The organism is Roseinatronobacter domitianus, from assembly GCF_023336755.1.
GTDB classification, from domain to species: Bacteria; Pseudomonadota; Alphaproteobacteria; order Rhodobacterales; family Rhodobacteraceae; genus Roseinatronobacter; species Roseinatronobacter domitianus.
On record NZ_JALZWP010000017.1, the window covers coordinates 1 to 55,437 of the forward strand.

58 protein-coding genes (1 of these 58 only partly in view) are annotated in these 55,437 nt (G+C 60.7%); 27 read left to right on the plus strand and 31 right to left on the minus strand.

Features of this window, described 5'->3' with window-relative positions; genetic code table 11:
• On the plus strand, window positions 1-320 hold a 320-nt coding region (locus M3N55_RS13825; protein WP_249060064.1), incomplete at its 5' end, for a hypothetical protein.
• Window positions 321-327: 7 nt separating this feature from the next.
• On the opposite strand, the gene ubiG is transcribed toward M3N55_RS13825, so the two are convergent.
• Window positions 328-1,071 carry a bifunctional 2-polyprenyl-6-hydroxyphenol methylase/3-demethylubiquinol 3-O-methyltransferase UbiG gene (ubiG, locus tag M3N55_RS13830; protein ID WP_249060065.1) on the minus strand — a complete coding sequence of 248 codons (744 nt, stop codon included), beginning with the start codon at window positions 1,069-1,071 and terminating at the stop codon, window positions 328-330.
• Between the two features lie 65 nt (window positions 1,072-1,136).
• Between ubiG and pip the strand changes: the two genes are divergently transcribed.
• Both pip and katG read left to right on the plus strand, forming a co-directional pair.
• On the plus strand, window positions 1,137-2,117 hold the full coding sequence (pip, locus tag M3N55_RS13835) for a prolyl aminopeptidase (protein ID WP_249060069.1): 981 nt from the start codon (window positions 1,137-1,139) through the stop codon (window positions 2,115-2,117).
• Window positions 2,118-2,218: 101 nt separating this feature from the next.
• Window positions 2,219-4,384: a catalase/peroxidase HPI gene (katG, locus tag M3N55_RS13840; RefSeq protein ID WP_249060071.1), complete on the plus strand. Its 2,166-nt coding sequence runs from the start codon at window positions 2,219-2,221 to the stop codon at window positions 4,382-4,384.
• A 52-nt stretch (window positions 4,385-4,436) separates the two neighbouring features.
• Here katG and M3N55_RS13845 read toward each other — a convergent pair whose 3' ends face one another.
• From M3N55_RS13845 to M3N55_RS13855, 3 genes are read right to left on the minus strand one after another with little or no spacing between them, the layout of a single operon-like run.
• On the minus strand, window positions 4,437-5,084 hold the full coding sequence (locus tag M3N55_RS13845) for an HAD family hydrolase (protein WP_249060073.1): 648 nt from the start codon (window positions 5,082-5,084) through the stop codon (window positions 4,437-4,439).
• Window positions 5,074-5,646, minus strand: coding sequence for a 16S rRNA (guanine(966)-N(2))-methyltransferase RsmD (rsmD, locus tag M3N55_RS13850; protein ID WP_249060075.1), 573 nt, complete (start codon window positions 5,644-5,646; stop codon window positions 5,074-5,076). The genes M3N55_RS13845 and rsmD overlap by 11 nt, the downstream gene beginning before the upstream one ends.
• Window positions 5,643-6,845 (minus strand): NAD(P)/FAD-dependent oxidoreductase, encoded by a 1,203-nt coding sequence (locus M3N55_RS13855; protein WP_249060076.1) that lies wholly within the window; start codon window positions 6,843-6,845, stop codon window positions 5,643-5,645. The genes rsmD and M3N55_RS13855 overlap by 4 nt, the downstream gene beginning before the upstream one ends.
• An 80-nt stretch (window positions 6,846-6,925) precedes the next feature.
• On the opposite strand from M3N55_RS13855, the gene M3N55_RS13860 reads away from it, so the two are divergent.
• The 6 genes from M3N55_RS13860 (at window position 6,926) to M3N55_RS13885 (ending at window position 11,095) form a co-directional block, all read left to right on the plus strand.
• Window positions 6,926-7,414 (plus strand): peroxiredoxin, encoded by a 489-nt coding sequence (locus M3N55_RS13860; protein WP_249060078.1) that lies wholly within the window; start codon window positions 6,926-6,928, stop codon window positions 7,412-7,414.
• Entirely contained in the window at window positions 7,414-8,583 is a 1,170-nt protein-coding gene (locus tag M3N55_RS13865; RefSeq protein WP_249060080.1) for a GNAT family N-acetyltransferase, read from the plus strand. Before M3N55_RS13860 ends, M3N55_RS13865 begins: the two co-directional genes overlap by 1 nt.
• 9 nt (window positions 8,584-8,592) lie before the next feature.
• Entirely contained in the window at window positions 8,593-8,880 is a 288-nt protein-coding gene (locus M3N55_RS13870; protein ID WP_249060082.1) for a 4a-hydroxytetrahydrobiopterin dehydratase, read from the plus strand.
• A 45-nt stretch (window positions 8,881-8,925) separates the two neighbouring features.
• Window positions 8,926-10,008 (plus strand): THUMP domain-containing class I SAM-dependent RNA methyltransferase, encoded by a 1,083-nt coding sequence (locus tag M3N55_RS13875; protein ID WP_249060084.1) that lies wholly within the window; start codon window positions 8,926-8,928, stop codon window positions 10,006-10,008.
• Between the two features lie 171 nt (window positions 10,009-10,179).
• On the plus strand, window positions 10,180-10,503 hold the full coding sequence (locus M3N55_RS13880; RefSeq protein WP_249060086.1) for a hypothetical protein: 324 nt from the start codon (window positions 10,180-10,182) through the stop codon (window positions 10,501-10,503).
• A 121-nt stretch (window positions 10,504-10,624) separates the two neighbouring features.
• Entirely contained in the window at window positions 10,625-11,095 is a 471-nt protein-coding gene (locus M3N55_RS13885) for a Dps family protein (RefSeq protein ID WP_249060087.1), read from the plus strand.
• A gap of 59 nt (window positions 11,096-11,154) precedes the next feature.
• Here M3N55_RS13885 and M3N55_RS13890 read toward each other — a convergent pair whose 3' ends face one another.
• The 6 genes from M3N55_RS13890 to M3N55_RS13915 all read right to left on the minus strand — a co-directional run bounded on the left by M3N55_RS13890 (window position 11,155) and on the right by M3N55_RS13915 (window position 15,348).
• Window positions 11,155-11,394 carry a DUF1289 domain-containing protein gene (locus tag M3N55_RS13890; RefSeq protein WP_249060088.1) on the minus strand — a complete coding sequence of 80 codons (240 nt, stop codon included), beginning with the start codon at window positions 11,392-11,394 and terminating at the stop codon, window positions 11,155-11,157.
• 28 nt (window positions 11,395-11,422) lie between these two features.
• Window positions 11,423-11,584 (minus strand): hemin uptake protein HemP, encoded by a 162-nt coding sequence (gene hemP / locus M3N55_RS13895; RefSeq protein ID WP_249060089.1) that lies wholly within the window; start codon window positions 11,582-11,584, stop codon window positions 11,423-11,425.
• Between the two features lie 136 nt (window positions 11,585-11,720).
• Window positions 11,721-12,737 carry a YeiH family protein gene (locus tag M3N55_RS13900; protein ID WP_249060090.1) on the minus strand — a complete coding sequence of 339 codons (1,017 nt, stop codon included), beginning with the start codon at window positions 12,735-12,737 and terminating at the stop codon, window positions 11,721-11,723.
• Window positions 12,738-12,801: 64 nt separating this feature from the next.
• A complete protein-coding gene (locus M3N55_RS13905; RefSeq protein WP_249060091.1) occupies window positions 12,802-13,983 on the minus strand; it encodes a UxaA family hydrolase in 1,182 nt (393 codons plus the stop codon).
• Between the two features lie 12 nt (window positions 13,984-13,995).
• A complete protein-coding gene (locus tag M3N55_RS13910) occupies window positions 13,996-14,292 on the minus strand; it encodes a UxaA family hydrolase (RefSeq protein ID WP_249060092.1) in 297 nt (98 codons plus the stop codon).
• Between the two features lie 27 nt (window positions 14,293-14,319).
• Window positions 14,320-15,348, minus strand: coding sequence for an Ldh family oxidoreductase (locus M3N55_RS13915; protein ID WP_249060093.1), 1,029 nt, complete (start codon window positions 15,346-15,348; stop codon window positions 14,320-14,322).
• A 95-nt stretch (window positions 15,349-15,443) separates the two neighbouring features.
• Here M3N55_RS13915 and M3N55_RS13920 point away from each other — a divergent pair, with 95 nt between their 5' ends.
• Together M3N55_RS13920 and M3N55_RS13925 are read left to right on the plus strand one after the other, a co-directional pair.
• The gene (locus M3N55_RS13920; protein ID WP_249060094.1) at window positions 15,444-16,190 is read left to right on the plus strand and encodes a GntR family transcriptional regulator; all 747 of its coding nucleotides are present in this window, start codon (window positions 15,444-15,446) and stop codon (window positions 16,188-16,190) included.
• Window positions 16,177-16,641, plus strand: a complete 465-nt coding sequence (locus M3N55_RS13925; RefSeq protein ID WP_249060095.1) for a YaiI/YqxD family protein — start codon at window positions 16,177-16,179, stop codon at window positions 16,639-16,641. Before M3N55_RS13920 ends, M3N55_RS13925 begins: the two co-directional genes overlap by 14 nt.
• A gap of 6 nt (window positions 16,642-16,647) precedes the next feature.
• On the opposite strand, the gene M3N55_RS13930 is transcribed toward M3N55_RS13925, so the two are convergent.
• The 7 genes from M3N55_RS13930 to M3N55_RS13960 all read right to left on the minus strand — a co-directional run bounded on the left by M3N55_RS13930 (window position 16,648) and on the right by M3N55_RS13960 (window position 23,051).
• Window positions 16,648-17,637: a zinc-dependent alcohol dehydrogenase gene (locus M3N55_RS13930; protein WP_249060096.1), complete on the minus strand. Its 990-nt coding sequence runs from the start codon at window positions 17,635-17,637 to the stop codon at window positions 16,648-16,650.
• Between the two features lie 9 nt (window positions 17,638-17,646).
• Window positions 17,647-18,402, minus strand: coding sequence for an SDR family NAD(P)-dependent oxidoreductase (locus M3N55_RS13935; protein ID WP_249060097.1), 756 nt, complete (start codon window positions 18,400-18,402; stop codon window positions 17,647-17,649).
• Complete coding sequence (gene hisD, locus M3N55_RS13940) at window positions 18,402-19,718, minus strand: histidinol dehydrogenase (RefSeq protein WP_249060099.1); 1,317 nt, start codon at window positions 19,716-19,718, stop codon at window positions 18,402-18,404. Before hisD ends, M3N55_RS13935 begins: the two co-directional genes overlap by 1 nt.
• A gap of 35 nt (window positions 19,719-19,753) precedes the next feature.
• Window positions 19,754-21,082 (minus strand): TRAP transporter large permease, encoded by a 1,329-nt coding sequence (locus M3N55_RS13945; protein ID WP_249060100.1) that lies wholly within the window; start codon window positions 21,080-21,082, stop codon window positions 19,754-19,756.
• A 10-nt stretch (window positions 21,083-21,092) separates the two neighbouring features.
• Window positions 21,093-21,599: a TRAP transporter small permease gene (locus M3N55_RS13950; RefSeq protein WP_249060102.1), complete on the minus strand. Its 507-nt coding sequence runs from the start codon at window positions 21,597-21,599 to the stop codon at window positions 21,093-21,095.
• Between the two features lie 74 nt (window positions 21,600-21,673).
• Window positions 21,674-22,828, minus strand: coding sequence for a TRAP transporter substrate-binding protein (locus M3N55_RS13955; protein ID WP_249060104.1), 1,155 nt, complete (start codon window positions 22,826-22,828; stop codon window positions 21,674-21,676).
• Window positions 22,829-22,853: 25 nt separating this feature from the next.
• Window positions 22,854-23,051 carry a hypothetical protein gene (locus M3N55_RS13960; protein ID WP_249060106.1) on the minus strand — a complete coding sequence of 66 codons (198 nt, stop codon included), beginning with the start codon at window positions 23,049-23,051 and terminating at the stop codon, window positions 22,854-22,856.
• A 158-nt stretch (window positions 23,052-23,209) separates the two neighbouring features.
• Between M3N55_RS13960 and M3N55_RS13965 the strand changes: the two genes are divergently transcribed.
• The gene (locus tag M3N55_RS13965; protein WP_249060107.1) at window positions 23,210-24,238 is read left to right on the plus strand and encodes a LacI family DNA-binding transcriptional regulator; all 1,029 of its coding nucleotides are present in this window, start codon (window positions 23,210-23,212) and stop codon (window positions 24,236-24,238) included.
• Here M3N55_RS13965 and purU read toward each other — a convergent pair.
• The 5 genes from purU to M3N55_RS13990 all read right to left on the minus strand — a co-directional run bounded on the left by purU (window position 24,214) and on the right by M3N55_RS13990 (window position 29,478).
• Window positions 24,214-25,098, minus strand: a complete 885-nt coding sequence (gene purU / locus M3N55_RS13970) for a formyltetrahydrofolate deformylase (protein WP_249060108.1) — start codon at window positions 25,096-25,098, stop codon at window positions 24,214-24,216. The two genes, M3N55_RS13965 and purU, sit on opposite strands and share 25 nt — an antisense overlap.
• A 41-nt stretch (window positions 25,099-25,139) precedes the next feature.
• A complete protein-coding gene (gene glnT, locus M3N55_RS13975) occupies window positions 25,140-26,468 on the minus strand; it encodes a type III glutamate--ammonia ligase (protein WP_249060110.1) in 1,329 nt (442 codons plus the stop codon).
• Window positions 26,469-26,539: 71 nt separating this feature from the next.
• Window positions 26,540-27,883, minus strand: coding sequence for an FMN-binding glutamate synthase family protein (locus M3N55_RS13980; RefSeq protein ID WP_249060113.1), 1,344 nt, complete (start codon window positions 27,881-27,883; stop codon window positions 26,540-26,542).
• 11 nt (window positions 27,884-27,894) lie between these two features.
• Entirely contained in the window at window positions 27,895-28,578 is a 684-nt protein-coding gene (locus M3N55_RS13985; protein ID WP_249060115.1) for a GXGXG domain-containing protein, read from the minus strand.
• Window positions 28,579-28,581: 3 nt separating this feature from the next.
• Entirely contained in the window at window positions 28,582-29,478 is an 897-nt protein-coding gene (locus tag M3N55_RS13990; protein WP_249060117.1) for a class II glutamine amidotransferase, read from the minus strand.
• Window positions 29,479-29,883: 405 nt separating this feature from the next.
• Between M3N55_RS13990 and M3N55_RS13995 the strand changes: the two genes are divergently transcribed.
• From M3N55_RS13995 to M3N55_RS14010, 4 genes are read left to right on the plus strand one after another with little or no spacing between them, the layout of a single operon-like run.
• Window positions 29,884-31,020 carry an aminomethyl transferase family protein gene (locus tag M3N55_RS13995; RefSeq protein WP_249060120.1) on the plus strand — a complete coding sequence of 379 codons (1,137 nt, stop codon included), beginning with the start codon at window positions 29,884-29,886 and terminating at the stop codon, window positions 31,018-31,020.
• Between the two features lie 58 nt (window positions 31,021-31,078).
• A complete protein-coding gene (locus tag M3N55_RS14000; protein ID WP_249060122.1) occupies window positions 31,079-31,687 on the plus strand; it encodes a dimethylamine monooxygenase subunit DmmA family protein in 609 nt (202 codons plus the stop codon).
• Window positions 31,684-32,646: a PDR/VanB family oxidoreductase gene (locus M3N55_RS14005; protein ID WP_249060123.1), complete on the plus strand. Its 963-nt coding sequence runs from the start codon at window positions 31,684-31,686 to the stop codon at window positions 32,644-32,646. The genes M3N55_RS14000 and M3N55_RS14005 overlap by 4 nt, the downstream gene beginning before the upstream one ends.
• Window positions 32,647-32,659: 13 nt before the next feature.
• Window positions 32,660-33,727, plus strand: coding sequence for a heme-dependent oxidative N-demethylase family protein (locus tag M3N55_RS14010; RefSeq protein WP_249060125.1), 1,068 nt, complete (start codon window positions 32,660-32,662; stop codon window positions 33,725-33,727).
• Window positions 33,728-33,729: 2 nt separating this feature from the next.
• Here M3N55_RS14010 and M3N55_RS14015 read toward each other — a convergent pair whose 3' ends face one another.
• Entirely contained in the window at window positions 33,730-34,392 is a 663-nt protein-coding gene (locus M3N55_RS14015; RefSeq protein WP_249060127.1) for a helix-turn-helix domain-containing protein, read from the minus strand.
• Window positions 34,393-34,481: 89 nt separating this feature from the next.
• On the opposite strand from M3N55_RS14015, the gene M3N55_RS14020 reads away from it, so the two are divergent.
• The 3 genes from M3N55_RS14020 (at window position 34,482) to M3N55_RS14030 (ending at window position 38,041) form a co-directional block, all read left to right on the plus strand.
• Window positions 34,482-35,486, plus strand: coding sequence for a GlxA family transcriptional regulator (locus tag M3N55_RS14020; RefSeq protein WP_249060136.1), 1,005 nt, complete (start codon window positions 34,482-34,484; stop codon window positions 35,484-35,486).
• 327 nt (window positions 35,487-35,813) lie between these two features.
• Window positions 35,814-37,175, plus strand: a complete 1,362-nt coding sequence (locus M3N55_RS14025; protein ID WP_249060138.1) for an ammonium transporter — start codon at window positions 35,814-35,816, stop codon at window positions 37,173-37,175.
• A 134-nt stretch (window positions 37,176-37,309) separates the two neighbouring features.
• Window positions 37,310-38,041, plus strand: coding sequence for a FadR/GntR family transcriptional regulator (locus tag M3N55_RS14030; RefSeq protein WP_249060148.1), 732 nt, complete (start codon window positions 37,310-37,312; stop codon window positions 38,039-38,041).
• Window positions 38,042-38,049: 8 nt separating this feature from the next.
• Here the strand turns inward: M3N55_RS14030 and M3N55_RS14035 are convergent, their stop codons facing one another.
• Window positions 38,050-39,357 (minus strand): ABC transporter substrate-binding protein, encoded by a 1,308-nt coding sequence (locus M3N55_RS14035; protein WP_249060150.1) that lies wholly within the window; start codon window positions 39,355-39,357, stop codon window positions 38,050-38,052.
• A gap of 169 nt (window positions 39,358-39,526) precedes the next feature.
• Here M3N55_RS14035 and M3N55_RS14040 point away from each other — a divergent pair, with 169 nt between their 5' ends.
• From M3N55_RS14040 to M3N55_RS14060, 5 genes are all read left to right on the plus strand, one after another.
• The gene (locus tag M3N55_RS14040; RefSeq protein ID WP_249060152.1) at window positions 39,527-40,897 is read left to right on the plus strand and encodes an NAD(P)-binding domain-containing protein; all 1,371 of its coding nucleotides are present in this window, start codon (window positions 39,527-39,529) and stop codon (window positions 40,895-40,897) included.
• 210 nt (window positions 40,898-41,107) lie between these two features.
• Window positions 41,108-42,358, plus strand: coding sequence for a sarcosine oxidase subunit beta family protein (locus M3N55_RS14045; protein ID WP_249060155.1), 1,251 nt, complete (start codon window positions 41,108-41,110; stop codon window positions 42,356-42,358).
• A gap of 85 nt (window positions 42,359-42,443) precedes the next feature.
• A complete protein-coding gene (locus M3N55_RS14050) occupies window positions 42,444-42,731 on the plus strand; it encodes a sarcosine oxidase subunit delta (protein WP_249060157.1) in 288 nt (95 codons plus the stop codon).
• Window positions 42,728-45,673: a sarcosine oxidase subunit alpha family protein gene (locus tag M3N55_RS14055; RefSeq protein WP_249060159.1), complete on the plus strand. Its 2,946-nt coding sequence runs from the start codon at window positions 42,728-42,730 to the stop codon at window positions 45,671-45,673. Before M3N55_RS14050 ends, M3N55_RS14055 begins: the two co-directional genes overlap by 4 nt.
• Window positions 45,666-46,220, plus strand: a complete 555-nt coding sequence (locus M3N55_RS14060; RefSeq protein WP_249060160.1) for a sarcosine oxidase subunit gamma — start codon at window positions 45,666-45,668, stop codon at window positions 46,218-46,220. Before M3N55_RS14055 ends, M3N55_RS14060 begins: the two co-directional genes overlap by 8 nt.
• On the opposite strand, the gene M3N55_RS14065 is transcribed toward M3N55_RS14060, so the two are convergent.
• The 7 genes from M3N55_RS14065 to M3N55_RS14095 are packed head-to-tail and all read right to left on the minus strand — an operon-like array spanning window position 46,215 to window position 52,982.
• Complete coding sequence (locus tag M3N55_RS14065; RefSeq protein ID WP_249060162.1) at window positions 46,215-46,949, minus strand: GntR family transcriptional regulator; 735 nt, start codon at window positions 46,947-46,949, stop codon at window positions 46,215-46,217. The genes M3N55_RS14060 and M3N55_RS14065 overlap by 6 nt on opposite strands.
• Window positions 46,946-47,824 (minus strand): N-acetylmuramic acid 6-phosphate etherase, encoded by an 879-nt coding sequence (locus tag M3N55_RS14070; RefSeq protein WP_249060166.1) that lies wholly within the window; start codon window positions 47,822-47,824, stop codon window positions 46,946-46,948. Before M3N55_RS14070 ends, M3N55_RS14065 begins: the two co-directional genes overlap by 4 nt.
• Window positions 47,825-47,834: 10 nt before the next feature.
• Complete coding sequence (locus M3N55_RS14075; RefSeq protein ID WP_249060169.1) at window positions 47,835-48,845, minus strand: ABC transporter ATP-binding protein; 1,011 nt, start codon at window positions 48,843-48,845, stop codon at window positions 47,835-47,837.
• A gap of 7 nt (window positions 48,846-48,852) precedes the next feature.
• Entirely contained in the window at window positions 48,853-49,881 is a 1,029-nt protein-coding gene (locus M3N55_RS14080) for a Gfo/Idh/MocA family protein (RefSeq protein WP_249060172.1), read from the minus strand.
• Window positions 49,878-50,729: a carbohydrate ABC transporter permease gene (locus M3N55_RS14085; protein ID WP_283163982.1), complete on the minus strand. Its 852-nt coding sequence runs from the start codon at window positions 50,727-50,729 to the stop codon at window positions 49,878-49,880. Before M3N55_RS14085 ends, M3N55_RS14080 begins: the two co-directional genes overlap by 4 nt.
• A 9-nt stretch (window positions 50,730-50,738) precedes the next feature.
• A complete protein-coding gene (locus M3N55_RS14090; RefSeq protein ID WP_249060173.1) occupies window positions 50,739-51,668 on the minus strand; it encodes a carbohydrate ABC transporter permease in 930 nt (309 codons plus the stop codon).
• A gap of 60 nt (window positions 51,669-51,728) precedes the next feature.
• Window positions 51,729-52,982: an ABC transporter substrate-binding protein gene (locus M3N55_RS14095; RefSeq protein WP_428982670.1), complete on the minus strand. Its 1,254-nt coding sequence runs from the start codon at window positions 52,980-52,982 to the stop codon at window positions 51,729-51,731.
• Window positions 52,983-53,294: 312 nt separating this feature from the next.
• On the opposite strand from M3N55_RS14095, the gene M3N55_RS14100 reads away from it, so the two are divergent.
• The 3 genes in view from M3N55_RS14100 to nagA are tightly spaced (each overlapping or abutting the next) and all read left to right on the plus strand, a layout consistent with a single transcriptional unit that may run on beyond the window.
• Window positions 53,295-54,179: a glucosamine kinase nucleotide-binding domain-containing protein gene (locus M3N55_RS14100; RefSeq protein ID WP_249060175.1), complete on the plus strand. Its 885-nt coding sequence runs from the start codon at window positions 53,295-53,297 to the stop codon at window positions 54,177-54,179.
• The gene (locus M3N55_RS14105) at window positions 54,176-55,198 is read left to right on the plus strand and encodes an SIS domain-containing protein (protein ID WP_249060176.1); all 1,023 of its coding nucleotides are present in this window, start codon (window positions 54,176-54,178) and stop codon (window positions 55,196-55,198) included. Before M3N55_RS14100 ends, M3N55_RS14105 begins: the two co-directional genes overlap by 4 nt.
• Window positions 55,198-55,437, plus strand: the start of a protein-coding gene (gene nagA, locus M3N55_RS14110; RefSeq protein ID WP_249060177.1) for an N-acetylglucosamine-6-phosphate deacetylase. 900 nt of this gene lie beyond the right edge of the window; only the first 240 of its 1,140 coding nucleotides appear in the window; its start codon is at window positions 55,198-55,200; its stop codon lies off the right edge, out of view. Before M3N55_RS14105 ends, nagA begins: the two co-directional genes overlap by 1 nt.

The window sequence follows — 55,437 nt, forward strand, 5'->3', positions numbered from 1 at the left end:
CGAAATGTCCGGGAATGGTTTGCCGCCCGCAACCATTTCGCCATAATGTTCGAGGATCGCTTCAATGCGTAACCGTATCTGAAACCCGCATGGGCCAGACCAGATACACAAAGTTCATGACACTCCCCGCCTTGGTAAACTTTCTGTTTATTCCTTACATCGCAGGTTCAATCCTTATCTGGATTGTATATCCCTACACGCTTTCACGGGCTGACTTTTTCCGAACCAGCCCGTTCTCTTACTGGTCGGGACGGTTGATTTCAGCGATCACAGGGCTTGGACTGGTTGCCTTCATCATAGTCATGATGCTTCCAGAATAACTTACGCTCAGTTGACCGGCTTCACCGACGCGGTAACGTAATTCACCGACAGGTCACGCTCTGACAGAGACCAGCTCCACCGTAGTTTGTCGAACACGAACCCGGTGCGGTCCACCGGGTCCAGCCCGGCGCGGCGGATCAGGTCGTATAGCTCATCCGGGGTGATGAATTTTGACCATTCATGCGTGCCCTTCGGCAGCCAGCGCATGACATATTCCGCCCCGATAATCGCCATCAGGTAGCTTTTCGGGTTGCGGTTGAGAGTGGAGCAGATCATCAACCCGCCCGGCTTCAGAAGATGCTGGCAGGCGGTCAGATAGGCCAGTGGGTCGGCGACATGCTCGACCACTTCCATGTTCAGCACCACGTCGAATTGTTCGCCCGCTGCCGCCATATCTTCGGCGGTGGTGTGGCGGTAGTCGATCTGCAAGCCTTCCTGCTCGGCATGAATTTGCGCGACCGGGATGTTGCGGGGTGCCGCATCTGCGCCCACCACCTCGGCCCCAAGCCGCGCCATGGGTTCCGACAGCAACCCGCCCCCGCAGCCAATATCCAGCAAGCGCAACCCCTTGAACGGCGCAGGCGCGGTCAGGTCGCGGTCGAATTCGGCGGCAATCTGCCGCGTGATGTAGTCCAAACGGCAAGGGTTGAGCATGTGCAGCGGCTTGAACTTGCCGTTCGGGTTCCACCATTCGGCGGCCATCGCCTCGAATTTCGCCACTTCTGCCGGGTCAATCGTGGTTGTGGTCATGGTCTCCTCGGTTTTTCCAATCTGCCCCATGGCGGGCACGCGTTGTGATCTATATAGTCCGCAGCATGGACAAACCAATCGGACACGATAACGCACATAAAGGGCTTTACCCTTACATCGAACCCTACGACCAGAGGTTGCTGGACGTGGGCGATGGTCATCGGGTGTATGTCGAACAATGCGGCAATCCCGACGGAATGCCGGTTGTGGTGCTGCATGGCGGCCCTGGTGGCGGGTGCAGCCCGACCATGCGGCGCTTTTTCGACCCGGCACATTACCGCGTTATCCTGTTCGATCAGCGCGGCTGCGGGCGGTCCAAGCCTTCTGCCTCGACCCATGAAAACACCACCGCGCATCTGCTGGCGGATATAGAGCTGATCCGCAACACGCTGGAGATTTCGCGCTGGGTTGTGTTCGGCGGGTCTTGGGGGGCAACGCTCGCGCTTGCTTATACGCAAGCCCAGCCGCAAGCGGTGGCGCATGTGGTGTTGCGCGGTGTGTTCATGGGAACGCGCGCCGAACTGGACTGGTTTTATGGTGGCGGTGCAGCGCGGTTTTTCCCCGAACTCTGGGCGCAATTCACACGGGCCATACCTGAAGACGAGCACGGCGACCTGATCGCGGCCTATTCCAAACGTCTGTTCAGTGGCGACATCCATGAGGAGAATCGGTTCGCCCGCGCATGGACGCGGTGGGAAAACGCGCTGGCCTCGATTGAAACGCGCGGCTTGCTAGGGGCCGACGCCCCAAGCGACTACGCCCGCGCCTTTGCCCGGTTGGAAAACCACTATTTCTCGAACGGATGTTTCCTGGGCGAGGATGGCGCGCTGATGAACGGGCTTTGGAAAATGACCAACGTGCCCGGCACCATCGTGCAGGGCAGGTATGACATGATCTGTCCACCCACCACGGCATGGGAGCTGCACCGCAATTGGGGCCGCTCGCGCCTTGAAATGGTGGGTTTATCAGGCCATGCGCTGTCTGAACCCGCCATCGCCCGCGAATTGGTGCGGGTGATGAACCAGATGCGCCACGTCGAAATGTGAAGCTACATAAGTTTATCTTATGGAACGCATCAGAATAAAGAACTATTCCTGATTGAGCTTGCATGTTAGACCCATTCCAGATGTAATTCTTGGAGGGAAACATGGACGGATCCGACAACGCAGGCAAATGCCCGGTTATGCATGGCGCAATGACCACCACCGGCACTCAGGTGATGGATTGGTGGCCAAAGGCGCTGAACCTGGACATCCTGCACCAGCATGACACCAAAACCAACCCCTTGGGCGATTTCAACTATCGTGAAGCCGTCAAGGAACTGGACTATGACGCGCTGAAAGCCGACATGAAGGCGCTGTTGAAAGACAGTCAGGACTGGTGGCCAGCAGACTGGGGCCACTATGGCGGTCTGATGATTCGTCTGGCATGGCACGCCGCAGGCAGCTACCGTGTGGCCGATGGCCGTGGCGGCGCAGGCACCGGGAATATCCGGTTTGCCCCGCTCAATAGCTGGCCGGACAACACCAACCTGGACAAAGCACGACGCCTGCTGTGGCCGCTGAAAAAGAAATACGGCAACAAGATCAGTTGGGCCGACCTGATTATCCTGTCGGGCACTGTCGCCTATGAGGATATGGGCCTGAAAACCTTCGGCTTCTCGCTTGGCCGTAAAGATATCTGGGGCCCGGAGAAGGATGTCTACTGGGGCTCCGAAAAGGAATGGCTGGCACCGTCGGATGAACGGTATGAGAATGTCGACGACGCCTCGACCATGGAAAACCCGCTGGCCGCCGTGCAGATGGGCCTGATCTACGTCAACCCCGAAGGCGTGAACGGCCAGCCCGACCCGCTGAAAACCGCAGGTCAGGTGCGCGAAACCTTTGCCCGCATGGCCATGAATGACGAGGAAACCGTCGCGCTGACCGCAGGTGGCCACACCGTCGGCAAATGCCACGGCAATGGCCGCGCCGAAAACCTTGGGCCGGCGCCCGAAGGTGCGGCGCTGGAAGAAGGCGGCCTTGGCTGGCTGAACCACAAGTCGCGTGGTGTTGGCCGCGATGCCGTGACCTCTGGCATCGAAGGCGCGTGGACCACCCACCCCACCAAATGGGATATGGGCTATTTCAAGCTGCTGTTCGGGTATGAGTGGGAATTGAAGAAATCCCCCGCAGGCGCTTGGCAGTGGGAACCCATCGACATTGCCGAAGAAGACAAGCCGGTTGATGTCGAAGACCCATCCATCCGCTACAACCCAATCATGACCGATGCCGACATGGCCATGAAAATGGACCCGGCCTACCGCGCCATCTGCGAAAAATTCATGGCCGACCCGGCATCGTTTGACGATGCTTTTGCTCGCGCATGGTTCAAACTGACCCACCGCGACATGGGCCCGCAGGAACGCTATATCGGCAAGGAAGCCCCGACAGAGGTGCTGGTCTGGCAAGACCCGGTTCCGGCTGGCAACAAAGGCTACGATGTGGCCGCCGTGAAAGCGAAGATCGCAGCAAGCGGTCTGTCGGTCGGCGACATGGTCGCGACCGCATGGGACAGCGCTCGCACCTTCCGCCAGTCGGATTATCGCGGCGGTGCCAACGGTGCGCGCATCCGTCTGGCTCCGCAGAAGGACTGGGAGGGCAACGAGCCTGAGCGTCTGGGCCGCGTGTTGGCCGTTCTGGAACCGATTGCAGCTGAAACCGGTGCATCTGTGGCCGATGTCATCGTGCTGGCGGGCAATGTCGGCGTGGAACAGGCCGCGAAAGCTGCCGGGTTCGACATTGACGTGCCCTTTGCTCCGGGCCGTGGCGATGCTTTGGCCGAGATGACCGATGCCGACAGCTTCAAGTGGCTGGAACCCGTTGCAGATGGTTTCCGCAACTGGATGAAGAAGGACTATGTCGTGTCTGCCGAGGAAATGATGCTGGACCGCGCGCAACTCATGGGCCTGACGGCGCATGAAATGACCTGCCTGCTGGGTGGTCTGCGCGTGATGGGCACCAACCACGGCGGCACGGCGCATGGCGTCTTTACCGACCGCGTCGGCGCGTTGACGACTGATTTCTTCGTCAACCTGACCGATATGGGTTGGAAATGGGAACCCAAGGGCCGCAACTCCTACGAATTGCAGGACCGTGCCACGGGCAAGGCGAAATTCACCGCCACCCGTGCGGACCTTGTCTTCGGCTCCAGTTCCATCCTGCGCGCCTATGCAGAGGTCTATGCCCAGGACGACAATGCCGAGAAATTCGTGCAGGATTTCGTCGCAGCTTGGGTCAAGGTGATGAACGCGGATCGCTTCGATCTGGCCTGATCGCTTGCATCAACCAACAAAAAAGGGGCGCCGCGTGCGCCCCTTTTTCATGTTACAAGCCCAACAAATCCGGCAGATCATCCATCGACCGGAATACATGCGCGCCCTCTGTCGCCAGTTTTGCACCATCACCTTCAGGCGCATACCCAAAACAGCGCATCCCCGCCGCTTTTGCCGCGCGCGCGCCGGTTTGGCTGTCCTCGATCACAACGCAATGCGCTTGTTCTACGCCCAAACTCCGCGCCGCATACAGGAAAAGGTCCGGCGCAGGTTTCGGCACACCCACATGCTCGACAGAGAAGATGCGCCCTTGCAACCGCGCCCATGTGTTTGGGTGCTGGCCCAGCGTCACCTGCATTTTGGCAACGCGCCCGTTGGACGCCACGCAATAGCCGATGCCCGCCGCATCCAACCGGTCCAACAGGGGAACAACACCGGGCATCAGATCGGTCTTTGCGGCCAATCGCTCATATAAGCGCGCATAAAAGGCATCGACCCACCCCTCTGGCAGATTGGCCCCCATACCGCGCGCTTTTTGCGCGACACCTGAAAGTGTGCCGCCGATGAACTGATCGATCACCTCTGCCAAGGTCAGATCCAGACCACGCAGCGCAAGCTCATCTCGCAGGAAACTCAGCGTCACGGGTTCGCTGTCGACCAGCACGCCGTCACAGTCGAAAATTACAAGTTCAGGCGTCATTCGGGTTATATTCCATCATGGTCACATACGTGTCGCCGTAGCGGCGTTGGTCGATCAGGGTGAAGCCTTCGGGCGCGGCTTGCGGCAGGCTTTCCTCCCAGACCACACGCGCGCCGGGCTTCAGCCAGCCGCCTGCACGTGCCGAGGTCAGCGCCGTCGCGCCGAAGCCCTTACCATAAGGCGGGTCCAAGAAGACCAGATCGAACCCCGCGCCGTGGTTCGCGCCCAAGGTGGTTGCATCGCGGCGAAACACCTTGGTGCGCCCCATAGCGCGCATTTTCTCGATATTTTCACGCAACAGCGCGCGGGCGCTCGCGCCATCGTCGATGAAACAGGCAAAGGACGCACCGCGCGACAGGGCTTCCAGCCCCAAAGCGCCAGTGCCCGCGAACAGGTCCAGCACGCGAATGCCGTCCATCGGGATCGCGTTTGCGCCGTTTATCAGCAAGTTGAACATGGATTCGCGCACGCGGTCAGAGGTCGGGCGCAAATGCGCCGCCGCGTCCCCCGCGCCAACATCAGCCAATTTCAGGCCCCGGAACGTGCCGCCAACGATTCTCATGCGCGCAACAGTGCTTTAAGGTCGGTCGCCGGGTCGGCCAGGGCGTTTGCGTCCGGTGTCATCCCTTGCTCAATCATCCGTTTGCCAACCATATAGGCGCGCGGGTCGCCCAGCGCATCGACTGAGATCAGCGCATCCCCTTTGAAATACCAATGGCTGCGCGCCTGCGCCTGCCGCACCACCACGCGATCATAGCCCATATTCAACCCAGCGATTTGCAGTTTCATGTCGTATTGATCCGACCAGAACCACGGCATCGGCACATAATCGCAGCACGCGCCCAACATGTTGTCAGCCACGCATTCAGCTTGGTCGATGGCGTTCTGCACGCTTTCCAGCCGCAACCGCCCGCCCTGCCACGGGAAGGATGCGCAATCGCCCGCTGCCCAGATGGCCGGATCGCTGCTGCGGCCCTGCGCGTCGGTGGCAATGCCGTTGTCCAGCGTCAGGCCCGCTGCTTCGGCAAGGTCTGTCGCGGGCGCAATGCCGATGCCCACAATCACGAAATCGGCGGGCAATTGGCTGTCATCCGCAAGCGTCACGCCAGTCACGCGGTCAGTTCCGTCGATCTGGGCCAAAGCGGTTTCCGTCAGAATACGCACGCCATGGGCTGCATGCAGCGTATGAATGGCCTCTGCGGTTTCCGGCGCAGCCACGCGCGCCAATATGCGCGGGGCCATTTCCAGAACCGTCACATCCAGCCCGCGTTTGGCGGCGACCGCCGCCGCTTCCAACCCGATATAGCCACCGCCCACGATAACCACGCGCGCGCCGGGGCGGAAGTCCTCTGCCATAGCATCGACATCGGCTAAACCACGCACGGTATGGACGCCGGGCAAATCTCCGCCAATGCTGGCAGGCAGGCGACGCGGCGCAGAGCCGGTGGTCAGCGCCAGCGCGTCGTAGGGCAGCGTTTCACCCTCCAGGACAACCGTTTTCGCTGCACGATCTATGGCGCGCACCCGTGCATCCATCCGCAAGTCAATACCTTGATCGGCGTAGAAGCTTTCTGGCCGCAGGAACAGCCGTTCCAGCGCCATGTCGCCCAGCAGGTAACCTTTGGACAAAGGCGGGCGCTGATAGGGCGGCACGGGTTCTTCGCCCAGCAGGGTGATGGCCCCGTCAAAGCCCTTCGCCCGAAGCCGCGCAACAAGCGACGCGCCGGCCTGCCCCGCCCCCACGACGACGATATTCTTCATTCTGCCCCCACTGGCCATGTTGTCCATGCATCCTATATGCCGGGTCAGACGAAAGACAACAAACCGAAAGGGACAGGACCATGACAATCACCACCGGGGACACGCTGCCAGAGGCCAGCTTTTCGCGCATCGGCGCAGAGGGGCCGGAACAGGTCGCTCTGTCTGACCTGACCAAAGGGCGCAAAGTCGTGATCTTTGCCGTTCCGGGGGCGTTTACCCCGACCTGTCATTCTGCCCATGTGCCCAGCTTTATCCGCACCAAGGATGATCTGGCGGCCAAGGGTGTCGAAGAGATCATCTGCCTGTCCGTCAACGATCCTTTCGTGATGAAAGCATGGGGTGAGGCAACCGGCGCCACCGATGCGGGCCTGACCTTGCTGTCAGATGGAACCGGCGCGTTTACCGCCGAAATCGGCATGAATTTCGACGCGCCGCCCGTTGGCCTGATGGGCCGTTCAAAGCGGTATGCGATGCTGGTCGAAGATGGCGTGGTCAAGCTATTGCACGCAGAAGAAAGCCCCGGCACCTGCGAAATTTCGGGTGGCGAGGCCTTGCTGGCGGCACTGTAATGGCGGATGGCGGGGCGCTTTCTGTCACGCTGGTTGCGTCACTGGACGACGTGACGGCGCAGGATTGGGATGCCTGCGCCTGCCCGGAAAGCGCGACAGGCCGCCCCGCCGACCCCTTCACCACCTACCGCTTTCTTCATGCGCTGGAAGCGTCCGGGTCCGTCGGCACCGGCACGGGGTGGGAGCCGCGTTACATAACGGTAGAGCAGGACGGCACGCTGATCGCGGTCGCCCCGCATTATGTGAAATCGCATTCTCAGGGCGAATACATCTTCGACCATGCCTTTGCCCAAGCCTATACACGCGCGGGCGGGCAGTATTATCCAAAGCTGCAAAGCGCCGTGCCCTTCACCCCCGCAACCGGCCGGCGCTTCCTGTGCAAACCGGGGTTCGAGGAGGCGGGCACCGCCGCCATTCTGCAAGCCATGGCGCAGGTCGCGCGCGACAACAGGCTATCTTCTGCGCATGTCACCTTTTGCACTGCCGAGGAAGCCGCGCGTGGCACAGAGCATGGGTTCCTGCACCGGGTGACGGAACAGTTCCACTGGGAGAATCCCGGTTATGCCAGCTTTGACGACTTTCTGGCGGCGCTGTCCTCGCGCAAGCGCAAGACCATCCGCAAGGAACGCGCCACCGCGCAAGATTTTGGCGGCGTGATTCGCGCCTATACCGGCGATGATCTGCAACCCGAGCATTGGGATGCGTTCTGGGAGTTCTATCAGGACACTGGCGCGCGCAAATGGGGCACGCCTTACCTGACGCGGGCGTTTTTTGACATCGTGCAAGACACCATGCGCAATGATGTGCTTTTGGTGCTGGCGGAACGCGATGGCGAACCGATCGCGGGCGCGCTGAATTTCATTGGCCGCGATTGCCTGTATGGCCGCTACTGGGGCTGCTCGGAGGATCATTCCTGCCTGCATTTCGAACTGTGTTACTATCAGGCGATGGATTTCGCCATTGAACACGGGCTGGGGCGGGTTGAAGCGGGCGCGCAAGGCACGCACAAACTGGCGCGCGGCTATATGCCGAGTGAAATCCACTCGCTGCACCATTTCCCTGAACCGGGATTTCATCAAGCCGTCGCAGGCTACCTGCGCGAAGAGCGTGCGGCGATTGATTACGAAATGATGGCGCTCGCAAATTACGCGCCGTTCCGCAAAAGCTAAGAGGACACTATGGCTGACAAACTGACTGACCGCACCGCACTTGATCCGCTGCTGGCCAATGGCTGGGCGCTGGCCGATGGGCGCGATGCGCTGGAAAAAACCTATACCTTTGCCAATTTCATAGACGCCTTTGGCTGGATGACCCGCGCAGCCATTGTCGCGGAAAAAATGAACCATCACCCCGAATGGTTCAACGTGTATAAAACCGTCAAGGTTACGCTGACCACGCATGATGTGGACGGCCTGAGCGATCTGGATATCAAGCTGGCGCAGGCGATGGATAAGCTGGCGGGGTAACATCCCCCCTCGCCAAGCGCCACGTTTCACCGTATCGCAGGCGGCATGGATGATTACACGATTTTCATGGCCTGCCTGCCGGGGTTTGAGCCGCTCTTGCTGGCAGAGACGCAAGAGCTTGGCTTTGACACAAGCGCCCTGCCCGGCGGGGTGGAATTTACAGGCGGCATGGCAGAGATCGCCCGCGCCAACCGCGAAAGCCGCTTGGCAAGCCGCGTGCTGGTGCGCATTGGCGAATTTCGCGCGCTGCATCTGGCGCAACTGGACAAGCGGTTGCGCAAGCTGCCTTGGTCCGATTGGCTGCGCGCCGATGTGCCGGTGCGGGTGGAGGCAAGCTGCACCCGGTCGCGCATTTACCACCAGAAAGCGGCAGCGCAACGGGTGGAACGCGCGATAACGGATATTGTCGGCGCCCCGCTTGCGACAGATGGCCTGCGGATGATGCTGCGCATCGACGATGATCTGGCGACGATCTCTATGGATACCTCGGGCGAGGGGCTGCACAAACGCGGCTTCAAGCAGTTCACCGGCAAGGCCCCCTTGCGCGAAACCATGGCTGCCGGGTTCATGAGACAGATGGGCTATGACGGCAGCCAGCCAGTGCTGGACCCGATGTGCGGATCAGGCACATTCCTGCTGGAAGCCGCCGAGATTGCCGCCGGTCTGGCACCGGGGCGCGGGCGTGATTTCGCGTTCGAACAGTTCGCAGGTGCGGCCAAGCTGCATCCCGTCCCGCCGGTATCGCGCACGCCCGAGCTACGCTATTTCGGCTATGACCGCGACCAAGGCGCAATCCACGGCGCGCGCGCCAATGCCGAGCGAGCCGGGCTGGGGGATTGGTGCCAGTTCACCTGCCAGCCCATCAGCGCGCTGACCCGGCCTGATATGACGCCGGGGCTGGTCATGGTGAACCCACCTTATGGCGGTCGGATCGGCAATATCGGGCAGCTTTACGGACTGTATGCCAGCTTGGGCAAAGTGTTGGCCGAACAATTCCAAGGCTGGCGCGTCGGGCTTGTGACAACCGAAACCAAGCTGGCCCATGCCACGGGGCTAAAGCTGGAAGCAGGCCCGGTCATCCCGCATGGCGGGTTAAAGGTCCGGTTATTCCAATCCGCGCCGCTGTAGATTGATGCGATTGCACTGGCCAAACGCCATATTTCAGAGTATAATGCTCGGGAATATGGTGGTCCCATGCAAACACATCGCAAATTCGACATAAGCCCACAACCAAATCACAGCGATGCCGCGTTGGCCTTGCTTCGGGTTTTAATGCGCACTTGTCGCGCCAAGGCCCATATGCCAGTCTTCGAAGCGTGCGCGCTACTGCACCACAGCCCCGGACAGTCAGCCCAAGTTTACGCCGATGCGCTGTTGAGGTCACTGGTTCAAGCCTTGCCCAAACCGCCGGTGATCCATGCGGTCGCGGCTCCAGAGCGGTCCTTCGATGAGAACTGGCTGCTGGCGCTTCTGGCCGCGATCTCTCGCGAAGACCACATAAGCGCGACATTCCTGCTGCGCGCGCGCTTGCCGTTGCATTATCGCCGGTCGGTAGGCTGGCTTGCCGCCCAACTTGCCGCGCGTCTGGACGAAGGTGAGACCAACAGTTTCTCTCGGATTTAGAATATTTCTAAAAACTTCTTGAACGCTCCAGGGCCTTCGCATATCTAAGGGATAGCGGGCCGCCAGCTATGCGCCAGCCAGTCCCGCGCCCCAATCCAATCATATGACAGGAGGGTTGCGCATGACCCAGACCGCCGCTCAATTAACCACGTCCGCCCAAGAAGCCATTTGCGACGCACTGACGCAAAGCGTTTCAGAAACCGCCATCACGACCATGCTGGCGCAGAATTTTCACTGGAATGTCAAAGGCATGGCCTTTGGGCCGCTGCATGATCTGTTCCAGAAGATCTACGAAGATCACTTCACCGCACAGGATGACTTGGCCGAACGCGTCAAGATGCTGGGTGGCCATGCCGAAGGGCGCCTGTCGGAAATGCTGAAGCGCTCCAAGGTGGCCGAGCATGACGGCCATGCGACCGCAGAGGACATGGTGGCCCTGCTTGCCAAGGCAGAAGAAACGCTTGCAGCAACATTGGCGGGCACCGCGACCATCGCCGAAGAACACGGCGACCTGCTGACGCAGGATCTGGCCATTTCGCGTGGGCAAGTGCATGAGAAATTCGCGTGGCTGCTGCGCGCCCATCTGGGCTAGATCGTGTCGCGCCAAAGTGGAAACCGGATCTGTGCAAACAGATAAGCGACGGCTCCGGTTCAGATCGGCGCTTTGACGCCCTTCTTATCGCAGCGTTTGCGGTAGGCCACCGGCCAGTGCGTATATTTCCCCAGATCGCTTTGCTGATGCACCAACATGTCCAGAAAGGCGTGTTGGTGTTTTTCTTTTTTCAATGTCTTGAACAGTGATTTCTGGCTTTTGGTCATCGAACAGCCAATGCAGTGACCTTCGCGCTTGAACTTGCATACATTGATGCAGGGGGATGGGAGCTTGCTCATCTTTGTTCCGGGCTTGTGATGGCTGGGGTTATTTGGTCAGGATCAGCTTGCGGCCACGGGTAATGCGCAGAGTATAGACCTGCCCATCCAGCACGATCTGTGCCGTGCTGCCTTGGGCAGTCAGGGCTTCGGCCTGATGCACCGGCAAAGGCGCACCCCCCTGCACTACGGTTTTTTCGTCTTTCACCATACCGCACCAAGGGCGGCAGAGCAGTGCGGCTGGCGTGTCATGGCGGCCCGGCTTGCTGATCAGAATGTGACGCCGGGCTGACAAAGGTTGGCTAGGCTGAAACCTTTTCTGACAAGTTCTGTCGGAATAGTCAAGCCTAGCCCTGAATCGGATGGAAGGCCAGTAGCAGCCCCATGGCCAGTGCCAACAAAACCAGCGTTTCGATAACCACAATCGCCATATGCCCCGGACCAACCGCCGCCAGTGCTTTCAGCGAAGTCTTGACACCCAGTGCCGCAATGGCCGTCACAAGACAAATGCGCGACAGCGTGTTGACCTGATCGACCAAGGCTGCCGGCAAATCCACGACGCTACCCAAAGCGACCAGCGCCAAGAACAGCACCATGAACCACGGCAATAGCGCTACGCGCCCGCTGCCCTGCCCAGCACCGCTGGCGCGCAGCACCAAGCCGACTATAATCAAGACAACAGGCAGCATGGCCACGCGGAACAGCTTGGTGATGGTCGCAGTCTCGCCCGCCGTATCAGACACGGTGAACCCCGCGCCAACCACTTGCGCCACGTCATGGATGGTAGCCCCGATCAGGAAGCCCTGTTCCACGTCCGAGAAGCCCAGCGCGCCGAACAGCAGCGGATAGATCACCATGGCGATTGTCGAAAGTGCAGTCACGGCCATGACGGTAAACAGCGTGTTGCGCTCGGTCTTGTCGTTATGCGGAATAACGGCGGCGATGGCCAAAGCGGCAGAGGCTCCGCAAATTGCGACCGCCCCGCCCGTCAGCAATGCAAAACGCCATTGGCGCTTGAACAGGGGCGCGGCGATAAACCCCGTGGCAATCGTCGCCGCAATCAGCCCGACCAGCAGCGCCGCGCCCGAGATACCGATCTGCGCCAAGTCCTCGACCGCGATGCGAATGCCCAGCAGTCCTACACCCAGCCGCAGCACGACTTTCGCGGCAAAATCGACCCCCGCGCCGCATGGACCTTCGGTATGCATGAAGTTGAAAGCCATACCCAGCAGCAGCGCGAACAGCATGACCGGCGCGCCGTAATGCGCACCCAGAAAGCTGGCGGCGGCGGCGATGGTCGCACTTAGCATCAGCCCCGGCAGAAGCGGCTTCGCGCGGGCGGTCAGGTCGGTCAGTTTGGGCATGATGGTATTCCGCATGAAAAAGGGGCGCACGAAACTGCGCGCCCCCGTTTGGCTATTGCCGCGATCAGGCCGAGCGGTAAAGCTTGGTCATCGAGAATTCGCGGTGGCCAAGTGCTTCGGCGCAGGTCAGACGACCGTTTGCCGTGCGCTTTATCATCTCGATCAGGCTGTCGCCCGCCTGGTCAATGGTCATGTCGCGGCGCAATACGCCGGTCACGTCCACGTCGATATGTTCGGACATGGTGCGCAGCGTGCGCGGGTTGCCCGAAATCTTGATGACCGGCACAATCGGGTTGCCGACCACGTTGCCTTGCCCGGTGGGGAAGGTGTGGATGACATAGCCCGCTGCCGCCATCAGCGTCACGCATTCCGCCGCCGCCGAGGACGTGTCCATGAAATACAGCCCGTTGCCCTTGGCCGGCGCTTCTGCCGGTTCCAGCACGTCGATATAGGTGCTGGTGCGACCGATCTTTTCCAGATTGCCCAGCGCCTTTTCCTCGATGGTCGATAGACCACCCAGAATATTGCCCTTGGTCGGCTGGCTGTCGGACAGATCAGAGGTTTTGAACTGTTCGATCACGTCATCGGTATAGGCCTGCCAGGTTTTCATGAACTTGGCCGCCGCTTCCGGGTTCGCCGCGCGCTTCTCGCAGATATGTTCAGCGCCGGTGATTTCGGACGTTTCGCCGAACACGCCATACAGGCCATGCGGCAGCAGCTTGTCATACATGTTACCCACGGTCGGGCAGGACGAGAGGCCGGTGGTCGTGTCAGATTCGCCGCATTTGGTCGAGACCCACAGGTCCGTGACCGGGCAATCCTCTTTCTGCAACTCGGTCGCCCATTGCACGTATTCCTTGGCCTTCCAGCTTGCCCGGCGGATGGTCTCGAAATCGCCGTTCTGTTCGATCCAGAAGCCTTCGACGGGCTTGCCGGTTGCGGCAATGCCATCGACGATGATCTTGGTCCATTCCGGTTCAATCCCGATCACGACCACAGCGGCCACGTTGGGGTTTGCCCCGGTGCCGATGATGGTGCGGAAATGCAGGTCCAGATCCTCGCCGAACTGCAAACGCCCATAGGCATGCGGAATGGCCATGGTGCCTTTGACGTTATTCGCCACAGCCTCGCAGGCCGCGTTGGAAATGTCATCCACCGGCAGGATCAGAACGTGGTTGCGCACGCCGACGCGGCCGTTTTCGCGGCGCCATGCCTTGACCGTATCTTGTGAAAAATCGAATGCCATGATCGGTCCCCCTTACCAGCGCTTGGTTTTCATATTGTGGGTGTGGACATGGCCGCCGACCTCGGCGCCGCCCACCATACGGCCAATATCTTCGCCATATTTGATGACGGTATCGCCCTCTGCCATATCCTTCAGCGCGACCTTGTGACCGATGGGAATATCGGACTTGGCGGTCAGGCGGAAATCAGAGTTGTCTTCGGTGCAGACACACAGCATGTCGGTGCCTGCGGTCAGCCCCTCGACCACGACAACGCCGACATTGTCGACCTTGTCATGGACAAGAAGTTGGGGGTGGGTGTTTGCGGTCATGTCCTCTCTCCCTTTTAGATGAGGTTGTCAGCCACGGGCCAGACCCGTGAGCGTGTCGTAAAGCTGTTGTGCAATTTCGATCTGGGCCGCCCGCCCCGCGCGCTCGGCCATGCGCCGCGCGCCCGGCAGGCGCGCGCCATCCTGCGCCTCAACCGCTGCGAACATGGCCTCTGCCCGATCGGTGAAACCGGGGGCAAATCGCGCCGGGTCCAGCACCAGCATGAAATGCGCAAGGTTCGGGGCCGGGCCTTTGTCATCGAACAGTGAACTGGCCTGATAGGCAAAATTCGCCCCTGCAAGCCCGGCGGTCAGCAACTCGACCATCAGCGCCAAAGCGGCTCCCTTGGCCCCACCCGACGGCACCATCGTGCCCGCCATCGCGGCATCGGCATTGGTCGTCGGGTTGCCATCTACATCCAGCGCCCAACCTTCGGGGATGGGATCGCCCGACTTTTGCGCCAGCATCACCTTGCCGCGCGCGACATGGGACAGCGACAGATCAATCAGCAGCGGGTCGCCCTGCGCGCGGGGCGCGGCAAAGGCTATCGGGTTGGTGCCGTAAAGCGGTTTGTTCCCACCCCAAGGCGCCATCGCGGCAGGGGCGTTGGCGAAGGCCAGCGCAATCAGCCCTTCGCGCGCGAAAGGTTCCACCGCTTGCCCCGCCACGCCGAAATGGTGCGAGCGGGTCACGCTGACAACAGCCACGCCCAACTCGCGCACCACGGCGCGGGCAGCGGTTGCGGCGGCATCAATCGCCGCAAATGCCAAGCCCAGCCCGGCATCCACGCGGATAACTGCACCGTCACGGGTAACGGTCGGGGCCGCATCTGCCACGACCTTGCCCGCCTTCATCTGTGCCGCGTAAAACGGCGCGCGCGCCAGACCATGCGAAGGCAAGCCTTCCCGCTCTGCCATGACCAGCGCGCGGGCTGCGGGTTGCGCAACACTCGCTGGCATACCCGCTTTTCCGAACAGATCGACCACAAGGCGCTCGGCCTCTGCAATGCTGATCGTGACTTTCGACATGGGGCTACGTTCCGATTCTGGTGCCGTCATTCTTTGGCTTCACTTCTATATAGTTTATATGATAAAGTAAGGTCAATGCCCTTACCGCTTTCTCGTTGGGTTTTCGGCATTTTACGGATAAATACATGAAATCGTTTCGTTCGGAGGTGTCCATGTCCTTGCGCCCAGTTTCTCAACCACTCCACCAGCAGTTGCGCGACCTCATGCTGGGACGCATCGAATCCGGGGAATGGTCGCCGGGCACCTTCTTGCCATCCGAAACCCGGTTGGCAGAGGAATACGGCGTCGCGGTCGGCACATTGCGCAAGGCATTGCTGGACATGGCCGCCGAAGGTCTGGTTCAACGCAGGCAAGGCAAGGGCACGGTCGTGTCCAGCCATGACAGCGACGCGGTGTTGTTTCGCTTCTTCAACCTGCGCCGCGCGGATGGCACCACCTTCCACCCCGAAAGCCGGGTTCTGGACCGGGCGCGCCGCATGACGACCCCGGCAGAAGCAGTCGCGCTAGGTCTAGCGACAGTGTCCGATGTGGTCTGCATAACCCGCGTGCGCGATGGCGACGGGGTGCCGCTGATCTATGAGCGTATCATGCTGGACGCCGCCCGCTTCGGCAGTCTGCTGACCGCCCCCGACCCGCTGCCCAATACGCTTTATCAGCTTTACCAGACTGAATTCGGCGCAAGCGTTTTTCGTGCGGTGGAAAAGATCACAGCCTGCGCGGCGAATGCCGATTGCGCCCGCGAACTGGGACTGGAGCTTGGCACACCAATCTTGCGCGTGCATCGTGTGGCCGTGGACTATAATGGCGCGCCGCTAGAATTGCGGATTTCCTACATCAACACCAAGGCCATGCATTACCATGCCGAAGTCTGACCCGGTCATCTATGTCGATGCCGATGCCTGCCCAGTCAAGGCAGAGGTCGAACGCGTCGGCACTCGCCACCGCGCGCGCATGGTGATCGTGTCGAACGGGGGCATTCGCCCGTCGCAGAACCCGCTGGTCGAAACCGTGATCGTCAGCGCGGGCGCGGATGAGGCCGACAAATGGATCGCGGATCTCGCCGGGCCGGGTGATGTGGTGGTGACAAGTGACATTCCACTCGCCGCGAAATGCGTGGAAGCCGGCGCGCAAGTGCTCCGGCATGACGGGTCAGAACTGTCAGAGGCAAATATCGGCACCGTTCTGGCCACACGCGACCTGATGGCCGATATGCGCGCCGCAGACCCATTCCACCAAGGGCGCGGGCGCAGTTTTTCCAAGGCCGACCGGTCCCGGTTTCTGGACGCGCTGGAACGCGCGATGCAGCGCGCCAAACGCGCCTAAGCCACCTCAGACCACCTGCAACACGATCTTGGCCGCATCCACGTTCCCTGCATCCAGATCCGCAAAGGCTTGCGCGCCGTCATCTAGCGCGCGGGTTTCGACCCAACCCAAAGCGCCCAACGCCCCTTGCCCAAGCGCCGCCAAGGCATCGGTAAAGTCTTGCGGTGTGTAGCAATACGACCCTGTCACACAGATTTCCTGTAGCGTGATCCGGCGAATGTCGTAGCCATCCTGCCCCGGCAGAAGCCCGACATGCACGATCACCCCACCGGGCCGAACAAGGCGCGAGGCATCGGCGCGGGTGGCCTTTGCGCCCACGGCATCGATCACCAGATCGAAGGCATCCGGGCCGGGGTCACGAGAGGCAGGATCAAACGTGTCGATCCCCGCCTCTGGCGCAAGAGTGGCGCGTCGCCCCGCGTGCGGTTCGGCCACGTGAATACTGGCCGCGCCCATATGACGCGCCACCAGCGCGGCGGCCACGCCAATTGCCCCCGCGCCCTGCACCAGCACGCGCGGGGCGGATTGTTTCAAACGCTCCAGCCCAATGCGCACCGCGTGCCATGACACCGCCATGGGTTCGGCCAGCGCCGCATCGCGCATGGATAACCCTTCGGGGATTGGCAGCAGATTGCGCTCCGGGATGGTGACATACTCCGCAAACGCACCGGGGCGCGGTGGCATGGAGATTATCGCACGCGTGGGTGACAAATGCGGACGGCCTGCCTTTGCGGCGGGGCAATCGGGGTCTACCACCAGCGGGTTGATGGCTACCGCCTGCCCTGTGCGCGGGCCATCAGCGACAATGCCAGCCGCCTCATGCCCCAGAACCAGCGGTGCAGGGCGGCGGTCGTCATACCCGTGATAGGCGTGCATGTCGGAGCCACAAATGCCCACGGCGTGCACGGCGACAAGCACCTCGCCTTCGGCCGACTGTGGCACGGGCAGGTCAGCCAGTTCCATCTGGTTTGGCCCGGTATAGAGAAGCGCACGCATGGTCTGTCCTTATTTCGCGGTAAAGCCGCCATCGACGAAAAGCGTCTGCCCAGTGATATAGCCAGATGCGTCAGAGCATAGAAACACGGTCGCGCCGTGTAGGTCTTCCAACCTGCCGTTACGGCCAATCGCTGTGCGCGCGGCATTGGCGGCAGCCAGTTCCGGGTTGCCGAACACGGGGGCGGTCAATGGCGTGGGGAAGAACCCCGGCGCGATGGCGTTGCAGGTGATGCCTTGGCTTGAGAATTCTTCCGCCATGGCGCGGGTCAGTTGCACCACACCACCCTTGGCCGCCCCGTAAGGCGCGGAATTGGCGAAAGCACGGGCAGATTGCAACGAGGCAAGGTTCAACACCCGCCCCCAGCCGCGCGCGGCCATGCCGGGAGCCAGATGTTGGACCAGCAAGAACGGCGCGCGCAGGTGCAGCGCCATGTGCAGGTCAAATGCTTCCGGCGTGACTTGGCCGTAAGGTTCGCGCAAGTTGACGCCTGCGGCGTTGACCAAGATGTCCACCTCGCCTGCCGCCTGTGCCAGCCCCGCTACTGCGGCTGCATCGGCCAGATCGGTCGGGTGGGCGCTGGCGTCGATGCCATCCGCCGCCAGCTCTTCGACCGCCGCCGCCAGCTTATCGGGCGCGCGGGCGGCAAGGGCGACAGACGCCCCGGCCAACCCAACCGCGCGCGCCATGGCCAGACCGATGCCCGAATTTCCCCCTGTCACCAGCGCGCGCCGACCGGTCAGGTCGAACAGATGCGCCAACCGCATCAGACGGACTCTACCGGTGCGCCCAGATCAAAGTTGTGGCCGGGGTAGTATTTGGCCAAGCGCACATCGGCAGTGCGGGCATGTGCCTCCATTCCTTCCAGCCGCGAAATGCGGGCGGTGCGGATGCCCAGTTCCTTGCTGGCCTCGCGGTTCGCTTTCTGCCATGTCAGGGGTTTGAGGAATTTGTGCACCGACAGACCGGCCGAATATTTGGCGGCGTATTTGGTGGGAAGAATGTGGTTCGGGCCGGAGCACTTGTCGCCATATGCGACGGTGGTTTCCTCGCCCACGAACAAGCTGCCATAGTTGGTCAGGTTGGCCATCCACCAGTCCAGATCGGCGCAATGCAGTTCCAGATGCTCGGACGCGTAAAGATCCGACACCTCGACCAGTTCCGCGCGCGTGTCGCACAGGATCACTTCACCATAATCGCGCCATGCACAATCGGCGGCATCGCGAGCGGGTTCGGGCAAGGTTGCGATCAGTTCGGGCACACGCGCCATGACGGTTTCGGCCAGGGCTTTGTCATCGGTGAACAACCATGCCGGGGATTCGTGGCCGTGTTCGGCCTGCCCCACCAGATCGACCGCGACGATTTCCGGATCTGCCGACGCATCCGCAATGATCCCGATTTCCGATGGCCCAGCGAACACGTCAATGCCAACCTTGCCAAAAAGCGTGCGCTTGGCTTCGGCCACGAATTTATTGCCCGGCCCGACGATCACATCCGCGGGTTTGCCGGTGAACAACCCGTAGGCCATAGCTGCAATCGCCTGCACGCCACCCAAGGTCAGGACCATATCGGCGCCTGCTTCGCGCATGGCATACAGCACATATGGGTGCATCCCGCCGCCGCGATAGGGGGTGGAACAGGCGATTACGGTTTTCACACCCGCCGCCTTGGCCGTTGCCACCGACATGCAGGCAGACGCGATATGCGCATAGCGCCCGGTCGGCACATAGCAGCCCGCGACATTACACGGCACCCATTTCTGACCGGCGGTCAGGCCGGATGGCATGGTCATCTCAAAATCTTTGACAGAGTCGCGCTGCGCCAAGGCAAAGGTGCGGACCTGCTCCACGGCAAAGGCGATATCTTCGCGGACCTGCTGGGGCACTTCTTCGGCGCGGGCATCCATTTCGGCGCGGCTGACAAGGATTCCACCGTCCCATTTATCCAGCGCGCGGGCGTAATGCCTGACCGCGTCTTCGCCCTCCGCCTCGATCCGTGCGAGCATCTCATTCACGACGCGCTGCGCTTCGGCAGAATTCGTCTCCGGCGTTTTTTCGGCTTTTTTCAGATAGGTCGTTGCCATCTGCATGTCCTTTGTCTTGGGTTAGGCAGCCGCGCTCAGCGCATGAGCGGCGGCAAGAAGGTTGTAGAGATCGCGGGGATGAAGGCGATCATCAGAACGACGATCAACATCAGAACCATGAAGGGAATGGCGCGGTAGGCGATTTTCAGGATCGATTCACCCGTCAGTCCCGACACCACGAACAGGTTCAGCCCCAAGGGCGGTGTTATGAACCCGACCCCCAACGTGGTAATCATCATGATGCAGAACTGCACGTCATTCATGCCGATTTCCTGTGCCAGCGGGAACATCAGCGGCGCAAGGATCACGATATTCGGGGTCGTTTCCATAACGCAGCCCGCGACGATCAGGATGCCGATCATCAGAAGGATGATGATGGCCGGATTTTCCGACACGGTCGTCATGGCATAGACAAAACCCTGCGGCACACCGATGATCGCCATCGCCTGCGACAGCGGCAGCGAAAACGCCACGATGGGCAGGATCACACCGTTGACCTTGGCGGATGAAATCATCATCGACGGGAAGTCGGAAATCTTCAGCGTGCCCAGCAAAAAGCCCATGGCGATGGTCACGGTCACGGCGGCCGCGCCTGCTTCGGTTGGCGTCAGACGGCCAGAGAAGATGCCGTAGAAAATGATGCCGGGGATCATGAACGCATACCAGCCCTTCGCCAGCACCCGACCCAGATTGGCGGCCCATTCCCCAAAGCTCATCAACTGCCCTTCGGCCTTGGCCATCTTGCGGCTGACGATGATGTTGGTGACAAGGATCGACCCAAGAATAAGCAGACCCGGAATGATCGCGGCCTTAAAGAGCGTGCTGGCGGATATGCCCAGCACAAGGCCAATGACGATATAGGCAATCGAGGGCGGGATCAGGATGCCAGTGCAAGCCCCTGCTGCGACCAGTGCGCAAGCGTAGGGGCGAGCGTAGCCAGACTCGACCAGACGGTCGATGGTCATACGGCCCACGGCGGCAGCGCCCGCCGCGTCCGACCCGGAAATGGCCGAGAACATGCCGCACACGAGCACGGTGGCCGAGCCAAAGCCGCCACGCGCCCAGCAGGTCAGCGCATCGGCCACGTCCAGAAACTTGCGCGACAGCCCGGTGCGCACCAGCACGTCACCCGTCAGGATAAACAGAGGCACAGCCGTCAGCGCGAAATGGTCGATGCCGCCGAACAGCGTCTCGCCTACTATGCCAACTGGCAAGGCTTGCGACATCACCAGGATGCCGATGGACGCCACCCCGATACAGGCCCAGATCGGCACACCAAGCGCGATCAGGACGAAGAAAACGATCAGAGGCAGGTAGAAATCCCAACCAAGCTCGACCGTGAATTGTTCCAGTGTCCAAAGCATGGAAGCCTCCTCAGTCGAACAGTTTTTCGCCAGTGAATGGCGGCTCGTTGCGTCGCAAGCTACCGATGTCGCGCCAGATGGATTGCAACAGCCGCGCGCTGACCATGGTAAAGCCTATGGGCACGGCGAGCAGGAAATAGACCATCGACACCCGCAACCCGTGGCTGACCGACCCGAACCGCATGGAAGTTTCGACCGCGTGCCATGACCAGATGACCACAGCCACCGCGACCGCCAGCATGATCAGGTCGCCCAGCAGGTAGAGCAGCGTTTGCGCCCGGTGCGGCAGTGCATGAAAGATAACGTCAATGCGGATATGCGCGCGATCCTTGATGGCAGCCGAGGCCCCGATCCAGACAAGGTAGATGAAGGAATATCGCACCAGTTCCTCGCCCCAGATGGACGAATAAGCCAGAACCTCGCGGCGGATCACCTCGACCACCATGGTGGTGACAAGCAGAATGTAGAAGAAAAGCAATGCCCAGCGTTCAGCATTGCGGTCCAATGCGCGCAGCATGGCCGGTCCTTTCGGTCGGTCTGTGGTCGGGGAATGGTTCGGTGGGCCAAGTTAGGCCCACCGGTGGCAAATGCTTAGGCGTCGTGAACCGGGATACCGGCATAGGTATCGGCAGCTTCGGCCAGACCGTTGAAGGTATCCATGTCGCCAGCAAGCTCGGTCTTGAAATTGTCCCACTCGCTGCGCTGGTAACCGACCGTTTCGCGCCATTCGTTCAGCTGATCTTCGCTCAAGCTGTGGAACTGAACGCCAGCCTTGCGCATTTCGGCCATCGCGTAGTTGCGTGCCGAGGGCACCTTGGCCAAGTTCTGCATCATGGTGATGCGGCCTGCTTCCTCGATCCCGGCCTGCACGTCTTCGGGCATTGAATTGAACCATTCCAGGTTCATCGAATAGACTTGGCTGTCCGGCACCGGCTGGTTGAAGGTGACATGGCTGAGGATGTCGCGGAAGCCGAACACGTTCAGCGCGCCGACCGATGGATCAAGCCCATCCGCCACGCCCTGCGTGATAGCCGATGGGGTCTCGCCCCAGGCGACCGGGGTCGGGTTCGCGCCTGCCATCGAATAATACTGCTGCAGCATCTGCGAGCCGGGCACGCGGAATTTGACGCCAGCCAGATCGGACGGCACCAGAACCGGGTTCTCGATCCCTTTGCGCAGTGCGATCACGCGCGGATCGATCACGATGTAGAACAGTGGCTTGAAGCCACGCTCTTCGACTTTGGGGTGAACATTGTTGATCCAGGTTTCGGAATTCACAAGGTTCACGAAACGCTGGTTTGACCCGCAGAGATAAGGCAGGTTGATCAGGTCCACAACCGGCGCGAAGGGCGCGAAGTTCGACAGCGAGTGCTGCGCGCACTGGATCGCACCGTTCTGCACGCCGCTGACAAGCTCACCGCCGGACCCAAGCTGACCGCCCGGCGCCAGACGCACATAGACCTTGCCGTTGGTTGCGTTCTGGATGTTTTCCTTCAGGTCCAGCTGCATGATGGGGTAGCTGCGCGTCGCGCCCAGAACATAGGCGGTGGCGATGGTCATGACATGCTCGGCAGCGGCCTGACGCTCGCGCTCTTCTGCCGCCGTCTGTGCCGCCGCTTCCGAGGACCAGAGCGTGCCCGCCGCACCCGCAACCACGGCAGCGGTAAAGCTGCCCGTTGTGGCCAGTTTCAGGAAATTGCGCCGCTCCGCGCTTTTGAGTTCTACCTGCGTTTTCTTATCCGTCATGACCTGTCTCCTCCCTTGATGTTGGTCAGTTTTTCTTGCGCTCGCGCGCTTCGCGCCCAAGGCCACCAGCCGCAAAGCACAGCACCGAAACGCCCAGCAAGATTGCTTCCTGTTTCAGGCTGATGATCGGGCTTCGCGTGCTGGCGGCGTAGATCACATGGCCGAAATAGCCAGAAAACAACCCCAAGGACGCCAGCAAAGCCAGATTTTCCCATCGCGACATGACGCCTCTCCCCCTGCGTTTCATGTAGATCCTTGGCCTTGTGTAAACGCTTACATAGGCGCACGCATGAGTCAAATCATTTCTATATAGTTTACATAAAATATTTGAACGCGCGGGCGCGATCATGCTATGTAAATTTTACATTTCCAGATGAAACCATGACAAAACGCTCCAAACCCACGCTTATCGACATCGCTGCCGCCTGCGATACGTCCATCGCCACGGTGTCGCGCGCCTTGTCAAAACCCGGGCTTGTGCAACCCGAAACGCTGGAACGCGTGCGCGCCGTCGCCGCCAGCATGGGGTATGTCCCGAATCGCCGGGCGCGCGCCTTGGTCTCCGGTCGGTCGAACACGGTCGGCGTGGCAGTTCCGACTCTGGCCAGCCCGATCTTCTCGGCCTGTTTGCAGGAAATGCAGAAAGCGCTTTCCGTCAATGGCTACCAACTGTTGATCGCCTCGCATGAATACGACCCCGCAGCAGAGGCTGCGGCGCTGGCGCAACTTATCTCGCATGGGGTGGATGCGCTGGTCGTGGTCGGGGCCGGACGTCCGCAAGCCACATGGGCCTTGATCGACAGTGCAGAGGTGCCGCTGGTGCAATTATGGGAAGGGCGCGCCGGGTTCGACAGCGTGCTGGTCGATAATCGGCACGCGGGCGAACTCGCCGCTCGGCACCTGCTGGAGCTTGGGCATAGCCGTATCGGGGTCATCTGCGGCGAAAGGACGATCAACGACCGTCAGGCCGCACGGGTGGCCGGAATTCGTGACACGCTGAATGCGGCAGGGCTGGACCTGCCCGAGCGGCTGATTTCGGAACAAGCCCCCAATGTCATGGCTGGGCGCAGCGGCTGCGCGGCACTGCTGGAACAGGCGCCCCGCCCCACGGCTATCATCGGTGCCATGGACATGCTGGCCATGGGGGCCATGCTGGAAGCGCAGGCGCGGGGCCTTGATGTGCCCGGCAAGATGTCCCTTGTCGGGATAGACAATATTGATGTCAGCGCGCACCTCTCGCCCGCGCTGACAACAGTGGATATTCCAGCAACCCTCATTGGGGCGGAAGCCGCCGCCATGGTGTTGCGGCGGCTTGCGTCAGACAATCATGAGCACGAGAAGGTCGTCCTGCCCATCGGCATTGTCGCGCGGCGGTCAACCGGACCCTACCCCATGCGTTCCGATGCATAAGACCCCGGAGAGGCCGGGAACACCACTGTCTTATTCCCGTTCAGGAACACCCGGCGGTGAATATGGGCATGGATTGCACGGGCCAGAACCTGGCTTTCGACATCGCGCCCAAGGCTGACATAATCACTGGGCGATTGCGCATGGGTAACGCGCACGATGTCTTGTTCGATGATCGGGCCTTCGTCCAGATCGGCGGTCACATAATGCGAGGTCGCGCCGATCAGCTTCACCCCACGTTGATACGCCTGCTTGTAAGGGTTCGCGCCCTTGAAGCTGGGCAAGAAACTGTGATGGATGTTGATGATCCGGCCCGACATTTTCTGGCACATCGCATCCGACAGAACCTGCATATAGCGCGCCAGCACGATCAGGTCAGCGCCGGTTTCTTCGACCACGTCCATGATGCGGGCTTCGGCCTGAGGCTTGTTGGCCTTGGTCACGGGAATGCAGTGGAACGGAATGTCGTGGTTCACGACCACCTTCTGGTAATCCATGTGGTTCGAGATCACCGCCACGATGTCGATGGGCAGCGCCCCGATCCGCCACCGATACAGCAGATCGTTCAGGCAATGGCCGAAACGCGACACCATGATGATGACCTTCATGCGCTCTGCTTCATCATGGAAGGCATACTCCATCCCGAAGCGGGCACCGATCTCTGCAAAGCCTGTCTGTAGGCTGTCCAGCGTGGCCGCTTCTTCGCTGGCAAAGCTGACCCGCATGAAGAAGCGGCCGGTTTCCATATCGTCGAATTGGGAAGAGTCAGTAATGTTGCAGCCATGATCGGCCAGAAAGGCGGCAATGGCGGCAACAATCCCACGCGTGCTGGCGCAGGTGACAGTCAGGGCAAAGCTGTGCATCGGTGGTCCTTTGATATGCCCGATGGAGGGCGATTCGCGCCTCAGATATCAAGCGTGTTGTCTTTTTCCCAGCGGCTGAAATGCGACACAAAGGAATTCCATTCCTTGTGTTTCAGTTTCAGATAGGAGCGCGAGAAATCATACCCCATCGCCGCCATCAATTCCGGGTCGGCTTCATAGGCGCGCAGGGCATCCAGCATGTTCAGGGGCAGCTTTGGAGCATCCGTGATCGTGTGACCTTCCGAATACATGTCGATATCGCGGCGCGGGCCGGGATCGGCCTGCGTGCGGATACCGCTCAGGCCCGCCGCAATGATGACGGCCTGCAACAAATAGGGATTGGCCGCGCCATCCGGCAGGCGCAATTCGAACCGCCCTGGCCCCGGCACACGCACCATATGGGTGCGGTTGTTGCCGGTCCATGTCACCGAATTAGGCGCCCATGTTGCGCCCGACATGGTGCGCGGCGCGTTGATCCGCTTGTAGCTGTTCACCGTAGGGTTGGTGATCGCGGCCAAGGCGCTGGCGTGCTTCATGATCCCGCCAAGGAAATGCTTGCCCCGCTCTGACAGCCCGACCTCCCCGGTCTGGCCCGTGCCGGCCCCGGCAAAGACATTGACCTTGGTATCCTTGCCCGGTGCGTCCCACACGGAAATATGCACATGGCAGCCATTCCCGGTCAGTCCTTCGATGGGCTTGGGCATGAAAGTCGCGCGCAGCCCGTGTTTTTCGGCAACCGACTTGACCATGAACTTGAAGAAACTGTGCTTGTCGGCGGTTTTCAGGATATCATCGAATTCCCAGTTCATCTCGAACTGGCCATTCGCGTCCTCATGGTCGTTCTGATACGGACCCCAGCCCATATCCAGCATGTAATCGCAGACCTCGCGCACCACGTCGTAGCGGCGCATGACGGCTTGCTGGTCGTAGCAAGGTTTCTCGGCGGTATCGAACGGGTCAGAAATAGCATCGCCTTCGGGGGTCAGCAGGAAATACTCTGCCTCGACCCCGGTTTTCACATGCAGCCCTTCCTGCGCGGCCTCTGCGATCAGACGGCGCAGCACGTTGCGCGGGGCTTGTGCCACGTCCTGGCCTTCCATCACGCAATTTCCGGCGACCCACGCGACCTCTGGCTTCCACGGCAGTTGGATGACCGAGTCCGGGTCCGGCACCGCCAGCATGTCCGGATCGGCGGGGGTCATGTCCAACCACGTCGCAAAACCCGCGAAGCCCGCGCCATCTTCCTGCATGCCGGCAATGGCCTGCGCCGGCACCAGCTTGGCACGCTGCCCGCCGAACAGGTCGGTAAAGGAAATCATGAAATACTTGATGTCGCGGTCGGCCGCGAATTGTGCCAGATCGAGTGTCATGCGTCTGTCCCCTGTTGGTCTTGTTCTTGAACGAAAAGCGCGGGCCAGCATGTGCCGGCCCGCGTCGAATATTAGTAGCCTGCGCCCGGTTTGCCCGGATACCAATCCGTCCCGGCCAATGGAATTTGCGCCATTGCTGCCGCCTCCATGGTTAGGGCACACAGGTCTTCGGGTTCCAGATTGTGCAAGTGGTTGTGCCCGCAAGCCCGCGCGATGGTCTGGGCTTCCAGCGTCATCACCTTCAAGTAGTTGCGCAAGCGCCGCCCGGCCTCGACCGGGTCCAGCCGTGCGGCCAATTCCGGGTCTTGCGTGGTAATACCCGCCGGGTCCCGGCCTTCGTGCCAGTCGTCATAGGCGCCCGCAGTGGTGCCAAGGGCGTTATACTCGTCCTCGTATTTCGGGTCATTGTCGCCCAACGCGATCATGGCCGCGGTCCCGATGCTGACCGCATCCGCGCCCAGTGCCAACGCCTTGGCCACATCTGCCCCGGTCCGAATACCGCCAGAGACAATCAGCTGCACTTCGCGATGCACACCCAGATCCTGCAACGCGCGCACGGCAGGCCGAAGGCAAGCCAGCGTGGGCAGACCCACGTTTTCAATGAACACATCCTGCGTTGCTGCGGTCCCGCCCTGCATTCCGTCCAGAACCACCACATCCGCCCCGGCCTTGACCGCAAGCGCCACGTCGTAATAGGGCCGCGTACCACCGACCTTGACATAGATCGGCACCTGCCAGCCGGTGATCTCGCGCAATTCAAGAATCTTGATTTCCAGATCATCCGGGCCGGTCCAATCCGGGTGACGGCAGGCCGACCGCTGGTCAATCCCTTTGGGCAAGGTGCGCATTTCCGCCACACGGTCGGAAATCTTCTGGCCCAGCAACATGCCGCCGCCACCGGGTTTCGCGCCTTGGCCTACGACAATCTCAATCGCATCTGCTCTGCGCAGGTCGTCGGGGTTCATACCGTAGCGCGAGGGCAGGTATTGATAGACCAGCGTCTTGGAATGCCCGCGCTCTTCGGCGGTCATGCCGCCGTCGCCTGTCGTGGTGGACGTTCCCGCTTCCGACGCACCGCGCCCCAAGGCTTCCTTGGCTTGCGCGGATAGCGCGCCAAAGCTCATCCCCGCAATGGTGATCGGGATATCCAGCTTGATCGGCTTTTTCGCGAACCGCGTGCCCAGCGTGACGCTGGTGTCGCATTTCTCGCGGTAGCCCTCTAGCGGGTAGCGGCTGACCGACGCGCCCAGAAACAGCAGGTCGTCGAAATGCGGGACCCGCCGTTTTGCACCGCCGCCGCGGATGTCATAAATCCCGGTGGCCGCAGCCCGACGGATTTCGGCGTTGATCGGGTTCGAAAACGTTGCCGATTGAAGCGGCATTGTGCGCGGTGTGCGGCGTTCATCGTCTTTCATGGTCATACCCCTTAGTAGGCCGCAGCATTATCGATGTCGAAATTGTAGAGCTTGCGAGCAGAGCCGTAACGCCGGAACTCTTCTGGCTGGGCATCAACCCCCGCGCGCGCCAAAAGATCGCGCAGAATCTCCAGATGTTCGGAACGCATCTCTTTCTCTATGCAGTCTGCGCCAAGGCTTTTGACGGACCCGCGCACGAACAACCGCGCCTCATACAGCGAATCACCCAACGCGTCGCCTGCATCGCCACAGACAACCAGATTGCCCGCCTGCCCCATAAACGCCGACATATGCCCGATATTGCCCTGCACCACGATGTCGATCCCCTTCATCGAAATGCCGCAGCGGCTGGACGCATTGCCCTTGATAACCAACAAACCGCCGCGCCCCGTGGCCCCTGCGTATTGGCTGGCATCACCGTCGATGACGACAGTGCCAGACATCATGTTTTCGGCAACGCCCGGCCCGGCGGAGCCGGTGACGTGTATATTCGCCTGCTTGTTCATGCCGCCGCAATAATAGCCGGTGGACCCGCGCACGGTGACGTCAATCGGCGCATCCAGACCCACGGCAATGGCGTGCGCCCCGCGTGGGTTCAGAACTTCCCATTCTGTGGCGTTGGTCTGCGCCGCTTGTGATTGCAGCGTTGCATTCAACTCGCGCAGGGGCTGGGTGGCAAGGTCTATGGTCTGCATGGCTCAGTGGCTCCAGAAATAAACGGTTGCGGGTTCGGGTTCCCAGACGCGGGCAGAATCGATCCCCGGCAGGTTAACCAGCGCGCGGTATTCGGACCCAAAGGCAACATATTGGTCGGTTTCGGCCATAACCGCAGGCTTGCAAGCAATCGGGTCACGCACCACGCCAAACCCGTCCTTGGTGCCAACAACGAAGGTAAAGAACCCGTCCAGGTCGTCGATGGAGGATTCGAGCGCCTCGCCAAGCGTGGCCCCTTCACGCATTCGCCAGCTTAGGTAAGCGGCTCCGACTTCGGTGTCGTTTTCGCTTTCGATCCGCATCCCCGCCGCGCGCAGCTTGCGGCGCAGGCTGTTATGGTTGGACAACGACCCGTTATGCACAAGGCACTGGTCGGCCCCGGTGGAAAACGGGTGCGCCCCTTGCGTTGTCACCGCCGATTCGGTCGCCATTCGGGTATGGCCAATGCCGTGGCTTCCTGACATGGCCGACAGGCTGAACCGCGCGGCCACGTCCTTGGGTAGCCCAACTTCCTTGAAGATCTCGATCCGCTCGCCGTCACTCATGACGCGCAATCCGGGGCGCAATTCGGCAAGCGCGGCCCGCGCCGATTCTGCTTTGTCTGCGGGCAGGTCGATCACCGCATGGGTGTCGACGGCCCGCACAGAGGCCGAAGTGCCAAGCACCGCCGACAAATCCTCTGCCAAGGTTGCAAAATCATTGTCGGGCTGCGCGGATTGCACCGTCATCTTGGCGCGTCCGCCCTGCCCGGCGCCGTAAATTGCGATACCGGCACTGTCGGGACCACGGTCCGTCATGGTGATAAGCATATCGGTCAGCATCGCCCCCAACTGGGGTTCGAGCGATTTGTCTTTCAGGAATAATCCGACAATCCCGCACATGGCTTGTGTCCTCTTGGTCTTGGGGTTGTGGTGACGCTAGCAGCAAACAAAACGGCCATCAACTGTTAAGAATTATTTTTTCCTAAGCGGAAATATCTTTCCGGAAGCAGCCCAAGATTTAAGCGCCGACGCTCCGCAAGCAGCCGCGCCCCCATTGCGGCGCGATTCGAGGCAAGCCGAAGACCACCCAAACCCAATTTGAACCAATTATGCACCGCGATGCGGCAACTCCAAGCCTGTACAGCTCAACTTTTTGCCTGTTGGGAAAATTATTTTCTTTTTGTGTTGATTTTTTGGCTCAATGTGGTCTGCTTTCTGAAGCAAGGCGCGGATACTGGCTCAGGGCTTCAGGCCCGTGAAACCAATTCAGACCAAAACGCGCTACCTAATTGATGGGAGAGAGAGATGACGCAATCCTGGCGCTTTTCAGCATTGGCCGACCGGCACCGCGCGATGGGGTCGGGGCTGGAGGACTGGTCCGGCATGGGCACGGCGTGGAGCTATGACAAGGATCAGGAAGAGGAATATCTTGCGATCCGCACCAAGGCGGGGTTCATGGATGTGTCCGGTCTGAAGAAAGTGCATGTGGTGGGGCCGCATGCGTTTCATGTGATCGACCGCGCGACCACGCGCAACGCCGACAAGATCAAGCCGGGGCGCAGTTCCTACGCGACCATGCTGAACGACGACGGCAAGTTCATCGACGATTGCGTGATCTACCGCACCGGGCCGAACGCCTATATGGTTGTGCATGGCGCGGGTCAGGGGCATGAGCAACTGACCATGGCGGCGATGGGGCGGGACGTGGATATCCGCTTCGACGACAACCTGCATGACATCTCATTGCAAGGTCCGCTGGCGGTGGATTTCCTGGAACAGCAGGGCGTGCCGGGCATTCGTGACCTGGCCTATTTCTCGCATATCCAGACCATGCTGTGGGACAAGCCGGTGATGATCTCTCGCACCGGCTACACGGGCGAGCGCGGATATGAGATTTTCTGCCGCGCGCAAGATGCCGTGTCAATCTGGGATGCGCTTGTCGAACAGGGCGCGCCGATGGGGATTATCCCGACCCGCTTTACCACGCTCGACTGGCTGCGCGCCGAAAGCTACCTGCTGTTCTATCCGTATGACAATTCTGAACAATATCCGTTCGAGGATGAGAAAGCCGGCGACACGCTGTGGGAGCTGGGGCTGGATTTCACCGTGTCCAAGGGCAAAACGGGGTTCCGCGGGGCCGAGGAACATTACCGGCTGAAGGGCAAGGAACGCTTCAAGATTTACGGCGTGAAGCTGGAAGGCACCACGCCCGCCGAAGAAGGTGCCGCGCTGATGAAAGACGGCCAACAGGTCGGTGTGGTCACGATCGGCATGTATTCCTCGCTGAACACGCATAATGTGGGGATTGCCCGGATGCCGGTGGACTGCGCCATCGATGGCACGGCGATGAGTGTCAAAAACGCCGATGCCGAAATTCCCTGCGTGGCCCATTCCATGCCCTTCTACGACCCGGACAAAAAGCGCCGCACCGCCAAGGGCTAAGACCGGAACCGGGCATGCGGCTGCGCATGCCCGCCCAGCTAAAGGAGTCGCCTTCAGGATGAGCCGTTTCCACTTTCCCCCATCTATACACAGCCGCCCCGTTTACGGCACACTCGCCCCCCGCGCCGGTGCCGCCCAGATCATGCTTGCCGATGCCGAAGGGGCCGAGGCGATTTTATCTGTGGCACAGGCTGACCCAGAGCTGATGCGCCGGGCGCATGTCATCTATATTCCGAAGGGCACGGGTGACAGATTCACCGACCCGCTTCGCGCCGCCGCCCCCGATATTCTGCATATCGCGCCCAGCTACGGCGCCTGCACGCAGCGCCTGCACCGTGTGTTCAGCGCCGCCCCGATGGGCGCGCAGATCTATCTGGCCGGAACCGAAGGGCTGATCGGGCAGGCCATGGCGCTGGCCTTGCAGATCGGTATTCCGAAATCCGCCATCCAGACCGAACATCGCGGGTCCGTCGCGCGACGGGTGCAATGCGTGCATTGCAAGGGCATCACCGAGGACGTGATGACCGACCCGTTCCAATGCGGCCATTGCGGGCTGAACCTGTTTGTGCGCGACCACTACTCGCGCAGGTTGGCCGCGTTTCAGGGTGTCTGCATAGATGCCGAAGACCCCGGCAATGTGCCTGCCCCGGTGGAGTTGTATTCATGAGCGCCGGTCCGGGAAAGCTGCCCGTTATCGTCACCGCCAAGGTCAAGCTGAACGATCTGGTCACGCGGTTTGAATTCGCCCATGCCGACGGCAAGCCGCTGCCGCCGTTTTCTGGCGGCGCGCATACGGTGGTTGAAATGCGCGATGGCGATGTGACCCGGCTGAACCCCTATTCGCTGATGTCCGACCCGGTGGACCCCACGCATTACGCCATTTCCGTGCGGCGCGACGCTGCCGGGCGCGGCGGGTCGATGTTCTTGCATGACAAGGTGCAGGTGGGTGACAGGCTGGTGCTGGGCACCCCGGTCAACCTGTTCGCGCTGGACCTGACCGCGCGCAAGCATCTGATGATCGCGGGCGGTATCGGGGTCACGCCGTTTGTGGCGCAGATCAAGCAATTGCAGACCACGGGCGGCGCGTTCGAATTGCATTATTCGGCCCGGTCGCAGGCTTTGGCCAGCTATGCCGACGACTTGCGCGCGGCGCATCCCAAACGGGTGAAGCTGTATCTGGACGACCAGAGCCAGCAAATCCCGCTGGAACGCCTGCTGTCGGGCCAGCCACCCGGAACCCATGTCTATGTCTGCGGGCCGCGCGGGATGATCGACTGGGTTCTGGCCACCGCCGAACGCCTTGGCTGGCCGCCCGAGGCCGTGCATTCCGAAGAATTCCTCGCCCCGCAATCGGGCAAGCCGTTCGATGTGGAATTGGCACAATCGGGCAAGACCATTACCGTGGGCGAACATGAAAGCCTGTTGGAAGCCATGGAGCGCGAGGGCGTTGATGCCCCCTATCTGTGCCGTGGCGGGGCCTGCGGGCAATGCGAAACCGGCGTGATCGCGCATGACGGCACGTTCCAGCATCACGATCATTGGTTGGAAGATGACGAGCGCGACGGCAGCAAGATCATGCCCTGTGTCAGCCGGTTCGAAGGAACCCGGTTGGTGCTGGACAGGTAAAGGAGACGGGACCATGACGATCCAGTTCAATGACGAAACTTTCCGCGACGATTACACCTTCCGCAACTCGGAATGGGCGATCAAACGCTTTCCCTTCCCCTTCCACGAAGACAGCTACATGTATTCGGTCAACATGGAACGCCACCGGGGCGGGCCGGACGGGTCCGTCTATGCCAAGCGCTTCGATGTGGACGAACATTATATCGCGGAAATGCGCGACCGCGCGCTGGTCTTGGCGGATGACCCGCTGCGCTGCCAGTCCTTGCCGCATATGACGCTGGCGGGGTGGGACTTGCTGGAACTTATCATGGTCAGCAAATCCGAGGATTACCCCGATCTGTTCGAATTGCACCGCGACGGCACCACATGGCGCTGGGTCAACAAGCCCTTGGGCATTGACGACACCTTCACCTTCATGGACGAGGCCAGCCTGCCCTATGGCCCGATGGAATACATCACCCGCCAGACCCAAGGCGATTTCGCGGTGCTGGACCAGCGCGAGAATAACCTGTGGATGGATGCGGGTATGGTCACAACCCAGGCCGATTGGTCGCTGGATTTCGACATCGGGATGAACTTTTTCGAATGGCACGCGCCGGTGCCGCTGGCGCATGAAATGGGCGTGTTCAAACGCGCGCTGAAATTCCTGCTGAACGTGCAGCAAGACAGCCCGGCGCGGCGCTTGAACTGGACCATGACCGTCAACCCGCTGCTGGATACCAGCCCGGAAAACTACCATAAATGGGGCATCCAAAAGACCACGCTCACGCCAGAAAACGTCGGCCGCAAGCAACATCTGCGCGTCGAATTGCAGACCTTCTACCGCCTGCCGCGATCAAACGCGCTTGTCTTCCCGATCCGCTGCTACCTGATCGCGCTGGAAGACCTTGTGACCGTGCCGAAATGGGGCCGCCGCCTGCACCGGGTGATCCGCGATCTGCCGGCTGAACTTGCCACCTACAAAGGCTTCATCGACAACCGCCCGATCATCCTGGACTACCTGTCGCGCTTCGATGACGGCCTGCCCACATCACCCGGAATATGGCCCGACATCCACAGCGAACCCCCACTGCAAACCTGATGTCACACGTTCTGCGGATACGCGATGATCGACAAATATCGCGCAGGGAGCTTTTCCAGAACTTCTGGCCCGTGCGGCGCATCCGCATCGAAAAACAAAGTGTCGCCGGGTTTAAGGGCATACAGCGTGTCATTGTGGCGATACTGCAATGCGCCTTCCAGCATGTAGATCGTCTCTATCCCGCCGTGCTGAAAGGTCGGGAATATATCGGACTCCAGCGTCAGCGTAATCAGGTAGGGTTCCACCATGACCCCGCTGGCATTGGACCCGATATGCCCAAGCAAGTTGTATTGATGCCCGGCGCGGGTGCCCGCGCGTTCGGTTTCAACCCCTGCGCCTGCCGGGGTGTGAACCGCCTCTCGATGCTCTTCGAACCCACGGAAAAACGCGGTCAGAGGCACGCTCAGCGCATGCGACAAAGCCTGAAGCGTGGTCAGCGAGGGCGAGGTGTTACCATTCTCGATCTTGGACAGCATGCCAATGGACAACCCGGTCAATTCCGCCAAGTCCGCCACCGTGATACCCTTTTGACGACGAAAAGCGCGCACTTCGCGCCCGATCGCCACTTCCAGCACCTTTTCGCGCTCCTCGCGCGTGCTGTGGGGGTCTTGGCGCAACGGAGCAGCGCGCCCGGCAAGCTCGGATGGTTTCACGGTGGTTGTCATCTGATCCCTTTCGGCATGGGCACGACCTTGGATTTCGACAAACAGGTCATCAAGGAGCCTGCGAAATGTTTAACCGCAGTATACAGAATATGACTGAAAATGAAAATATCCAGCTCGGTTTCCTGATTTTCCCGGGCTTTCCGATGGCTTGCCTGACCTCGATGATCGAACCGTTGCGCGCGGCGAATGAAATCGCAGGGACGCGCGCCTTCGCATGGAGCCTTATTTCAGAGGATGGCGCACCGGTGGAAAGCAGCGCAGCGGTGGCCTTTCACCCGAATTGTGCGCTCGCCGGGGCAGGGCATCTGGATTACCTGTTTCTGCTATCCCCGCCCAATGGCCATTTCGCGGAACCGCGCAAGGGCTATGGCGCATTGCGCAACCGCGCCCGCCACGGTGCGACGCTGGGGGGCGTTAGCGGCGGGGTGTTTCCATTGGCGCGTGCGGGCCTTCTGGATGGGCATGTAACCTCTGTTCATTGGTGCTACGCAACCGCCTTCAGCGACGAATTCCCCGAGCATCGCACCACGGATGATGTCATCATGGTAGACCGCCGTCGTGTCACGATATCTGGCGCGGCTGCCGGGTTCGACCTTGCCTTGCGTCTTATCAAGAACCGCTTCGGCGATGCGGTGACGACCGAAGTGGCCTGCTGGTTCCAACACCCCTTCGTGCGCGGCGACGGTGTGCGGCAGCGCATCCCCGCGCTGCGCTCTACCGCGGCATCTGACATGTTGCCCGAGCCGGTTGCCGAGGCGCTCCGCATTATGGATGACCACCTTGAAGACCCGATCGCCGTGGGTGATATCTGCGAGCAGATCGGGATTTCACCACGCCATCTGGAACGGTTGTTCAAGATGCAACTGGGCAAAAGCCCCAAGCTTTACTACCGCGCGAAACGGCTGGATGCCGCGCGGCAACTGGTGATGTATTCCAATCGCCCACTGCGCGAGATTGCTCTGTCCTCTGGCTTTTCCAGTCCCGCCGCACTGCGCCGTCGCTATGCCGAAGCCTATGGCCTCACCCCCGAAGATGATCGGGACCGCATAAACATGTTCCGCGTGCAGCAAAACGCGCCAGTACCGTCCAGTTGACAGAAAAGTGATTCGTTTGGCCGATTCGGCGCGCTCACGGCGAACAGATGATGGGACCACAGCCTTAACCAAATTGGACCAAAATTTCCGCATTCCTGAAAATGCCAGACCCGAACTGGACCAATATCACACCAAAAGGAAAGTTTTATTCTCAAAAGGCAATTTTATGCTTTGTAAAACCTTAACCTAAGGTCATCCTTTTCTTGTCGCGGCAACCGGTTGCCAGATTGGTTCAGAGTGCTGTCGACGGACAACAGGGATCAAGACCCTTCAGCGAAGGCAGGCCCAACCCGGTCCTTGGCTTCGCAACAGGTCATGGAGAATGAAATGTCACTAAATCTGGAAACCGTCTTTGCCGAGCAGGTCACACTGAACTCGCTTGTGCAAAATCTTGTTTACGCATCCGGCACAGTCGGGGCGATCATGGTTGTCGTCGGCCTGCTGATGATCGACGCAGGCACGACCCGCAGCAACAACCTGCTAAATTCGACCCTTGAAAAGCTGATGGGCTTCTTCATCGGGTTTGCAACCTATTTCATCATAGGGTTCGGCTTCTGGGCCGCGCAATACTACATCATGGAAGGCGCGACGCTAACCGATTCCATCAAGGATTGGTGGCTGGCGGGCGGCATGTCGAACGCTCGTGCGCATGAGGTCGATCCTGGGGTGTTTCCGGGGCTGAACACGTTCCAGATCTTCATCTTCTTCCTTGCGTGCTTTGCTGGCATCATCAACGTGCTGTTCCATTTCGCGGTCGCAGAGCGGATGAAGGCAGCGGCCTATTTCATCTTTTGCGCGGTCGCGACGGTGGTATCCTCGGCGCTAAGCTGGGCAACATGGGGGTCTGTCGGCCCGCTGACCAATCCCGGCTTTCACGACTTCTTCGGCGTGGGCTTTGTCTATCTGTTCCCGGCTGGCATGGCGCTTGTCATGGTGCCGAAACTGGGCGCACGCCCCGGCATGTTCGGGCCGCACGCCAAGGTTGCCAGCTATGACGCGCCCAGCATCGGGCTTGCGGCAACCGGGCTTATGACGATCTTCGCGGCGTTGCCGATGGTCATCTTGTCCTGCCTGTTCTTCTTCGACCCCGAAGCACTTGCCGTCAGCGTGACCATGGCGAACACCAGCGTTGGCATTGCCTTCAACAATTACGGGTTGGCTTGGGCTGGCGGCGCAATTTCGGGCCTTCTGATCGCTTACAAAACCCGCAGCTACGCCTACACGCTTCTTGGCCCACTTGCGGGTTATGTCGCCGGAGCCTCGGGCTTTGACGTGTATTTGCCTTGGCAAATGTTCCTCGTGGCCCTTGGCGCGCCTTTCGTCGCCTATGCGGTCTACGAATTCACGCTTAAGCGCGGCATTGATGAACACAAGCTGTTCCCGCTGTTCTTGGGCGCGGGCAGCTATGGGCTTATCATGCTGGGCATCTTCAAGGCCGGAACCCCGCGCGGCGGCTACCTTGGATTCGAGGACGGCGCCTATGCGTTCCAGCACGGCGAAATCGGCATAGTCATGCAGCTTGCCGGCATTGCGGCCTGCGTCGGCGCAGGTGTCGTCACCGCTCTGGTGCTGGGTTTCATTCTGGAGAAGACCATCGGTCTTAAGGTGGATGAGAACGATCAGGCCGATGGTCTGGACCAGAAAGTCTGGGACATCGCGCCAGCACCGGCCGCAACCCCTGCGGAATAAACCGACACAGTGCGCCACGCCGGTTTGAGCGTGGCGCGCTTTCATCGTACCAACATTTCTGGCCATTTCCCGCTACAGTCACTATGTAAGCTGATGGACGCTCAGCCGCGCTGGCGGTCAAGGGAACAGGCGAAATGGGACTTGTAATGAATTCACGGCTGGAAGCAGGGCTTGTGCTGGATCAAGCCGTGGGCGGCACCGTGCAAGTCGTAATCGACACGCTGTTTGCGAAAATCCAGTCAGAGGAATACCCGGCAGATTCGCGCCTTCCCAGCGAGCGCGCCTTGGCCGCGGAACTGGGCGTATCTCGGAACACGGTGCGCGAGGCGCTTGATGTGCTGGCCACGCATAACATTATCCGGCGACGCGCAGGCAGCGGCAGTTTCGTGACCTATCGCGCACGCACGGTTGAGCATATGAGCAGTGGCTCTATCGCCGAGCGCACAAGCCCACTCGATCATCTGGTGGTTCGCAGCATCATCGAACCCGAAATGGTGCGGCTGGCCACCATCAATATGAGCCCGCGCGAGCTGGATGAACTTGATGACATCGTGTCGCGCATTGAACGCGTGCGCAGCGATGTGACGGAATTCATCAAATGCGAAGAAGAACTATACCGCAAGATCGCGCAAGGCACCCGCAACCCCCTGCTTGAAGCCTGCTACGAGATGACAATCGAAGTGTGTCGCCAAAGTTTTCGGACCGCGCTGATGCGCCGCCACCTGACGCCCGACCGCATTCAAAGCTACCAGACCCGCTATAATACGTTGTTCAATGCAATTGCCGCCCGCGACGTGGAAGCGGCGGTGGAATTCGTCAAACTGCATCTGGTGGATGAGCAAAAACTGCTGTTGCACGAAGGCTAACGCAAGGTTCAGTCCGCCCCGCCCGGCACACGCGGATGCAGGCTTTGCGGCACGGTCGGCGCAGCCAGTTTTTGGTGCCACAACTGACCAAGCTGGCGCATTTCAGCCTCTAGCAACGCTTCGTGTTGGTCCAGCCAGCCGCGCACCGATCCGAATTCGACGATGCGCGCCTTGCCTTTGTCGATCCGCACCACGGGCCAGTCGCCAACAAGCGCATGGCTGATTCCGAAAATCTCTTCTCCCCACCATTCGGCAGGGCCAAAGGCATGGTTGACCTGTCCCATTTGCTTCATGGCCGCCAGAACCGCCGATGCGTTCAGCGCGCCGACTTTCTCGACCGCCGCGTGCCAGATGTCGAGGATGGCGACATATTCCCAGCTGACCGCGCTCCAGCTATCGGGGAACCGGTCCTGATATTCGGCATAAAAACTATGCGGCTGGTTGAAGAAAAACGCCTTCTCTGCCAAAGCCGGATCGTCGAAATCAGGAAACTGGAAGATCGCGCCTTCCATGAACTCGACCGATGTGCGCGCAACCAATCTCTCATATTGGTCCAGCGTGCAGGACAGAATCTTGCCTCGAAACCCCTTCGCATGGGCATATTCGGTCATGGCATGAACCATAGGTGTGTAGCTGGTGCACCAGCATAGCAAGTCAGGGTCTTCTTCCAGCATGGGCTGGACGATGGCGGCCACATCCGTATCCTCTGGGGCGTATTGCACATCCTTGCAAATTGCATGGCCGGACGCGGCAAAAGCCGCGCGATACGTGGCGAGTGACGGCAGCCCGAATCCATCCCTTTGGCTGCAAAGCGCAACCCGCCGGACCTGCGGGCAGTTCCGCCCGATCCAGTCCACCCCAGTCACGTTGTAAACCGGATGCACCTCTGACGGCGCAATCAGATAGCGCATATCTGGCGACAGGTCGCTCGGCAGCAAGGTCGAGGCAAGAACGCGGCTGTCATTCAGCAGATCACGCAGATGCGCGACATAATCTCCGCCCAGCAGCATCAGCAACGAGACCTGATCTTGCCAGATCAATTCGCGCGCCAGAACAAGCGCCTGATCCGGATCATCGCCACAATCCCGCGCGATGATTCGCACAGGGTAGCGCCGTCCCTGGATCAGCAAGCCCCCCGCACGGTTGAGCCAATCCTCCCAGATCTGGCACCCCTGATAACCCGGCAAGCCCCAAGATTGCACAGACCCGCTTAGCGGCACCAACATGCCGATCTTGACCTCTTGCGTCATGCCCACGCCAAAGCTGGGCAGCAAACTGCGCATAGCCATGCGGTGAGCAAAACTGGTGTCGATCATGGCCAAAGATTAGCAGGTCCACCGCCCTGCGCGATGGGAAAAACGCCCTGCCCAAGAAAACATTTATTACTGTGGTGAAATTTATTGACAGATTGGATTGAAGTGGCGCAGCATTGGTTCAGACCAATTCTAGCATTGGTTCCCTTTCCTCGCTGACGGAGACATCACAATGACCCAGAAGAAAGTCGCAATCATTGGCGCCGGCCCCTCTGGTCTGGCCCAGCTGCGCGCCTTCCAATCCGCTGCAGCCCAGGGCGACGCAATCCCCGAAATCGTCTGCTTTGAAAAGCAGGACAACTGGGGCGGACTCTGGAATTACACATGGCGCACGGGTCTGGATGAAAACGGCGAACCGGTTCATTGCTCTATGTATCGTTACCTGTGGTCCAACGGCCCCAAGGAGGGGCTGGAATTCGCCGATTATTCTTTCGAGGAGCATTTCGGCAAGCAGATCGCTTCCTATCCGCCCCGCGCCGTGCTGTTCGACTATATCGAGGGCCGCGTGCAAAAGGCAGGCGTGCGCGACATGATCCGCTTCAGCACCGTGGTGCGCTGGATCAACTATGATCCAGATACGGAAAAATTCACCGTCACCGTGCATGACCACGCGCAAGACCATGTCTATTCCGAAGAATTCGACAATGTGATCGTGGCCTCGGGGCATTTCTCTGTCCCGAATGTGCCGCATTATCCGGGTTTCGAATCCTTCAATGGCCGCCTTCTGCACGCGCATGATTTTCGCGATGCGCGCGAATTCAGCGGCAAGGATATTCTGGTTATGGGGTCATCCTATTCCGCCGAGGATATCGGCTCACAATGCTGGAAATACGGCGCGAAATCGGTCACGTCCTGCTACAGGTCTGGCCCAATGGGGTTCGACTGGCCTGACAATTGGGAAGAAAAGCCCGCGCTGGAACGCTTGGAGGATAACACCGCCTATTTCAAGGACGGCACATCCAAACATGTCGATGCGATCATCCTGTGCACAGGTTACAAGCACAGCTTCAACTTCCTGCCCGATGACCTGCGCCTGAAAACCGCGAACCGCTTGGCCTCCGCCGATCTGTATAAGGGCGTGGTCTGGGTGCATAATCCCAAGCTGTTCTATCTTGGCATGCAGGACCAGTGGTTCACCTTCAACATGTTTGATGCGCAAGCCTGGTGGGTGCGCGACGCAATCATGGGGAAGCTGGATATTCCGTCCGACCTAGAAACAATGCTGGCCGATGTCGCTGAACGCGAGGCGCGAGAAGAAGCCAGCGACGACACCAAATACGCCATCAAGTATCAGGGCGATTATGTGAAGGAACTGATCGCCGAAACCGACTACCCATCCTTCGACGTAGACGGCGCCTGCGAGGCTTTCTACCAGTGGAAAAAGCACAAGTCGCAAAACATCATGGCGTTCCGCGACAACAGTTACCGGTCGGTCATCACAGGCACCATGGCACCGGTCCATCATACACCCTGGAAAGATGCGCTGGATGACAGCATGGCAAGTTACTTGCAGAACGAGGCAGAGACCACGCCCGCCGAATAACCCCCGGCGACCTGCGTGAGCCTTGTGCGCCCGGCCCTTTCCACGAGGGCCGGGCGTGTCGCTTTTTGTGGCTCATGTCGCAAACGTGCTGCTTGTATTATTGGCGTTTTTTATGAAGAGAGTCGCATTTGAGCGGGTCTGTGTCCGATTCCCTCGTGACCTCCCCAGTGCATCGGCGCTATCCCGAATGGGCCCTTATGGAGAAGTCCGATGCGCTATTCCGGCTTTCGCGTTCTGCAACAGGCCATGACAGGCCACAAAGGCTGGCAGCCTGCTTGGCGCGACCCCGACCCTAAACCGCATTACGACATTGTCATCATCGGCGGTGGCGGGCACGGGCTGGCCACCGCCTATTACCTTGCGCGCCAATTCGGGCAGGCGAATATCGCGGTGCTGGAAAAGGGCTGGATCGGTGGCGGCAATGTGGGCCGCAACACCACCATCATCCGCTCCAACTACATGCTGGACGGCAATGAGCCCTTCTACGAATTCTCGCTCAAGCTGTGGGAAGGGTTGGAGCAGGATTTCAACTATAATGCGATGGTCAGCCAGCGTGGTATCCTGAACCTTATCCACTCCGACGCGCAGCGCGATGCTTTCACCCGGCGCGGCAATGCCATGATCCTGAATGGCGCGGATGCCGAATTGCTGACCGCCGAACAGGTGCGCCGCGAATACCCATTCCTGAATTTCAACAATGCGCGCTTTCCCATCAAAGGCGGACTGGCGCAGCGCCGCGGCGGCACCGTCCGCCATGATGCGGTTGCCTGGGGCTATGCGCGCGGGGCTGACAGGCGCGGGGTCGACATTATCCAACATTGCGAAGTCACGGGCTTTCGCATCGAAAACGGCATCTGCCGCGGCGTCGAGACCTCGCGCGGCTTCATCGGCGCGGGTAAGGTTGGCGTGGCAGTTGCGGGCAATTCCGGGCGCATGATGGCCAAGGCGGGTATGCGCCTGCCCATCGAATCCCATGTTCTGCAAGCCTTTGTCAGCGAAGGGCTGAAACCGGTCCTGCCCGGCGTTATCACCTTCGGCGCGGGGCATTTCTATTGCAGCCAATCCGACAAGGGCGGGCTGGTCTTCGGCGGCGATATCGACGGCTACAATTCCTACGCCCAGCGCGGCAACTTGCCTGTGGTCGAGGACGTGGCCGAAGGCGGCATGGCGCTTTTTCCCGGTCTTGGCCGCGTGCGCCTGCTGCGCATGTGGGGCGGCATCATGGATATGAGCATGGACGGCTCTCCCATCATAGACCGCACGCATATCGACGGGCTCTATTTCAACGGTGGCTGGTGCTATGGCGGGTTCAAAGCCACGCCTGCCTCTGGCTGGTGTTTCGCACATCTGCTGGCCACCGATACCCCGCACCCGACCGCCACCGCTTACCGCTTCGACCGGTTCGAGCGCGGGCGGATGATCGACGAAAAAGGCATGGGTGCGCAGCCCAACCTGCATTGAAAGCCCGACCAATGCCAACTTCATCTTGCCATAAATACTCAAAATCCGGCAATCGCCGCGTGGCGCAACGTTCGGGAGAACGCGCATGATTATCCACCACCCCTTCCTCGGCCCCTGCGACGCACAGGAATTCACCTATCTGGGTGATGCGTCTCTGATCGACCGGCCCGATGGCGTGACTGAAGGCGCAGAGGCGGCGTTCTATAACTACCAGTATCTGCGTGACAACCCGGCGGGGCTGCACCGCGAATTGTGGTTCCACGAACAAGGGGATCGGTCCTGGCTGGTCGTCACCCGCGACACGGTCACGCATGAAATTACATCGGTCGAACTGGCGCGCGATGTCGCGCGGGCGAAAGGGCGCAGCGCATGAGACTTCCCTCCGGCGGACAGATCGACCGCAGCAAGACCCTGCGTTTCACCTTCGACGGTGCGCATTATCGCGGCCATCCGGGCGACACGCTTGCGTCAGCACTTCTGGCCAATGGCGTGCGGCTGATGGGGCGGTCCTTCAAGTATCACCGCCCGCGCGGGCCTATCGCAGCAGGCAGCGAGGAACCCAACGCGCTTGTCACGCTTGGGCGTGGCGGGCGACAGGACCCCAACACCCGCGCCACGGTCGCGGAACTGTTTGACGGGCTGGAGGCGCGCTCACAAAACGCATGGCCCAGCCTGCGCTTTGATGCGATGGCCATCAATGACGGCCTGTCGCCTTTCCTGACAGCCGGGTTTTATTACAAGACCTTCATGTGGCCCGCTGCCTTTTGGGAAAAGCTCTATGAGCCGGTGATCCGCCGTGCCGCAGGTCTGGGAGCCATCAGCACAGACCCCGATCCGGACAGCTACGACAAGGGTTTCCTGCATTGCGATCTGCTGGTCATCGGCGCAGGGCCGTCCGGCCTGATGGCTGCGCTGACAGCAGCGCGCGGGGGCGCAAGGGTGATCCTCGCGGATGAAGATTTTACGCCCGGCGGACGGCTGAACGCTTCGGCGGAACACATTGACGGACAACACGCAACCGAATGGGCGGCAGAGGTGCTGGCCGAACTGTCAACCCTCCCCAATGTTCGCATATTGCCCCGCACCACCGTGTTCGGCGCGTTCGACCATGGCATCTATGGCGCTGTCGAACGGGTCTCGGACCACCTGCCCCAACCGGAGCCGGGCAAGCCGCGTCAAACCCTGTGGCGCATCTATTCCAAACGCGCGGTGCTTTGTGCGGGTGCCTTGGAACGCCCGATAGCCTTTGCCGACAATGACCGCCCCGGCATCATGCTGGCGGGCGCGCTGGCCGCCTATGCCCATCGCTGGGCGGTCAGCCCCGCAAGCCGCGTGGCAATCTTTACCAACAATGACAGCGGCCACACCACCGCGCGCGACCTGCTCGCGCTGGGTGTCGATGTGCGCGCCGTCATCGACACCCGCGCCGATGCCCCCAAGCTGGACGGAGCCGAGGTTATCGCGGGCGGCCAGATCACTGGCACGCGCGGGCGGCTGGGCCTGAGCGCCGTGCAGATCACCCGCACAGACGGGCGCAGGTATTGGCTGGAGGTGGGCGCGCTCGGCGTCTCTGGTGGGTGGAACCCCAATGTCGCGCTGTCGTGCCATCAGCGCGGGCGGCCCGTCTGGCAAGACGATATTGCTGGCTTCGTGCCGGGCGGCAATCCGCCCGTCGGCATGACCGTTGCCGGTGCGGCGGCGGGGCAGTTCGGCACACATGCCGCGCTCTCAAATGGCGCCGCGCAAGCCCTTGCCGCGCTCGGTGATCTGGGCATCCCAGCGCCTAAACCCGACCTGCCAAAAGCCGAGGATGCCCCCTACCGCATCACCCCTTTCTGGCATGTCGGCAGCACCAAGCGGGCTTGGCTGGATTTCCAGAATGATGTGACGGTCAAGGACGTGAAGCTGGCGCATCAGGAAGGGTTCCGCTCGGTCGAGCATCTGAAACGCTACACCACACTGGGCATGGCGACGGATCAGGGCAAGACCTCTAACCTTGGTGGTCTGGCTGTCATGGCCGAACTGACCGGCCAAAGCATAGAGGCCACCGGCACCACCATCTTTCGCCCGCCCTATACACCGGTGGCGATGGGAGCATTGGCGGGGCGATCCACCGGCGCGGATTTCAAACCAACCCGCAAGACCCCCAGCCATGTCTGGGCGTCGGAACAAGGCGCGACTTTTGTCGAGGTTGGCCAATGGCTGCGCGCGCAATATTTCCCGCAATCCGGGGAAACCCATTGGCGGCAAACCGTGGATCGAGAGGTCAACGCCACCCGCACCGGCGTTGGTATTTGCGACGTGACGACGCTTGGCAAAATCGACGTGCAGGGCGCGGATGCTGCGGCTTTCCTGAACCGCATATATTGCAACGCCTTTGCGAAGCTGGCTGTGGGCCGCGTGCGCTACGGGCTAATGCTGCGCGAGGACGGGATCGCCATGGATGATGGCACCGCCGCGCGTCTGGCTGAAGATCATTTCGTCGTCACAACCACCACCGCCAATGCCGTGCCGGTCTACCGCCACATGGAATTCGCGCGCCAGTGCCTGTGGCCGGATATGGATGTGCAGCTTATCTCGACGACCGAGGCTTGGGCACAGGTTGCCATCGCCGGGCCAAAATCGCGCGAGCTGCTAGAGCGTATTGTTGATCCCGCGCATGACCTGTCAAATGACGCCTTCCCCTTCATGGGCTGTGCAGACATCACCGTGTGTGGCGGGCTGCGGGCACGGTTGTTCCGCATCTCTTTCTCGGGCGAGTTGGCGTATGAGCTGGCCGTGCCCACCCGCTACGGCGACGCGCTGATGCGCCGCCTGATGGACAAGGGTGCCGATCTGGGCGTCACGCCTTATGGCACTGAAGCCCTTGGCGTCATGCGCATTGAGAAGGGGCATGCTGCGGGCAACGAGTTGAATGGCACCACCACCGCGCGCAATCTTGGGCTTGGCCGCATGGTCAGCACCAAGAAAGACAGCATCGGCGCGGTGCTGTCCCGCCGCGAGGGGCTGACCCAAGAGGACGGGCTGGAACTTGTCGGCCTGCGCGCGGTGAACCCGCAAAGCCAGATCCCGGCGGGCGCGCATATTCTGGAACCCGGCGCAGAAACCATTGCGGCCAACGATCTGGGCTATGCGACATCGGCTTGCTATTCGCCCACACTGGGCAGCTACATCGCCCTGGCCTTCGTCAAGGCCGGCAGCACGCGGATGGGTGCGCGCTTACGTGCCGCATCACCCCTGACCGGGGTGGATGTGCCTGTCGAAATCGTGTCGCCGCATTTTGTGGACCCGGAAGGAGAACGTCTCCGTGCATGATCTAGCCCCCATGACCCCGCTTGGCGCGACCACCCCCCGGCGCGACACCATCGGCGCGATCACGATTGCGGAAAATCCAGGCGTGGCGCTGGCCTCTGTTGCAGCAAGGCGTGGCCAGTCCACTGCTTGCACCACCGCTTTGGCCGAATGGTTGGGCGCACCCGCACCGGGCGTGGCAGAACACACCGGCAACGACATGGCCGCGTTCTGGCTTGGCCCGGACATGTGGATGCTGGAAGCACCGTTCACCACGCATGAGACCATGGTGCATGACCTTGCCCAGCGCCTGCAAGGTTTAGCCAGCGTGACCGAGCAAACCGACGCATGGGCGCGGTTCGATCTGTCGGGCGATGGGCTGGACAACATGCTGGCGCAGCTGACCAATCTGGACCTTGCTACCCTGCCCAAGCGTTTCGCGCGGCGCACCGTGATGGAGCATATCGGCTGCTATCTGCTGCGGCGGGATACTGGCTATAGCGTCTATGGTCCCCGCTCGTCTGCCGCCAGCCTGCATCATGCGCTATGCCTTGCGGCGGGTGCTCTATAGCTCGCGCAATTCGCTGACGAAATCATAGCGGTCGCCACGATAGGCCGAGCGGGTGAATTCCACCATCGTTCCATCGCGCAGGTAGCCACGCCGCTCGATCCGCAAAATCGCGGCACCGGGGGGCACGCAGAGATGCCCTGCCTCTTCTTCGGTCGCCAGCGATGCGGTAATGCGCTGCAAGCCCGTCACAGGCTTGTTGCCAAGTTTGTCCAGCGCGTCATAGAGCGACATGCCAACGCGACTCAGATCAGGCAGGAATCGCGCCGGAACCGTAGCCTGCTCCAGCGCCAAGGGTTCGTCATTAGCGGTTCGAATACGCAGGAACCGGGCCACTTGCGATGCAACCGGAAGGCCGAAGACAAGCACGTCTTCAGAAGAGGCCGGGGCCATGGTCTTTTCCAGCCAGACAGAGCCCGGCGTCATCCCCCGCCGCGCAAGATCGGCCGAGAAGCCTGCCAATAGCGCAGACGGCTGTTCGATGCGGGGCGCGACGAATGTGCCGGAGCCTTGCTTGCGCGACAGAACCCCCTCGCGCATCAGCAGTTCCAAAGCCTTTCGGACTGTCACGCGCGACACGCCCAGCTGTTCGGATAACTGCCGCTCGGATGGCAGCGCTTCGCCCACAGCGAAAGCCCCGCTGCGCAGTTGTTCGCGCAACAATGCGGCAAGGCGCACATAGAGCGGCGTTGAATCCGCCTTGCCCGATAAAAGTTCGGGCCGAAGCGTCATGCCTTTGCCTCCTCGACATTGCGCAGAACGCCTTGCGCCTTGTCCAAGGCGCGTTCGGCGGTGGGCAGGTCATACCCTTGCGCAACCAGAATCGCGGGTTTGATCTTCCATCCCGTTTGCTCCAATGCGGCTTGGGCTATCGGCGTATCGACCTGTGCCAGAGTTGCGACCATGCCGGTCGCGCGCCCCCGCAGCTTTATGTTCTGGGGCCGCATATCGACCATCAAGCCGCGATGGACATGGCCCAGCCGCAGCATGATTTGCGTGGATAACAGGTTCAGGATGGCCTTTTGCGCGGTGCCCGCCTTCATGCGGGTGGACCCGGCGACGGCCTCGGCCCCGGTTTCGGCCAGAATGCCATGATCGGCCACGGCGCACAGCACCGCATCCGGGTTGCAAGCAATGCCAACGGTCAGCGCGCCTGCCGCGCGTGCCGCCTTCACGACCTCTATTGTAAAGGGCGTGCGCCCGCTGGCGGCCAGACCAATGACCACGTCATTGGGCCCGATGGTATTGCTCTCGACCTGCGCGCGACCATCTTCGGCATTGTCCTCTGCGCCTTCAATGCCCAGCATCAACGCAGCCTCGCCCCCGGCGATCAGATACAGGGTGCGCGCTTCCGGCCAGTCATAAGTCGGACCCAGTTCGATCCCGTCCTGCACCGCAACACGAATAGAGGTGCCAGCCCCGGCATAGACCAGCCGCCCCCCCGCGCGCAGACGCGGCACCGCCGCCGCCACAACATCGGCCAAGGCAGGCAGGGCGGGGGCAATCGCGGCAATCGCCGCCATCTGCCCTTCCAGCATGGCGCGCAGGGCCGTCACATCATCCCATGTGTCGATGTCGCGGTAGCGCGGGTCGGCAAGTTCGGTCATGTCTGGTCCTTCAAGCAGGGGTCGGGTGCAGGCGTTGCCCGTTATCATCGAAATGAAAGGCGCGCGCCATATCGGGGCGCATGATAAGGCGGTCATTGACCGAATAGGCGTGTTCGCCGAACAAGCGCACCGTGACAAGCCCATGCGGGTCGGCATTGATGTAGACCAGCGTTTCACCGCCCAGATGCTCTACATGGCTGACCCGGCCGTCTATCCCCGCGCCGCTGTCGGACAGGGTAATGTGCTCGGGCCGAACGCCGACAGATTTGCCCGGCGCGCCAAGTGCAGAGGCATTCAGGAAATTCATTTTGGGGCTACCGATAAACCCGGCCACGAATTCGTTGGCGGGGTTGTTATACAGTTCCATCGGCGCGCCGACCTGTTCGATGCGACCGTCGCGCAGAACCACGATGCGGTCGGCCAATGTCATCGCCTCGACTTGGTCGTGGGTGACATAGACAATGGTTGCGCCCAATTCCCGGTGCAGGTTGGCGATTTCAATGCGGGTTTGCACGCGCAGGGCCGCGTCTAGGTTCGAGAGCGGTTCATCGAACAGGAACAGCTTGGGTTTGCGCACAATAGCGCGGCCAATGGCGACCCGCTGTCGCTGCCCGCCCGACAATTCGCCGGGACGGCGGGTCAGATAGGCCGATAGGTCCAGCATCTCGGCCGCACGGTCGACAGATTGCGCGACCTGCGCCTTGGGTTGGCCCGCCTGTTTCAGCCCCAGCCCCATATTGTCGCGCACGTTCAAGTGCGGGTAAAGCGCGTAGGACTGGAACACCATCGCGATCTCGCGTTGCGACGGCGGCGTGGTGTTAACCACCTGTCCGTCGATCAGAATGTCGCCCGAACTGATATCCTCCAGCCCCGCAATCATCCGCAACAGGGTGGACTTGCCGCAACCTGACGGCCCGACAAAGACGCAGAATTCCCCGTCCTTCACCTCTAGGTTCACGTCCCGGATCACATCGACCGTGCCGAAGGACTTGCAGGCGTTTTCTAGCTTTAGCTGTCCCATTCCGTCCTCATGGCTTCAGGCGCACGGGGGCACCGCTGCGCACGCTTTCATCTGCGGCAAGGCATATCGCAACCGAGCGCACGGCATCTTCGACATGTCGGCTTAGGTCGTCGCCTTGGTCAATCGCCCGCGCCATGGCGGCCGCTTGACGGTCGCACAAACCCTGATGGCCGGGGCTGTCGGGGAAGTTGCGTTTCACCTCCCCCTGCCCTGTGGGCGCGACAATGAGCTGGTCGGCGGCGGTGTGCCCTTCCACATCGGCGGACCCGATATCCTGCGGTGCTCGCAGGCTGACCGCACCGCCGGGGCTGACCACGTCTTTCACGAAATGCGCTGTTTCGGACATCATCGGTCCCCAGCCAGCTTCATACCAACCGCAAGAGCCATCGTCGAAGATGACCTGGAAATGCCCGTAATTATACATATCCGGCGCGATCTCATCGCTCAGGCGCAAGCCCATGCCGCGCACCTCCACAGGAGCGGCATCGGTGATCTGGCACATCACATCGACATAATGCACCCCGCAATCCACGATCGGCGGGGTCGATTGCATAAGCGCTTTGTGAATATCCCATGCCGGGCCGCTGGAACGCTGATTCAGGTTCAGACGGAATACATAGGGACCATGCAGCGCCCGCGCCTCGGCAATCAGCGCTTGCCATGTCGGGTGGTGGCGCAGGATATGGCCGACCATCAGCTTGCGGTGCGTTTCCATTGCCACCTGCGCGACACGCTTGCAATCGGCCACAGTGGTCGCCAAGGGCTTTTCCACGAACACATGCGCGCCCGCCTGCATGGATTTGACAGCAAGTGCCGCATGGCTGTCCGAATAGGTGGCGATGGCAACCATATCGGGGTTCAGACGCGCCAAAGCCGTCTCGAAATCATGCTCCAGTTCGATATGGGCCAGCGCATCGGGCAACGCGACCGGGCTACGGTTGACCAAGCCCACCAGTTGATAGGCAGGGTCGGCAGCATAGGCCAGCGCATGGCTTTGCCCCATCTGCCCAAGACCCACGACAAGCACACGGATCATTTGACGGCCCCTTTCGTAATGCCCCGGATCAACTGACGCGAGAAGATCAGATACAGCACCACCACCGGGAAGATCGCCAAGGACAGCGCCGCCAGCACCGCGTTCCAGTCGGTCACGTATTGACCAAGGAAGATCTGGCTGCCCAGCGTCAGGGTCTTGGTGGCTTCTCCCGGCGCCAGGATCAGCGGGAACCACAGGTCGTTCCAGATCGGTATCATGGTGAACACAGCAACAGTCGCCATGGCAGGCCGCACCAAGGGCAGCGCAATTGTAAAGAAAATGCGGTATTCACTCAGACCGTCGATCCGGGCGGCGTTCTTCAGATCATCCGACACCTGCCGCATGAATTCCTGCAAGATGAACACGGCCAACGGCAAGCCCTGCGCGGTATAGACCAACACAAGCGAGGTGAGCGTATTCACCAACCCCGCCGCGACCATGATTTCCAGAATGGCCACCGTGCCCAGACGAATGGGGATCATGATACCCAGCGCCAGATACAGACCCATCAGCAGATTACCGCGAAACCGGTATTCCGCCAGCGCGAAGGCTGCCATCGCCCCGAACAGCAGCACAAAGAACAGCGATACCACGGTCACGATCATACTATTCTGAAAATACAGCAGGAAATTCCCCTGCTCCAGCACGGTCTGGAATCCGATAGGGTCAAAGGTTTCGGCCGTTGGCAACGCCAGCGGGTCGTTAAAGATCGCGCGGCGCTGCTTCACAGAGTTTATCAGGATCAGGAATACCGGATAAAGCGCAAGGATCGTATAGGCGATCAGGATGACATGCGCGGCGGCGGTGCGGCCAAGGTTTCCCCGCGCGGATGTGATCGGGTTGCTCATGCTCGCCCCCTAGAACTGATACCGCCGCAGGCGCGTCTGCACCCCGAACAGGTAGATGGATACGCCCACAAGGATGATGGCGAACATCACGGTCGCCACGGTTGCGCCCATATGCGGGTCGCCCAGTTGCAACTGGAACCCAAAGAACGTGCGGAACAGGTATGATCCCAGAATATCGGTGGTGAAATTCGGGCCAGCCAGCGCGCCTTGGGTGACATAAATCAGGTCGAAGGCGTTGAAATTGCCAACGAAAGTCAGGATGGAAATGATCCCGATGGTGGGCAGGATCAGCGGCAGCTTGATCTTCCAGAACTGGCTTGCGCCGGTAATTCCATCCATCTCGGCGGCTTCCAGAACCTCGTCGGGGATAGACAGAAGCGCCGCATAGATCAGCATCATCGGGATGCCCACGAATTGCCAGACAGAGATCAGCGCCAACGTAGTCAACGCCGATTCTTCCAGCCCCAACCATGGCGCGAACCAATTGCCCAGCCCCAGCGCATCCATGAAGGTCGGGGCCACGCCCCAAAGCGGTGACAGGATCAGCTTCCAGACAAAACCCACGATCACGAAACTCAGGATTGCCGGGATGAAAATCGCGGTGCGGTAGAACGCGGCGAAGCGCAGTTTCGGTGTGGACAGGATGGCCGCCAGCGCAATGCCGATGGGGTTTTGCACCAGCATATGGATGATGAAAAACCACAGATTATTGCCAGTCGCGTTCCAGAATGCATCGGACCAGCGCCGATCACCAAACAAGGTCTGGAAGTTCTGCAAGCCCACGAAAATCCGCGAGCCGTCCTCTGCGCGGGTGAACAGCGACAGGTTCAGCGTGCCGAATAGCGGGATTATCATGATCGCGGTGTAGATCAGCACGGCAGGTGCCAAAAACACGACAATATGCCACCGAAACGGTCTTTTGCGGGCACGGTCGGACATGTGGCAACCTATGGCTGGAAAAGGAACGGGCAGCCCTGCGACGGGCTGCCCAAGGCCGGCTTACTGCTGCGGCGCATACCAAGAGGCAAGACCCGCCTGCATCTGGGCTGCCGCATCCGCCGGGGTTTGACCGCCCCGGATCACGTTGGCCGACGTGCCCCAGCTTTCGTTCGACAGGTTCGGCGTGCCGCGCGACAGGATCTGGTGGAAGGGCCGGATAGAGCTTTCGCAATCGCCGCGCCAGCTAATGAATTCCTGCGCCAACGAGTCGTCGAGCGTGACTTCGGCATTCGACAGCGGGAAGAAACCCGGCACTGCATTGGCAAAGAGCGTGGCGAATTCGCTGCTGCCCAGCCAGTTCAGGAAGGTGCGGCCGGCTTCGGCATTTGGCGACGCTGCGTTCAGTCCCATGCCCATATCGGTATGGTCAGAGATGTAGCAGGTATCGCCCGCATTCTGCACCGGCGGCGGGAAGGCCCCCATCTCGAAATCGGCCAGTGAGCGGAAGCCGGCAATCTCCCACGACCCCGATGGATAGATCGCCGCGCGGCCCAGCGTGAACAGGTTTTGGCTGTCCGGGTAGCTTTGCGATTCAAAGCCGCGGCCCAGATAGTCGGACCATCGCGCCAACTGCTCGAACGGAGCGACGAATTCGGCATCTGTCAGCTTGGCGTCGCCCGCGATCAGGGCGTTGCGGCCTTGTTCGCCCATCCAGTAGTTCGGCCCGATATTGGCATAGCCCATCGTCGCCGCTTCCCACTGGTCATTCACACCCATCGCCATGGGGATATACGACCCATCTGCCGCGATTGCATCCAGCACAGCGAAGAATTCATCAACGGTGGTCGGCTCTTCAAGCCCCAACTCGTTGAAGGCGTCCGCGTTGTAGATGAAGCCATGAATGACCGACGCCATCGGCACGCAGAATTGCTGACTGCCGTCATCGGTGGACCAAGCCGATTTCGCCACGTCGGAATAATTGGCCATGCCGTCCAAGTCAGTCAGGTCGGCAAGCTGGCCTTTCTGAAACAAAGCCAGCGACGCGTCGAACGCGCGGCAGGTCACGATGTCACCCGCCGTGCCCGCATCCAGCTTGGAATTGAGCGCCGAGTTGTATTGCGCGGGCGCGGTCGGCTGGAAATCGAGTTTGATGCCCGGATGTGCCGCCTCGAAAGCCGGAATGATCTGGTTGCGCCAGATCGAGATATCGTCGTTGCGCCAGCTTTCGATCGTCAGCGTTACGTCTTGCGCCATAAGCGCGGTGCCGCTGAGCAGGAATGCCGCCGCGGTGAGAGTTGTCTTGCGTGCTGTCATTGATTGGAACCTCCCTGTTACCAAGGACACCGCCACGCCCTGCCAAAGCATATGACAAGCTGGCAACACCCCCTACCCGCCATGTAATGCCAAATGAATACCACTTGTCTAGTCTTTTCTCTTCCGCAAGACTGAAAGGGTTTAAATCATACAGCGGAATAATAGCATATTATAGCATAATATGTTGAATATATAAGAAAATAATTTACCCAACAGCCCAAAGATCAATCAGTCGGGCCAGCGATACCCTCTGTGCATATACCCTTCCCTTTTGGTATTACTATGGTATTAGTCATACCAAAGAGGTAAGACATGACGCTGTTGATCGGCCTGGATGGAGGTGGCACTGGAAGCCGCGCGCGCGCTCTGCGTGACGGGGGCAAAGCAGGTGCCGTGTTTGAAGGCGGCAGCGCCAACATCCATTCCGACCCTGACGGCGCAGAGCAGCGTATTGCCGAACTTTTGGCCCGCGTGCTCCAGGCAGAGGGGCATAACGATCCGTTGGACCCGGACTTGCAGATTGTGATGGGCCTTGCCGGAGCATCGGAATCAGGTGCGGCCGCGCGATTGAGCGCAGCGCTGCCCTACCTGAACGTGACAGTATTGGGCGATATCGACATATCGCTGTCAGGTGCATTCCAAGATAGCGATGGAATCGTGATGGCCGTTGGCACAGGCTCTGTCCTGGCGCGGCAGTCGCAAGGGCAGATGCAGCGTATTGGCGGCTACGGCTTTGCACTGGGGGACGAAGCTGGCGGCGCTTGGCTGGGGCAGCGCGCCTTAGCCGCAGCTTTGCATGTGCGCGATGGTCTGACCGAAGACGGCCCCCTGGCGCGTGCAACATGGGCAAGGTTTGAAACCTTACCGGCGCTGCTGGACTTCACCAGCACAGCGCGCCCCTCGGATTACGCAACGCTTGCGCCGCAAGTGGTCGTGCTGGATGCCGCAGGCTGCCCGCTTGCGCGCGCTATCCTTGACGAGGGTTGCGCCTATCTGCTGCGCGCGATCCGCCACTTGCAGGCAGGCGACCCGGCTGTGCCGGTCGCGGCCACGGGCGGGCTGGGCGCGCTTTTGCTCGAACGAATTTCCCGCCATGCCAGCCCGGCGCTGAACGTGACGACCCCGCGCGGAACCGCTTTGGACGGTGCGCTGTGGCGCGCCGGCCAGCTTGCCGCAACCAAAGGACAGACATCATGACCCAGACCCATATGGCGCGCGAGATCGCCGAGATACCCGGCCTTGTCGAAAGTCTGTTGACGCAGAACGCAGAGACCTTGACGGATATCGGCCGTGCCATGCGCGCACTCGATCCGCAGCTTTTGACCACGGTTGCACGCGGATCATCCGATCACGCGGCAACCTATCTGAAATATGCCTGCGAAATCCTGACAGGCGTGCCGGTTGGGTCTGTTGGCCCGTCAGTTGCGTCTGTCTATGGTGCAAAGTTGCGATTGCCGCGCACGGTCAGTGTCGGCATTTCGCAATCGGGCCGCAGCCCCGATATCGTGACCATGACACGCGCAAGCGCAAGCGCGGGGGCCACAACCCTTGCCATCACCAACCACCCAGATGCACCGCTAGGGGCGGATGCAGATTTCTGCCTGCCGTTAGGATGCGGACCAGAGCAAAGCGTGGCCGCGACCAAAACTTTCGTGACCTCGGTGGTTGCGGCGCTTGCAATGTTGGCCCATTGGGCCGAGGATTCCGCTTTGAAAGCCGCGCTGGCACGGCTTCCAGAGGCGTGCGAGGCGGCCCTGTTGCAGGATTGGGCGCCCTTGGCCGACCGCTTAGTGCGCGCGCCGGCGCTTTATGTCCTTGGGCGTGGTCCCGGCTACGCCATTGCGTCCGAGATCGCGCTGAAATTCAAGGAAACCAGCGCGCTCCATGCCGAAGCCTATTCGGCGGCAGAGGTATTGCATGGGCCGTCCGCACTGGTTGAACGCGGCTTTCCGGTGCTGGGGCTGATCTTCGACGATGCCGCCCGCGACGGGTTCCGCGACACCGCTGCCCGTCTGGCGGGGCAAGGGGCCGATGTCTTTGTCACCGACAGCGTCCTGGGCACCACGGCCCTGCCACGCACCGCAGCAATACACCCGTTGCTGGACCCGCTTCTAAGCGTTGTCAGCTTTTATGTCTTCATCGAAGCCTTGGCACGGCGGCGCGGTCTGCAACCTGACACGCCACGCCATTTGCGCAAAGTGACAGAGACGGTCTGATGCAACGGGCATTGCGGGCAGAGCGGATATTCGATGGCTGGCGCATCTGGCACGGACACGCGCTGCTGCTGGATGGACCCGGTGTCATCGGCATCGTCAAGCATGTTCCCAAGGATGTGCCCGTGACCGATCTGGGGGACGGGGTGCTGGCGCCCGGTTGCGTGGATTTGCAGGTCAATGGTGGTGGTGGCGAGATGGTCGGCGCGGACACCAATGTCGCGCAGCTTGCACGCATCTGC

Bases quoted from the DNA above. Each gene is read 5' to 3' on its own strand.
- ubiG (WP_249060065.1), bottom strand. From the start codon at position 1,071: ATGACCACAACCACGATTGACCCGGCAGAAGTGGCGAAATTCGAGGCG.
- pip (WP_249060069.1), top strand. From the start codon at position 1,137: ATGGACAAACCAATCGGACACGATAACGCACATAAAGGGCTTTACCCT.
- katG (WP_249060071.1), top strand. From the start codon at position 2,219: ATGGACGGATCCGACAACGCAGGCAAATGCCCGGTTATGCATGGCGCA.
- M3N55_RS13845 (WP_249060073.1), bottom strand. From the start codon at position 5,084: ATGACGCCTGAACTTGTAATTTTCGACTGTGACGGCGTGCTGGTCGAC.
- rsmD (WP_249060075.1), bottom strand. From the start codon at position 5,646: ATGAGAATCGTTGGCGGCACGTTCCGGGGCCTGAAATTGGCTGATGTT.
- M3N55_RS13855 (WP_249060076.1), bottom strand. From the start codon at position 6,845: ATGAAGAATATCGTCGTCGTGGGGGCGGGGCAGGCCGGCGCGTCGCTT.
- M3N55_RS13860 (WP_249060078.1), top strand. From the start codon at position 6,926: ATGACAATCACCACCGGGGACACGCTGCCAGAGGCCAGCTTTTCGCGC.
- M3N55_RS13865 (WP_249060080.1), top strand. From the start codon at position 7,414: ATGGCGGATGGCGGGGCGCTTTCTGTCACGCTGGTTGCGTCACTGGAC.
- M3N55_RS13870 (WP_249060082.1), top strand. From the start codon at position 8,593: ATGGCTGACAAACTGACTGACCGCACCGCACTTGATCCGCTGCTGGCC.
- M3N55_RS13875 (WP_249060084.1), top strand. From the start codon at position 8,926: ATGGATGATTACACGATTTTCATGGCCTGCCTGCCGGGGTTTGAGCCG.
- M3N55_RS13880 (WP_249060086.1), top strand. From the start codon at position 10,180: ATGCCAGTCTTCGAAGCGTGCGCGCTACTGCACCACAGCCCCGGACAG.
- M3N55_RS13885 (WP_249060087.1), top strand. From the start codon at position 10,625: ATGACCCAGACCGCCGCTCAATTAACCACGTCCGCCCAAGAAGCCATT.
- M3N55_RS13890 (WP_249060088.1), bottom strand. From the start codon at position 11,394: ATGAGCAAGCTCCCATCCCCCTGCATCAATGTATGCAAGTTCAAGCGC.
- hemP (WP_249060089.1), bottom strand. From the start codon at position 11,584: ATGGTGAAAGACGAAAAAACCGTAGTGCAGGGGGGTGCGCCTTTGCCG.
- M3N55_RS13900 (WP_249060090.1), bottom strand. From the start codon at position 12,737: ATGCCCAAACTGACCGACCTGACCGCCCGCGCGAAGCCGCTTCTGCCG.
- M3N55_RS13905 (WP_249060091.1), bottom strand. From the start codon at position 13,983: ATGGCATTCGATTTTTCACAAGATACGGTCAAGGCATGGCGCCGCGAA.
- M3N55_RS13910 (WP_249060092.1), bottom strand. From the start codon at position 14,292: ATGACCGCAAACACCCACCCCCAACTTCTTGTCCATGACAAGGTCGAC.
- M3N55_RS13915 (WP_249060093.1), bottom strand. From the start codon at position 15,348: ATGACGGCACCAGAATCGGAACGTAGCCCCATGTCGAAAGTCACGATC.
- M3N55_RS13920 (WP_249060094.1), top strand. From the start codon at position 15,444: ATGAAATCGTTTCGTTCGGAGGTGTCCATGTCCTTGCGCCCAGTTTCT.
- M3N55_RS13925 (WP_249060095.1), top strand. From the start codon at position 16,177: ATGCCGAAGTCTGACCCGGTCATCTATGTCGATGCCGATGCCTGCCCA.
- M3N55_RS13930 (WP_249060096.1), bottom strand. From the start codon at position 17,637: ATGCGTGCGCTTCTCTATACCGGGCCAAACCAGATGGAACTGGCTGAC.
- M3N55_RS13935 (WP_249060097.1), bottom strand. From the start codon at position 18,402: ATGCGGTTGGCGCATCTGTTCGACCTGACCGGTCGGCGCGCGCTGGTG.
- hisD (WP_249060099.1), bottom strand. From the start codon at position 19,718: ATGGCAACGACCTATCTGAAAAAAGCCGAAAAAACGCCGGAGACGAAT.
- M3N55_RS13945 (WP_249060100.1), bottom strand. From the start codon at position 21,082: ATGCTTTGGACACTGGAACAATTCACGGTCGAGCTTGGTTGGGATTTC.
- M3N55_RS13950 (WP_249060102.1), bottom strand. From the start codon at position 21,599: ATGCTGCGCGCATTGGACCGCAATGCTGAACGCTGGGCATTGCTTTTC.
- M3N55_RS13955 (WP_249060104.1), bottom strand. From the start codon at position 22,828: ATGACGGATAAGAAAACGCAGGTAGAACTCAAAAGCGCGGAGCGGCGC.
- M3N55_RS13960 (WP_249060106.1), bottom strand. From the start codon at position 23,051: ATGTCGCGATGGGAAAATCTGGCTTTGCTGGCGTCCTTGGGGTTGTTT.
- M3N55_RS13965 (WP_249060107.1), top strand. From the start codon at position 23,210: ATGACAAAACGCTCCAAACCCACGCTTATCGACATCGCTGCCGCCTGC.
- purU (WP_249060108.1), bottom strand. From the start codon at position 25,098: ATGCACAGCTTTGCCCTGACTGTCACCTGCGCCAGCACGCGTGGGATT.
- glnT (WP_249060110.1), bottom strand. From the start codon at position 26,468: ATGACACTCGATCTGGCACAATTCGCGGCCGACCGCGACATCAAGTAT.
- M3N55_RS13980 (WP_249060113.1), bottom strand. From the start codon at position 27,883: ATGAAAGACGATGAACGCCGCACACCGCGCACAATGCCGCTTCAATCG.
- M3N55_RS13985 (WP_249060115.1), bottom strand. From the start codon at position 28,578: ATGCAGACCATAGACCTTGCCACCCAGCCCCTGCGCGAGTTGAATGCA.
- M3N55_RS13990 (WP_249060117.1), bottom strand. From the start codon at position 29,478: ATGTGCGGGATTGTCGGATTATTCCTGAAAGACAAATCGCTCGAACCC.
- M3N55_RS13995 (WP_249060120.1), top strand. From the start codon at position 29,884: ATGACGCAATCCTGGCGCTTTTCAGCATTGGCCGACCGGCACCGCGCG.
- M3N55_RS14000 (WP_249060122.1), top strand. From the start codon at position 31,079: ATGAGCCGTTTCCACTTTCCCCCATCTATACACAGCCGCCCCGTTTAC.
- M3N55_RS14005 (WP_249060123.1), top strand. From the start codon at position 31,684: ATGAGCGCCGGTCCGGGAAAGCTGCCCGTTATCGTCACCGCCAAGGTC.
- M3N55_RS14010 (WP_249060125.1), top strand. From the start codon at position 32,660: ATGACGATCCAGTTCAATGACGAAACTTTCCGCGACGATTACACCTTC.
- M3N55_RS14015 (WP_249060127.1), bottom strand. From the start codon at position 34,392: ATGACAACCACCGTGAAACCATCCGAGCTTGCCGGGCGCGCTGCTCCG.
- M3N55_RS14020 (WP_249060136.1), top strand. From the start codon at position 34,482: ATGACTGAAAATGAAAATATCCAGCTCGGTTTCCTGATTTTCCCGGGC.
- M3N55_RS14025 (WP_249060138.1), top strand. From the start codon at position 35,814: ATGTCACTAAATCTGGAAACCGTCTTTGCCGAGCAGGTCACACTGAAC.
- M3N55_RS14030 (WP_249060148.1), top strand. From the start codon at position 37,310: ATGGGACTTGTAATGAATTCACGGCTGGAAGCAGGGCTTGTGCTGGAT.
- M3N55_RS14035 (WP_249060150.1), bottom strand. From the start codon at position 39,357: ATGATCGACACCAGTTTTGCTCACCGCATGGCTATGCGCAGTTTGCTG.
- M3N55_RS14040 (WP_249060152.1), top strand. From the start codon at position 39,527: ATGACCCAGAAGAAAGTCGCAATCATTGGCGCCGGCCCCTCTGGTCTG.
- M3N55_RS14045 (WP_249060155.1), top strand. From the start codon at position 41,108: ATGCGCTATTCCGGCTTTCGCGTTCTGCAACAGGCCATGACAGGCCAC.
- M3N55_RS14050 (WP_249060157.1), top strand. From the start codon at position 42,444: ATGATTATCCACCACCCCTTCCTCGGCCCCTGCGACGCACAGGAATTC.
- M3N55_RS14055 (WP_249060159.1), top strand. From the start codon at position 42,728: ATGAGACTTCCCTCCGGCGGACAGATCGACCGCAGCAAGACCCTGCGT.
- M3N55_RS14065 (WP_249060162.1), bottom strand. From the start codon at position 46,949: ATGACGCTTCGGCCCGAACTTTTATCGGGCAAGGCGGATTCAACGCCG.
- M3N55_RS14070 (WP_249060166.1), bottom strand. From the start codon at position 47,824: ATGACCGAACTTGCCGACCCGCGCTACCGCGACATCGACACATGGGAT.
- M3N55_RS14075 (WP_249060169.1), bottom strand. From the start codon at position 48,845: ATGGGACAGCTAAAGCTAGAAAACGCCTGCAAGTCCTTCGGCACGGTC.
- M3N55_RS14080 (WP_249060172.1), bottom strand. From the start codon at position 49,881: ATGATCCGTGTGCTTGTCGTGGGTCTTGGGCAGATGGGGCAAAGCCAT.
- M3N55_RS14085 (WP_283163982.1), bottom strand. From the start codon at position 50,729: ATGAGCAACCCGATCACATCCGCGCGGGGAAACCTTGGCCGCACCGCC.
- M3N55_RS14090 (WP_249060173.1), bottom strand. From the start codon at position 51,668: ATGTCCGACCGTGCCCGCAAAAGACCGTTTCGGTGGCATATTGTCGTG.
- M3N55_RS14095 (WP_428982670.1), bottom strand. From the start codon at position 52,982: ATGACAGCACGCAAGACAACTCTCACCGCGGCGGCATTCCTGCTCAGC.
- M3N55_RS14100 (WP_249060175.1), top strand. From the start codon at position 53,295: ATGACGCTGTTGATCGGCCTGGATGGAGGTGGCACTGGAAGCCGCGCG.
- M3N55_RS14105 (WP_249060176.1), top strand. From the start codon at position 54,176: ATGACCCAGACCCATATGGCGCGCGAGATCGCCGAGATACCCGGCCTT.